At 47.2% G+C, this 57,671-nt stretch carries 44 protein-coding genes and 2 pseudogenes (1 of these 46 cut by a window edge); 20 read left to right on the plus strand and 26 right to left on the minus strand.

What is annotated here, in order from left to right; genetic code table 11:
* The first annotated feature begins 323 nt into the window (after positions 1 to 323).
* Positions 324 to 539, plus strand: a complete 216-nt coding sequence (locus HAL07_RS07975; protein WP_156242823.1) for a hypothetical protein — start codon at positions 324 to 326, stop codon at positions 537 to 539.
* A 225-nt stretch (positions 540 to 764) separates the two neighbouring features.
* On the opposite strand, the gene HAL07_RS06550 is transcribed toward HAL07_RS07975, so the two are convergent.
* The 3 genes from HAL07_RS06550 to accB are packed head-to-tail and all read right to left on the minus strand — an operon-like array spanning position 765 to position 3,744.
* Entirely contained in the window at positions 765 to 1,913 is a 1,149-nt protein-coding gene (locus HAL07_RS06550) for a pyridoxal phosphate-dependent aminotransferase (protein WP_053941085.1), read from the minus strand.
* Positions 1,914 to 1,924: 11 nt separating this feature from the next.
* On the minus strand, positions 1,925 to 3,271 hold the full coding sequence (locus HAL07_RS06555) for an acetyl-CoA carboxylase biotin carboxylase subunit (RefSeq protein WP_053941084.1): 1,347 nt from the start codon (positions 3,269 to 3,271) through the stop codon (positions 1,925 to 1,927).
* An 8-nt stretch (positions 3,272 to 3,279) separates the two neighbouring features.
* Positions 3,280 to 3,744: an acetyl-CoA carboxylase biotin carboxyl carrier protein gene (gene accB / locus HAL07_RS06560; RefSeq protein WP_053941083.1), complete on the minus strand. Its 465-nt coding sequence runs from the start codon at positions 3,742 to 3,744 to the stop codon at positions 3,280 to 3,282.
* A 115-nt stretch (positions 3,745 to 3,859) separates the two neighbouring features.
* Here accB and aspA point away from each other — a divergent pair, with 115 nt between their 5' ends.
* From aspA to HAL07_RS06595, 7 genes are all read left to right on the plus strand, one after another.
* Complete coding sequence (gene aspA / locus HAL07_RS06565; RefSeq protein WP_053942027.1) at positions 3,860 to 5,272, plus strand: aspartate ammonia-lyase; 1,413 nt, start codon at positions 3,860 to 3,862, stop codon at positions 5,270 to 5,272.
* Positions 5,273 to 5,276: 4 nt separating this feature from the next.
* Positions 5,277 to 6,518, plus strand: coding sequence for a type 1 periplasmic-binding domain-containing protein (locus HAL07_RS06570; protein WP_238374501.1), 1,242 nt, complete (start codon positions 5,277 to 5,279; stop codon positions 6,516 to 6,518).
* Between the two features lie 8 nt (positions 6,519 to 6,526).
* On the plus strand, positions 6,527 to 7,168 hold the full coding sequence (gene thyX, locus HAL07_RS06575; protein ID WP_053945512.1) for an FAD-dependent thymidylate synthase: 642 nt from the start codon (positions 6,527 to 6,529) through the stop codon (positions 7,166 to 7,168).
* Positions 7,146 to 9,674 (plus strand): DNA polymerase, encoded by a 2,529-nt coding sequence (locus HAL07_RS06580; protein ID WP_053945513.1) that lies wholly within the window; start codon positions 7,146 to 7,148, stop codon positions 9,672 to 9,674. The genes thyX and HAL07_RS06580 overlap by 23 nt, the downstream gene beginning before the upstream one ends.
* A gap of 74 nt (positions 9,675 to 9,748) precedes the next feature.
* A complete protein-coding gene (locus HAL07_RS06585) occupies positions 9,749 to 10,252 on the plus strand; it encodes a Rieske 2Fe-2S domain-containing protein (protein ID WP_053945514.1) in 504 nt (167 codons plus the stop codon).
* A 9-nt stretch (positions 10,253 to 10,261) separates the two neighbouring features.
* Complete coding sequence (locus tag HAL07_RS06590) at positions 10,262 to 11,488, plus strand: cytochrome b (RefSeq protein WP_053941078.1); 1,227 nt, start codon at positions 10,262 to 10,264, stop codon at positions 11,486 to 11,488.
* A gap of 1 nt (position 11,489) precedes the next feature.
* Positions 11,490 to 12,347: a c-type cytochrome gene (locus tag HAL07_RS06595; RefSeq protein ID WP_053945515.1), complete on the plus strand. Its 858-nt coding sequence runs from the start codon at positions 11,490 to 11,492 to the stop codon at positions 12,345 to 12,347.
* 3 nt (positions 12,348 to 12,350) lie between these two features.
* Here the strand turns inward: HAL07_RS06595 and thrC are convergent, their stop codons facing one another.
* Genes thrC through flgE form a run of 6 tightly spaced genes read right to left on the minus strand, consistent with a single transcriptional unit; the run spans position 12,351 to position 19,699 of the window.
* Positions 12,351 to 13,781 (minus strand): threonine synthase, encoded by a 1,431-nt coding sequence (thrC, locus tag HAL07_RS06600; protein ID WP_053945516.1) that lies wholly within the window; start codon positions 13,779 to 13,781, stop codon positions 12,351 to 12,353.
* Between the two features lie 3 nt (positions 13,782 to 13,784).
* The gene (locus HAL07_RS06605; protein ID WP_053945517.1) at positions 13,785 to 15,497 is read right to left on the minus strand and encodes an MBL fold metallo-hydrolase; all 1,713 of its coding nucleotides are present in this window, start codon (positions 15,495 to 15,497) and stop codon (positions 13,785 to 13,787) included.
* Between the two features lie 42 nt (positions 15,498 to 15,539).
* On the minus strand, positions 15,540 to 16,610 hold the full coding sequence (lpxB, locus tag HAL07_RS06610) for a lipid-A-disaccharide synthase (protein WP_053945518.1): 1,071 nt from the start codon (positions 16,608 to 16,610) through the stop codon (positions 15,540 to 15,542).
* Positions 16,607 to 17,191 (minus strand): nickel-binding protein Mua, encoded by a 585-nt coding sequence (gene mua / locus HAL07_RS06615; RefSeq protein ID WP_231624711.1) that lies wholly within the window; start codon positions 17,189 to 17,191, stop codon positions 16,607 to 16,609. The genes lpxB and mua overlap by 4 nt, the downstream gene beginning before the upstream one ends.
* The gene (gene hypA, locus HAL07_RS06620) at positions 17,188 to 17,535 is read right to left on the minus strand and encodes a hydrogenase/urease nickel incorporation protein HypA (protein ID WP_053941073.1); all 348 of its coding nucleotides are present in this window, start codon (positions 17,533 to 17,535) and stop codon (positions 17,188 to 17,190) included. The genes mua and hypA overlap by 4 nt, the downstream gene beginning before the upstream one ends.
* Positions 17,536 to 17,542: 7 nt before the next feature.
* Positions 17,543 to 19,699 (minus strand): flagellar hook protein FlgE, encoded by a 2,157-nt coding sequence (flgE, locus tag HAL07_RS06625; protein WP_053945519.1) that lies wholly within the window; start codon positions 19,697 to 19,699, stop codon positions 17,543 to 17,545.
* 183 nt (positions 19,700 to 19,882) lie between these two features.
* Here flgE and HAL07_RS06630 point away from each other — a divergent pair, with 183 nt between their 5' ends.
* Positions 19,883 to 31,090 (plus strand): vacuolating cytotoxin domain-containing protein, encoded by an 11,208-nt coding sequence (locus HAL07_RS06630; protein WP_053945520.1) that lies wholly within the window; start codon positions 19,883 to 19,885, stop codon positions 31,088 to 31,090.
* 191 nt (positions 31,091 to 31,281) lie between these two features.
* Positions 31,282 to 32,097, plus strand: a complete 816-nt coding sequence (locus HAL07_RS06635; RefSeq protein ID WP_053945521.1) for an NAD(+)/NADH kinase — start codon at positions 31,282 to 31,284, stop codon at positions 32,095 to 32,097.
* A 672-nt stretch (positions 32,098 to 32,769) separates the two neighbouring features.
* Here the strand turns inward: HAL07_RS06635 and HAL07_RS06650 are convergent.
* From HAL07_RS06650 to HAL07_RS06680, 4 genes and pseudogenes are all read right to left on the minus strand, one after another.
* Positions 32,770 to 33,009 carry a hypothetical protein gene (locus tag HAL07_RS06650; RefSeq protein ID WP_053945524.1) on the minus strand — a complete coding sequence of 80 codons (240 nt, stop codon included), beginning with the start codon at positions 33,007 to 33,009 and terminating at the stop codon, positions 32,770 to 32,772.
* Positions 33,010 to 33,208: 199 nt separating this feature from the next.
* Positions 33,209 to 33,964, minus strand: a pseudogene (locus HAL07_RS08230) (PD-(D/E)XK motif protein).
* 398 nt (positions 33,965 to 34,362) lie between these two features.
* Positions 34,363 to 34,632, minus strand: a complete 270-nt coding sequence (locus tag HAL07_RS06665) for a hypothetical protein (RefSeq protein WP_053945527.1) — start codon at positions 34,630 to 34,632, stop codon at positions 34,363 to 34,365.
* Between the two features lie 512 nt (positions 34,633 to 35,144).
* Entirely contained in the window at positions 35,145 to 35,450 is a 306-nt protein-coding gene (locus HAL07_RS06680) for a hypothetical protein (protein ID WP_156295957.1), read from the minus strand.
* Positions 35,451 to 35,728: 278 nt separating this feature from the next.
* Between HAL07_RS06680 and HAL07_RS06685 the strand changes: the two genes are divergently transcribed.
* The 5 genes from HAL07_RS06685 (at position 35,729) to HAL07_RS06700 (ending at position 41,850) form a co-directional block, all read left to right on the plus strand.
* The gene (locus HAL07_RS06685; protein WP_053945531.1) at positions 35,729 to 36,880 is read left to right on the plus strand and encodes an amidohydrolase; all 1,152 of its coding nucleotides are present in this window, start codon (positions 35,729 to 35,731) and stop codon (positions 36,878 to 36,880) included.
* Positions 36,881 to 37,966: 1,086 nt separating this feature from the next.
* Complete coding sequence (locus HAL07_RS08235; RefSeq protein ID WP_238374502.1) at positions 37,967 to 38,266, plus strand: hypothetical protein; 300 nt, start codon at positions 37,967 to 37,969, stop codon at positions 38,264 to 38,266.
* Positions 38,267 to 38,271: 5 nt separating this feature from the next.
* Positions 38,272 to 39,912: an AlwI family type II restriction endonuclease gene (locus HAL07_RS06690; protein ID WP_238374503.1), complete on the plus strand. Its 1,641-nt coding sequence runs from the start codon at positions 38,272 to 38,274 to the stop codon at positions 39,910 to 39,912.
* Positions 39,909 to 40,985, plus strand: coding sequence for a DNA adenine methylase (locus HAL07_RS06695; protein WP_082355998.1), 1,077 nt, complete (start codon positions 39,909 to 39,911; stop codon positions 40,983 to 40,985). Before HAL07_RS06690 ends, HAL07_RS06695 begins: the two co-directional genes overlap by 4 nt.
* Complete coding sequence (locus HAL07_RS06700) at positions 40,966 to 41,850, plus strand: DNA adenine methylase (protein WP_082355923.1); 885 nt, start codon at positions 40,966 to 40,968, stop codon at positions 41,848 to 41,850. Before HAL07_RS06695 ends, HAL07_RS06700 begins: the two co-directional genes overlap by 20 nt.
* 229 nt (positions 41,851 to 42,079) lie before the next feature.
* On the opposite strand, the gene HAL07_RS06705 is transcribed toward HAL07_RS06700, so the two are convergent.
* Positions 42,080 to 42,280: a hypothetical protein gene (locus HAL07_RS06705; protein ID WP_053945533.1), complete on the minus strand. Its 201-nt coding sequence runs from the start codon at positions 42,278 to 42,280 to the stop codon at positions 42,080 to 42,082.
* A gap of 568 nt (positions 42,281 to 42,848) precedes the next feature.
* On the opposite strand from HAL07_RS06705, the gene HAL07_RS07980 reads away from it, so the two are divergent.
* Complete coding sequence (locus HAL07_RS07980; protein ID WP_156295958.1) at positions 42,849 to 43,010, plus strand: hypothetical protein; 162 nt, start codon at positions 42,849 to 42,851, stop codon at positions 43,008 to 43,010.
* 404 nt (positions 43,011 to 43,414) lie between these two features.
* On the opposite strand, the gene HAL07_RS06715 is transcribed toward HAL07_RS07980, so the two are convergent.
* From HAL07_RS06715 to HAL07_RS06770, 12 genes and pseudogenes are all read right to left on the minus strand, one after another.
* A complete protein-coding gene (locus tag HAL07_RS06715) occupies positions 43,415 to 44,002 on the minus strand; it encodes an aldo/keto reductase (RefSeq protein ID WP_199767027.1) in 588 nt (195 codons plus the stop codon).
* Positions 43,999 to 44,982: an aldo/keto reductase gene (locus tag HAL07_RS06720; protein ID WP_053945535.1), complete on the minus strand. Its 984-nt coding sequence runs from the start codon at positions 44,980 to 44,982 to the stop codon at positions 43,999 to 44,001. Before HAL07_RS06720 ends, HAL07_RS06715 begins: the two co-directional genes overlap by 4 nt.
* A 74-nt stretch (positions 44,983 to 45,056) precedes the next feature.
* The gene (locus HAL07_RS06725; RefSeq protein ID WP_238374504.1) at positions 45,057 to 46,046 is read right to left on the minus strand and encodes an alpha/beta hydrolase; all 990 of its coding nucleotides are present in this window, start codon (positions 46,044 to 46,046) and stop codon (positions 45,057 to 45,059) included.
* Between the two features lie 81 nt (positions 46,047 to 46,127).
* The gene (locus HAL07_RS06730; RefSeq protein WP_082355925.1) at positions 46,128 to 46,370 is read right to left on the minus strand and encodes a MerR family transcriptional regulator; all 243 of its coding nucleotides are present in this window, start codon (positions 46,368 to 46,370) and stop codon (positions 46,128 to 46,130) included.
* On the minus strand, positions 46,342 to 46,533 hold the full coding sequence (locus HAL07_RS06735) for a MerR family transcriptional regulator (protein ID WP_082355927.1): 192 nt from the start codon (positions 46,531 to 46,533) through the stop codon (positions 46,342 to 46,344). Before HAL07_RS06735 ends, HAL07_RS06730 begins: the two co-directional genes overlap by 29 nt.
* An 18-nt stretch (positions 46,534 to 46,551) precedes the next feature.
* Positions 46,552 to 47,694, minus strand: a complete 1,143-nt coding sequence (locus HAL07_RS08460) for a cupin domain-containing carboxymuconolactone decarboxylase family protein (RefSeq protein WP_082355929.1) — start codon at positions 47,692 to 47,694, stop codon at positions 46,552 to 46,554.
* Between the two features lie 65 nt (positions 47,695 to 47,759).
* Complete coding sequence (locus HAL07_RS06745) at positions 47,760 to 48,140, minus strand: LbetaH domain-containing protein (RefSeq protein WP_053945536.1); 381 nt, start codon at positions 48,138 to 48,140, stop codon at positions 47,760 to 47,762.
* The gene (locus HAL07_RS06750) at positions 48,137 to 48,649 is read right to left on the minus strand and encodes an NAD(P)H-dependent oxidoreductase (RefSeq protein ID WP_053945537.1); all 513 of its coding nucleotides are present in this window, start codon (positions 48,647 to 48,649) and stop codon (positions 48,137 to 48,139) included. The genes HAL07_RS06745 and HAL07_RS06750 overlap by 4 nt, the downstream gene beginning before the upstream one ends.
* Before the next feature lie 10 nt (positions 48,650 to 48,659).
* Positions 48,660 to 49,709, minus strand: a complete 1,050-nt coding sequence (locus HAL07_RS06755) for an alpha/beta hydrolase (protein WP_202903493.1) — start codon at positions 49,707 to 49,709, stop codon at positions 48,660 to 48,662.
* A 57-nt stretch (positions 49,710 to 49,766) separates the two neighbouring features.
* Positions 49,767 to 50,123 (minus strand): annotated as a pseudogene (locus HAL07_RS06760) (MerR family transcriptional regulator).
* A 101-nt stretch (positions 50,124 to 50,224) separates the two neighbouring features.
* Positions 50,225 to 52,279, minus strand: coding sequence for a hypothetical protein (locus HAL07_RS06765; protein ID WP_053945538.1), 2,055 nt, complete (start codon positions 52,277 to 52,279; stop codon positions 50,225 to 50,227).
* A gap of 8 nt (positions 52,280 to 52,287) precedes the next feature.
* Complete coding sequence (locus HAL07_RS06770) at positions 52,288 to 54,903, minus strand: phosphoenolpyruvate carboxylase (RefSeq protein WP_053945539.1); 2,616 nt, start codon at positions 54,901 to 54,903, stop codon at positions 52,288 to 52,290.
* A gap of 75 nt (positions 54,904 to 54,978) precedes the next feature.
* On the opposite strand from HAL07_RS06770, the gene ilvC reads away from it, so the two are divergent.
* The 4 genes in view from ilvC to dprA are tightly spaced (at most 8 nt apart) and all read left to right on the plus strand, a layout consistent with a single transcriptional unit that may run on beyond the window.
* The gene (gene ilvC, locus HAL07_RS06775; protein ID WP_053940778.1) at positions 54,979 to 55,971 is read left to right on the plus strand and encodes a ketol-acid reductoisomerase; all 993 of its coding nucleotides are present in this window, start codon (positions 54,979 to 54,981) and stop codon (positions 55,969 to 55,971) included.
* A gap of 8 nt (positions 55,972 to 55,979) precedes the next feature.
* On the plus strand, positions 55,980 to 56,780 hold the full coding sequence (gene minD / locus HAL07_RS06780) for a septum site-determining protein MinD (protein WP_053940777.1): 801 nt from the start codon (positions 55,980 to 55,982) through the stop codon (positions 56,778 to 56,780).
* Positions 56,777 to 57,028, plus strand: coding sequence for a cell division topological specificity factor MinE (minE, locus tag HAL07_RS06785; RefSeq protein WP_053940776.1), 252 nt, complete (start codon positions 56,777 to 56,779; stop codon positions 57,026 to 57,028). The genes minD and minE overlap by 4 nt, the downstream gene beginning before the upstream one ends.
* Before the next feature lies 1 nt (position 57,029).
* Positions 57,030 to 57,671 carry the 5' portion of a DNA-processing protein DprA gene (gene dprA, locus HAL07_RS06790; RefSeq protein WP_053940775.1) on the plus strand. Its footprint extends 162 nt past the window's final position, so 642 of the gene's 804 nt are visible here — the first part of the coding sequence; the start codon lies at positions 57,030 to 57,032; the stop codon falls past the right edge of the window.

The following is a 57,671-nucleotide window of genomic DNA, read 5'->3' on the forward strand; positions in this document are numbered from 1 at the left end:
GATCGAAAATATGGCTAAAAATGGGTGTGATTGTCCAGCTCGATCCTTTGAGACGACCTGTTGCCAAGGATTTATCTGCACACATTGGTCTCTTGCGCTCGGTGTCTACTCAAGATCTAGCAACAAGAACTCTCTTCCCTAGAAACTCTGCGTCTGCGCCGCGGCGCGCGTTTTGTTTAAAGTAGGCTCAAGGCTCTCTTGCTTAGGTGTTAAGGATGTTTAAAAATTTCCTTTTCTCTCATTAAATTTTTGTTAGAATAGCCCTTATCTTTGATTTATAGGTTTTACTGTGGGACAAAATTTGCTTTACACGTAAAGACATTTTGGGCGAGGGTTTTGTTAATGGTCCTGAGCTTAAACAAAAGGCAGGGATTTATATTTGGTTGGGTTATGACTGGCAAACCCCTATTTTTATTTACGCATTGGGTGCGCCAACAGCCCCTACACCCCTGAAAATTGTGTGGCTTTTAGAAAATTATTTAACATTTTTAAGAATGGCGAGTATAACACCAAACACAACAACGAATATTCCAACTTAAAGCAACTCCAAGAAAATTTTATCTACGACTTTGTAAAGTTGGTTAAAGCGTTTAACGCAGTGCCAAAAGAGGATTTTTTACTCAAGGATAGTTAGAAAAGTAGGGCATGTCCACTCCAATACCACTAAATTTATGCGCGCAAACTAGGCGATCTTTAACATTTAAGAAAGGATGCAATGCAACCTAAGCTGGGCGCTCATTGCCTCAGAAGCTGGGCCCGCACATTCAAGCCATGAATTTTTTTAAGCGCACAATGCCCGCTTTGATTTGCTCGAGCGAACAGGCATAAGACATGCGCACAAAGCCTTCGACCCCAAAGGCAACGCCGGGCACCAAGGCCACCCCTTGTTCTTCTAAGAGTTTTTGGCAAAATTGCATAGAGTTTTGCTCGGGGATTTGTATCCACAAATAAAACGCCCCCTGTGGCTTTAAAGCACTAAGCCCGGGGATTTCATTAAGTGCAGCACAAGCCACATCCCGGCGTTCTTTAAAAGCTAGGCGCATGGTTTCAATGTCTTGATTGGCGCAACCTTGTAGAGCGGCTAGTGCAGCCTTTTGGGCGATTGAGTTAATGTTAGAAGTGCTGTGGCTTTGCAAGGCGAGCATGTGTTTAAGCAAGGTTTTATCTTTAGTGCCCAAGTAGCCCACGCGCCAGCCCGTCATGCTCACCGCCTTGCTTAAGCCATTGATCGTGATGGTGCGCTCCAATTGCCCCTTTAGCGCGCCAAAGGAAAACATAGAGCCCTCGTAGATCAATTTTTCATAAATTTCATCGCTTAAGACCCAAACTTGGGTGTCTTTCAGCACTTCCCCTAGGGCCTGTAATTCCTCTTTAGTGTAGATCATGCCTGTGGGGTTGGAGGGGCTGGTTAGAACAAGTATTTTAGTCTTGGGGGTTAGGGCTTCTTGCAGTTGCTTAGGGGTGATTTTAAACTCTGTGGCAGCACTCGTGGGCAAAAAGACATTTTTACCCCCACTATAAGTAACCAATTCGGGGTAACTCACCCAATAGGGGGCGGGGATGATCACCTCATCGCCGGGATTGATGAGCGCTTGAAAGGCGTTGAACAGGCATTGTTTCGCCCCATTGCTTGCCATGATTTCATCGGCCCCGTAGTTCAAGCCATTTTCGTGTTGGAATTTATGGGCGATGGCTTGCAACAACTCAGGGATACCCTTTACAGCCGTGTATTTGCTAAAACCCGTATCAATGGCTGCCTTAGCCGCTTCTTTCACGCAGGGGGGGGTGTCAAAGTCTGGCTCGCCTGCGCTAAAGCTTAAAATGTCTTTGCCCTGCGCTTTCAACTCTTGCGCCAGTGTGGTGATGGCGATGGTTTGTGAGGGGGCGATGCCTTTAATTTTATCTGCGTACATGAAGACTCCTCCTATTGGTTTTGGGTTTCTAAATACTTGGTGTGGATTTTATTGCGTCTAAAATCGGGGTTATCCAGCATCTCTAGGTGAAAATCCTTAGTCGTTTTGATCCCCTCGACAAAAAACTCCCTTAAAGCCCGCTTCATTTTGGCAATGGCTTGATCTCTAGTTGGGGCATGGACAATCAATTTACCGATCATCGAATCGTAATGGGGCGGCACATTGTAGCCGGCATAAACATGCGTGTCAAAGCGCACACCCATCCCCCCGGGGACAATCCACGAGGTGATCTTGCCCGCACTTGGGGTGAAGGTCTTGGGGTCTTCGGCTGTGATGCGACACTCTATGGCGTGCCCTTGGCAGTTGATCGCCTCTTGAGAAAGGAGTTTCTCGCCCTGTGCGATTTTAATCATCCACTCCACCAAGTCTAAACCACTCACCATTTCGCTCACCGTGTGCTCCACTTGCAAGCGGGTGTTCATCTCCATGAAGTAAAAATCTTGTCCATTGGTGTCTAATAAAAACTCAAAAGTCCCCGCCCCCACATAGCCGATGTGCTTGGCCGCACTAATGGCGGTTTTCAGCAATCTTTGGCGCACTTCCTCTTTGAGCACAAGAGCGGGGGTCTCCTCGATGAGTTTTTGCTGGCGGCGCTGGGTGGAGCAATCTCGCTCGCCCACATGCACGACATTGCCATGTTTGTCGGCTAAAATTTGCACCTCGATGTGCTTGGGGTTTTTAATAAATTTCTCAATATAGACGCTCCCATCCCCAAAAGCACTTAAAGCTTCTGTTTCAGCGGCCAAGTAGAGGTTTTTAAGCGCGCTGGCTTTCTCCACCACACGCATGCCCCGCCCGCCCCCGCCATTGGCTGCCTTAATGATGATGGGGAAACCGATGCGCTCGGCCACTTCTAAGGCCTCCTCATAACTCTTTAAAATCCCATCAGACCCCTCAATTACTGGCACGCCCGCCTCTTTCATAAAGGCTTTGGCCTTGGATTTGTCCCCCATCAACGCCATCACTTCTGCGCTAGGCCCGATGAATTCAAACCCGTGGTGGGTGCAAATCTCCACAAAATTTTGGTTTTCGCTCAAAAACCCATACCCCGGGAAAATCGCATCGGCTTCAAAAAGCTCGGCCGCACTGATGATCGCCGGGATGTTTAAATAACTCTCTGCCGACTTGGGCCCGCCCACGCACACCTTAGCATCGGCGGTATTGAGGTAGTGCGCGTCTTTATCAGCACTGGAATAAATGGCGATGGATTGCTTGCCCATCTGGGCGATGGTTTGGATGGCCCTTAAGACGATCTCCCCCCGATTGGCGATCAAAATGCGCTGAATCTCTTTTTGCATGCCATGTCCTAGAGTTTTTGAATTTTGACAAGCTGCGTGCCGTACTCCACAGCAGTCGCATCATCCACTTCAATGGCTAAAATCTTGCAATCGCACTCGGCTTCGATCTCGTTCATGATTTTCATGGCCTCGACAATGCCGATCACTTGGCCCTTTTTAATGGTGTCGCCCACTTGGACATAGGGGCTGGCAGTGGGGCTTGGGCGGTGGTAGAAAGTGCCCACCATAGGAGATAAAATATAATCCTCTTTAGTTTGTTGCCCTGCACTGGTGGTTGCGGCCGTGGCGTTGATGGCGCAGGCATTGGCTGTGGGGGTTTGCAGGGGAACAAGCGGGGCGGCCTCAGCTACAACGACATTCCTCTTGCCCGACTTGTCTAGCACCAATTCCACGCTTTCCATTTTGAGCTTAAAATAATTGATTTGGCTTTTATCAAAACTGGCCATCAGCTCCTGAATGTCGCTCACATGCATCAATGATCCTTAAATAATAAATTGGCTTACTTTAGGGTTATGATAACATGATTTAGGGCTAATATTAATTTTAAGTGGGTAGAATGACCCTTTATTCTGACTAAAGGAGAGTTTCATGGCAACCAGACGAGAGCACGATTTTATTGGCGAGATGGAGATTGAAGACGACCTATACTATGGCATCCAAACCATGCGCGCCGTGGAGAACTTCAACATCACGCACGATCGCCTCCGCAATTACCCCGTTTTCATCCGTTCCTTTGCCCAAGTCAAAAAGGCGGCAGCGCTTGCCAATGCCGAGTTGGGACTCATTGATGTGAAAATCAAGGATGCGATTTGCCACGCCTGCGATAAAATCATCGAGGGCGAGTATTTGGATCAATTCGTGGTGGATATGATCCAAGGCGGGGCAGGCACGAGTACAAACATGAATGTCAATGAAGTGATCGCCAACTTGGCCCTAGAGTTTTTAGGCCATAAAAAGGGAGAGTACCAATACTGCCACCCCAACGACCATGTCAATCGCTCGCAATCCACCAACGATGCCTACCCCTCCGCTTTAAAAATCGCCATTTACGAGAGGCTAGACAAACTCACCCAAACCCTCAAAGTCTTAAAAGACGCGTTTGCTGTGAAGGCCAAAGAGTTTTCCCACATCCTTAAAATGGGGCGCACCCAGCTACAAGACGCCGTGCCCATGACTTTAGGCCAAGAGTTTGAAACCTTTATGTGCATGGTAGAAAAAGACATCCAGCATGTCCTAGATGCGCGCAACTGGACTAGAGTGCTGAATTTAGGTGGCACAGCCATTGGTACAGGCATCAACTCCCACCCCGATTATAAAGGCATTGTAGAGAAAAAAATCCAAGAAGTGACGGGCCGCCCCTTCACCATCGCGCAAAACCTCATTGAAGCCAGCCAAAGCACCGGGGCCTATGTGCAAGTGAGCGGGGCGCTTAAAAGGGTGTCTATTAAACTTTCTAAAATCTGTAATGACTTGCGCTTGTTAAGCTCAGGCCCTAGAGCAGGTTTAAATGAGATTAACTTGCCCAAAATGCAACCGGGCAGCTCGATCATGCCCGGCAAGGTCAATCCCGTGATTCCTGAGGTGGTCAATCAAGTGTGTTTCTCTGTGATTGGCAACGACCTTTCAGTGGCGATGGCGGCTGAGGGCGGGCAGTTGCAATTAAATGTCTTTGAGCCCGTGATCGCTTATAAACTCTTCCATTCCTTTTTAATGCTCGATCGGGCGATCCACACTCTGGTCGATAAGTGCATTTTAGGCATCACCGCTAATGAAAAGATTTGCCAAGATTATGTGTTTAACAGCATCGGCATCGTGACAGCCCTTAACCCGCACATCGGGTATGAAAAATCCGCTTCCATCGCCAAAGAAGCCCTAGAAACGGGTAAATCCATCCAAGCAATCGTATTAGAACGCAAGCTTTTAACCCAAGAACAACTAGACGAGATTTTCCAACCAGCCAACATGTTAAGCCCCCATGTCTTTAAAAAGCACAAAGATTAGGCCTTTGGGGCTGTTCTTAAGCCTTGTGCTCTTAGGCTCACTAGGGGCTAAGGTGCGCCCTCGCCTGCTCTCACCCATCCCGCCCGCCCGCCAGATTGTCATTAATCTAGACCCTTGCAGCCCCGAGTGCTTGCATCAACTTTATGCCAGCGGGCAAATCTTCTCTTTTATGGCGCGCTATGTGGCCGACACACAGGATGCACAGCTGCAAGACAATTACACCATCATCGATGATTTGCTAAACCCCACCCTAAGCGCACAAAAACCAAAAGAGGAGGACGCACAAAACCAAGCAGAGGTCTATAAGGTGGCCCTCTTGGTGCCTAAAAGTGTCGTGGGGCGCTATGCCGACACTTCCACAAATGCCCTTTTATCGTATTTGGTGCTCAAAAACCACAATTTCACGCTCAAAGTTTTTGACAGCCAAAAAGAAGACCCAGACGACCTCAAAAAGACTTACCAAAGCATTGTCCAAGAGGGCTTTCCCTTTGTCATCGCCCTTTTAACCCAAGAGGGAGTACAAAATTTGTGCGCCAAAACCCCCTTAACTTTGCCAACCATCGTCCCCACGGTGAATAAACACCAGCTAGAAAAGCGCATGGACTTGCCCTCCACGCTCATTTTTGGGGGGATCGACTTTCCTAAACAAGTGGCGATGCTTTTAGAATTTAGCCAGCACAGGCCCCTAGTGGTCTATAATGACGACAGCTTTAGAGGTGAAATGCTTGCTAAAAGTCTAAAAGACTTGGGGGCAAATGTCGCCTATGAGGACACCATCACCTTTAAAAAGGCGAGCGCCTTTGGTAGAGAGATCAACAAACAACGCCGTTACTTGAAAAATGGTGTGGTGCTTTTCAACACCTCCATTGTCAAAACGGGCATGCTCTTAAGCCAAATAGGCACGCTCTCTAGTCGTGAGCGCCCCCAAATGTTGCTCTCTTCGCAAATCAACTTCAATTTATCCATGTTCATGCTCACCCAACCGCAAGATCGCCAAAACCTCTACATCACCAACGCCCTAGAGGAGTTAAGCCCTTATTTGAGCCAGACAGCTACTTTGTTAAGCAGCGATTTAAAACACGATTGGGTGGGTTATGCGAGTGTAGATTGTTTGGAGCACATGCTGACTCGCTTTTACCCCCACTTGCAACGCTATTTTAAAGAACCTTTGCAAGACCAGCAAATCCTTTACACCAACACCCTTTACACGCCTAAATATCTAGGCTTTGCCCCCTATCCAAACTAAGGTTGCCCATGCAAGTGCTTTTAAAACATGCCACCCCCCTTTCTTGTTGCTACGAAGCCATCCGCACCTGTTACCAGAGCTTTGGCTATAGCGACAATGGGGGGCGCAAAGATTTAGAGCTCATCGATCGGGTGGCGAACAAATACCGCCACAATTCCACTTTAGAACACCTGTTTTATAACTTCGACATACAAGGCATTAGCCGCGCGTGTTTGCAAGAATTAGCCCGCCATCGCATGGCCAGCTTTTCTGTCAAATCTAGCCGCTACACTTTAAGAGAACTTAAAAGAGAAGAGAGCTTTTTGCCCCTAGAGGCCAAGAATTTAGAGCGGGCACAAAAGTTTTTGGTTTTTACAGGCATAGAGGCGGTGGATAGAGCCAGCGTGCATGCCCTAGAGAATTTACGCACTTTAATTGTGCAAAACATTAAAAACGATCACGCCAAGTTTGCCATGCCAGAGAGCTACAAGACGAGTCTAGCCTTTAGCCTAAACGCCCGCAGTTTGCAAAACTTTTTGAGCTTACGCACCGACAGCAAGGCTCTTTGGGAAATCCGCGCTTTAGCCCTAAAGATTTACGAAGCCCTGCCCGAAGAACACCGCTACTTATTCACCCATTGCATCCAAAATGAAAACCCTACACCTTGTTGATACTTTTAGCCTGCTCTTTAAGTTTTACTACCCCTTAAGGGAGTTACACACTTCAAAAGGCTTTAACACGGCGTGGCTGGGTGCCTTTGCCAAAATCGTGCAGCGGCTTTACAGCTTGAAAGCCGATGGGCTCGTTTTTGCCCTAGAGAGCGGCAGCAACCATAGAAAAAACCTGCACCAAGATTATAAAGCCAACCGCCAAGCCCCCCCCAACCTGGACGAACAACTCCCCATTATTTTTGAGTGGATCCGGCGCATGGGGCTTTGCGCTTTGAGTGTAGCCGGCTATGAAAGCGATGATGTCATCGCCAGCCTGTGTAGCCACTTTAGCGCGCCACGCACACGCATTTTCAGCGCAGATAAAGATTTTTTCCAGCTTGTAAGCGAGCGGGTGGTGTTGTTTGATCTAAGTACGCAGAGCGAAAGGGGTGTAGCTTTTTGCCTAGAAAAATACAAGATACACCCCAAACAATTTAGAGATTATCAGGGCTTGGTGGGCGATAGCTCTGATGGCTACAAGGGGGTTAGGGGCATTGGGGCTGTGGGGGCGGCTAGACTCTTGCAAGAGTTTAACGACCTAGAGACTCTTTATGCTAACTTAGACAAACTCCCGTCTAAATTACAGACCGCCTTAAAAGTCGACAAAGAACAAGCCTTTTTAAGCCGCCATTTAGCCACGCTTAAAAGCGATTTAAAACTAAACTTTAAAACCCCGCCTAACTTCCCACAAGAAAATCCCCTCTTAAAAATACAAGACGCTTTGGCTGAGTTTGAAATGTTTAGCCTTTTAAAGCAAATCCAGCCCAAAGTCAGTTTAAAGCCCTTAAGCGTGCCCTTAAACGCCACCCAAGAGGTTTTAGACAAACTCAGTAAAAGCCCCCCTTGTGTGGTGCAAGCGTTTAAAGCTAAAGAGGGGGTGTTGCTTGGCGTGTTGCCCTTAAAAGGGGAGTTTATGGCGCTACTTTTAAACGACCTGCTTGCCCCCGCCTTAGTGCAACAACTCTACACCTGCCAACTCATCGGCTACAACTTAAAGGAAATGTTTAGCCTTTTGGGGGGGTTTGACAAGCCTAGTGGTGTGGATTTTGAGGACATTGGCTTATTGGCGTGGCTAAATGATTGCTATTTAGACAATTCTTTAAGTGCGCTTGCTCTTAGCTTGCGCCTAGAGACCCCAGCCCCCCTAGAGGGCAACTTAACGCAAATCGCCTCTGCCATGCGCTACAACGCCCCGCTCATTTTAAAGGCTTATAGGCATTACAAAGAGAATTTAAGCCCCGCTTTGTGGGATTTAGCCCATAATTTAGAATACCCCCTATTAAAACTTTTATGCGCAATGCAAGGGCATGGGTTTTTATTGGATTTGGCGTATTTGCAAGGCTTAGACACTGAATTTCAACAGACCCTATTAGACTTAGAAAAGCGCATACAAGTGCAAGCCCACACAGACATCAACCCTAACTCGGCCAAACAATGGGCGCAATTTCTTTACACCCATTTAGAGCTAGAGGGCAAGCACGCCACAAAGATTAAAACCGGGCTATCTACAAACGAAATGAGCCTAAAGGCCTTGCAAGAAGCCTATGCAGGGCAGAGCATTAAGGGCGTTGAGGTGTCTGGCTTACTTGCCACTCTCTTAGAATATAGAGAACTTTTTAAACTCCAAAGCACCTATGTGAGGCCCCTATTAGAGCGCCAAATTCAAGGCAAAATCCACACCCTTTTTCACCAAACCACCACCGCCTCCTCGAGGTTAAGCTCGAGCAAGCCCAATTTACAAAACATCCCCATGCGCACGCCCCTAGGGCAACAAATCGCCCGCGCTTTCATTGCCCCAAAGGGTCATCTCTTACTAGGGCTGGACTACTCGCAGATGGAGCTTAGACTATTGGCACACTTTAGCGGGGATACAAATTTAATCAACGCCTTTAAACAACAACAAGACATCCACACCAACACCGCCCTAGCCCTTTTTAACGACCCCACACAAAGGCCTTTGGCTAAGGCGATTAATTTTGGGCTCATTTATGGCATGGGGGCTAACCGCCTCGCCACCACGCTCAATATCAGCCTCAAGGAAGCCAAGGCGCACATACAGCGTTATTTTCAAGCCTTCCCCACGATCAAGGATTTTTTAAATCAGCTCAAAGAGCAGATTTTACAAGAGGGGCGGGTGCAAACTTTGCTAGGGCATGTGCGCCCGTTTGGCTTTAGTGGAGCCAGCCCTAAACTTGTCGCCGATTATTTGCGCGAGGGAGCAAACACCCTATTTCAGGGAAGCGCGAGCGATTTAATGAAACTTGCCATGCTTGCTATAGTAAAGCACTTTCCCACGCTTAAAATGTTGGTACAAGTACATGACGAGCTCATCTTAGAAGTGCCGCAAGCGCAAGCTTCAAACCTAGCCAAAGAGCTCACAGCTTTGATGCAAAACATCTACCCGCTAAAAGTCCCCCTAGAGTGTCATGTGCGTTTGGCACAAAATTGGGCGGATTTAAAGGCTTAACCCCCTAGCCTACACGCAATATTAAGTTTCGCATTGTAAAATGCATGTTTTGTAAAAATGCTAGAGGAGCGATGATGGCTGAGATCAATCGGCGTGATTTTTTGAGCATGGCACTTGCAGGCGTGGCGGGGGCGGGCGCACTTGCCGGGCTGGTCGCCATGAAAAAAACATGGGACCCCTTGCCTAGCGTGGTGTCGGCGGGCTTTACAACCGTGGATGTGTCCAACATGAAAGACGGGGAGTTTAGCAGTGTGGCGTGGCGGGGCAAGCCGGTTTATATCATCCGAAAGAAAGCGGGCATGGGCTTTGATGCCAAACGGGATTTTAAGATCAACGACGGAGTTTTTACCGTGGGGGTGCAAATTTGCACGCACCTAGGCTGTATCCCTAATTTTGAGTCCATTGACAAGGGCTTTTTATGCCCCTGCCATGGCGGGCGTTTTACAAGCGATGGCGTGAATATCGCAGGCACACCGCCCCCTCGCCCCTTTGAAATCCCCCCCTTTAAATTAGAGGGCAGTAAAATCACCTTTGGGGCAGTCGGGCAAGAATACCAAGCAATGATGAAGCAGGCGTAAGGATCACACATGGCGGAGATAAAAAAAGCAGAGGGCGTTGTGGATTGGTTGGATCAGAGACTTGGGATCAAAAAACTCACCAAAGTTTTGATGACCGAGTATTGGATTCCTAAAAATATTAATTTTTTATGGGCGATGGGGGTGGTCTTACTCACCCTCTTTACCGCCCTTGTGGTTTCGGGCATTTTCCTATTGATGTATTACAAGCCCGATGCCAAGTTGGCTTACGACAGCGTGAATTTTACCATCATGCAAGAGGTCGCCTTTGGCTGGCTGTGGCGGCACATCCACGCCACAGCCGCGAGCATGATTTTTGTCATCATCTACATCCACATGTTCGTGGCGATTTACTATGGCTCTTATAAAAGAGGGCGGGAGATGATTTGGATCAGCGGGATGCTCTTATTTGTGATCTTTAGCGCTGAGGCGTTTAGCGGCTATATGCTCCCTTGGGGACAAATGAGCTATTGGGCGGCTTCAGTGATCACAGGGCTCTTTGGCAAAATCCCCGTCATCGGCCCCGATCTTTTAATGTGGATTCGGGGCAACTATGTCGTGGCGGATGCGACCTTAACCCGCTTTTTTATGTTGCATGTGTTTTTACTGCCTGTCGTCATCATTATGATTATAGGCATGCACTTTTATTCGCTGCGAATCCCGCATGTCAATAACCAAGAGGGTGAAGTCTTAGACTTTGAGGCGGAGGCGAAAAGATACAAAGAGGGGCATAAAAAAGAATCCAAAGTGATTCCCTTTTGGCCCGTGTTCTTGTCTAAAGACATTTTCGTGGTGTGCGCCTTCATGGTGTTTTTCTTTTACTTGGTGTGCTACCACTACGAATTTGCGATGGACCCCATCAACTTCGAGCGCGCCAACAGCCTAAAAACCCCCACACACATTTACCCCGAGTGGTATTTCTTGTGGAGCTATGAAGTATTGCGGGGCTTCTTCTTCAATGGCAATTTAGGGCTCGTGGTCTTTGGCATCGCGCAGATCATCTTTTTCTTATTGCCCCTCTTGGACAATAGCCCCGTGGTCAAACCCGCCCACCAGCGCAAAGCCTTTCAGGTGTGGTTTTGGCTCTTAGTGGTGGATATGGTGGTGCTCACCATCTATGGTAAGCTCCCGCCTGTGGGCAATAATAAATATGTGGGCTTGGTGGCCTCACTCATTTTCTTAACCCTTTTCTTTGTCATCCTACCCCTCATCAGTCGGGCTGAAAAGAAAGGAGCTTAAGGTGAAAGAATTAAAAATTTTAGCGATCTTGATCATTGTCATCGGGGCACTTTACTATGGGGTAGAACCCTATGCCCACTCCATTATGGAGCCAAAGACCGCGCCCGCCGACTTTGCTTTTAAAGATTTAAAGCCCATTGACTTAAGCAAGGGCGTGGCGAGCAAAGGTAAAGACTTGGTGGCACAAAATTGTGTGGCCTGCCATAGCCTTGAAAGCCAAAAAATTCCTGCTCCTATGGATCACGCCAGCGCCGGGGCAAGCTTTGGTGTAGTCCCCCCCGATCTCTCCCACATTGCTAGCGTGATCGATCTGCAATTCTTAGCCCACTTCATCAAAGACCCCACAAAGGCGGCAAAGCTTACGCATAAATACAAAGACGACCACCCCTATCCCATGCCCGCCTTCGCCCAATTTAGCGATCAGGATTTGGCAGACATTGTGGCCTACTTGGTTTCAATCGCGCCTAAGAAACTCAGCGATAAACAAGTCTTCGCCCAGGCCTGCCAACGCTGCCACGACATCAAATACGACAAACTCTACGCCATCACCGATCATAAAGACTTGCACCGCTACTTAGGCTCTAACGCCCCCGACTTGTCGATGATGATTCGCTCTTTGGGGCGTGAAAAACTAGAAGTGTTTATCAACGATCCACAAAAACTTTTACACGGGACAGCCATGCCCCGCGTAGGGTTGACCAAACAAGCGCAAGAGCAAGTGATCAGCTACCTAGAGCAAACGGGAGATAGCAAACGCCACCAACGGCACGCATTGGGGATTCAGATCATGATTTTCTTTGCCGTGATGACCCTTTTAGCCTACTTTTGGAAGCAAAAGGTGTGGCACGAAGTCCATTAGCCTTTAAGAGAGCCACGCTTTAATGTGGCTAGAAACCTCAGGGATTTTTAAAACCTCCGTGTGGATGGGGGGCTTTTTAAGCAAATCGGCCACAGAATCTGGGGGGACAATCCCCCTTTTAGCCAAAATCTCCAAGGCTTCTTTGTCGTCCATCGTGGGTTTGTTTTCCAAAGCCAAACAAGTGGTTTGGGGGAATTTAGCCCACGAAGCGGTGGAAACGATCACACTAGGCAAGGGGCTTTTTAGGCTTTCAAGGGCTTTAAAAGCGGTTGCTGTGTGTGGGTCAATGAGATAGTTAAAATCCTTATAGGTTTGTTTGATATAGTCCAAACATTCAGCATCGGTGCAACTCACCGCCTCAAAATGCGCTTGTAATTTTTCCAACTCGCCTTCTGTGAGCGTGTAGCGTTTGTGGGTGTCTAGACTTTGCATGCACTCTTTGGTGCGCTCGTGGCCAAAAAGTGCGTAAAGCAGGCGCTCCACATTAGAGCTTTTTAAAATGTCCATGGCCGGGGCGTAGGTCTTTTGCAAGCGTCTATGGTTGATGTCATACACCCCCGTGTTAAAAAACTCTTCAAGCACATCGTTAGCGTTAGACACAATGGCAATTTTTGCCACAGGCAAGCCCATTTCTTTAGCAAAAAACGCCCCTAAAGCGTTGCCAAAATTGCCGCTGGGCACGACAATCCTAATGGCCTCACCGCAACTGCTTTGTTGCAAGCGCACCCACTCTAAATACCCCCAAACATGGTAGATGATTTGAAACAGCACCCGCCCAAAATTCACAGAATTAGCCACCCCAATAGAACAGCCCTGCGCTCTAAGTTGGGCGTTAAACTCGGGGTCATTAAGGAGGTTTTTAAGCGTGCTTTGGGCATCGTCAAAATCCCCCTCAATGCCATAGACCTTTAAATTTGGCGCATCCATGGTCTGCATTTGCAAGGCTTGCACGAGACTTGTACCTTTAGACGGGTAGAGGCACACGACTTTGATGTTTTCTAGCCCGGCAAGGCTGGCTAAAGTTGCCGGACCCGTGTCCCCGCTAGTTGCCACTAAGATTAAAAACTGCTCTTGGCTATCCTTAGCTAAAGAAGCAAGCAGTGCGCCCAAAGGTTGCAATGCCATGTCCTTAAAAGCAAGGGTGGGGCCGTGGTAAAGCTCTTGCAGTGCTAAGTTGGGGTTTAAAATCCTTAGTGGAGCAATGGAGTTAAACGCATTGTAACGCTTTAAGGCACTTTGTAACATTGCCCCTTTTAAGCCTAACGCGGTGCAAATGTGCGTGGCCAGCTCTTGGTAGGTGGCATTGATCCACTTTTTAAAGTCGAGTTTGGGGATTTGCTTTAAAGTGTAAAGCCCGTGTGTGGGGCTGGCAGGCTTTAGCAAGGCTTGTATCAGGGGCTTGTCTTGCCCCCCTCTTGTGTCGGCTAAAAACATGGGTCATCCTTTAATCAGCTCAATGGCGTAGGGTTGGGGAGCGATGTATTGATGGCTAAAGTGGTGCCAAAAGTGGGCTTCATAGGCGTTGGGGCTGCGTTCCATGCGGCAGTGAAAGCCTCTTACCATTTCTTCGAAGGATAGGCAATTTGACACGATGCAGGCTAAAATCTCAGGGCGCACTTTTAAAACTAGGGTGCGGTAGCCCTCTTGTTGTTTGATGATGGTGCGCACGGGCACAATGCGAAAAGTTTGTGTGCCAAAATTGGCTTGCACAATGGGGGCGACCACCCGCTCAAAGGTTTCATTCATCGGCACAAAGGTCACGATTTGTTTTGCCTTGTAGCCTGAATCTTTTAAATATTCGATCAGCTCCGTAGGGTTGTAGGTGAATTTCTTGGTGTAAAAATCCACATAAGATTGGGGAGTTTCTTTTTTAAGAGTGTGTATGTCCTCGCGCCACTGGACCAAATCGTTTTCTTTAAACTCTAAGGTGAGGCTGTCTTCTGGGATCAACCATTTAGTGGGCTGTTTTCTGTGGCTGCGGCTGAAGGTTTCGCAAATTTGTTGCCCCTCTTTAAAGGAGTTTTTGAGATTTAGGGCTTTTATGGCGCCATCACGCTCTGCCTCTTGGTTGTAAGGCGTGGCTATGGGCATGACATAGGCGGGCTTGGTGGTTTCAATCAAAGTTTCTAATTGGCGTTTAAAGCCCTCCAAGTGGTTAGCGTGTAGGCGTTTTTGCGTGGCTTCATCGTAATTGTTGATGCAAAAGGGAAATCCTGAAGTCCCCCCGCTAAAGGCCGTACAAAGCAAGGTCAAATCGCTAGGTAAATTGAAAGAGTTTAAATAACCCCCATAGGCATTGACAATGACATCGTGTCCGGACAAACACAAATAAAGCCCGCTCTCCTCGGTGCCATCGGCTGGGGCAAACACGCTAAACTGGAAAAACGAGCCAAATTCGTAAATCTGTTGGAATTCTAGGGGATGGACATTTTTAAAACCCAAACTTTGTAGGCTTTTTTCCACACTCTTAGCGGCAAAATTAGGCACAATGAAGGGTTTTGTTTTCGATACAAAGGCGAGCGTTTGGGGGTGCAAACAGCTTGAGCGGTTAGAGGAGATGAAAATAAAATCGGCTTTCACGAGCAAATGCACGGCTTCTTTGCAACTGGCCTTTTCCAAATACCCACTTCCCAAAAAGCTAGGTCCTAAAAGCCACGGGTCGGTGATTAAACTCACCCCCCCCGCCTCAATGTACAAGCAGGCGTGGTTTAAGTAGCGGACTTTAAAATCTCCCTTAAAGCTGGATTGGTAGGGGTTGCTTAAGTCTATCGAAGTATCTACCACTAAAGAACGCCCCTCCACGCGGCACTTCAGGGGCTTTTTAGCGATGCCATTTTGGTAGGTCAAGCTTTCAATGTGTAGCGACCACTGGCAATAAGGGCAAGTGGCCAATCCTTTGTTGTGTTGGAGTTTGCCCCCGCAGTGGTTGCAAATCTGATCGATGATCCACTCGACTTCGGGCTTCTCCCCCATTTTGACATGCTTTTTCATCTTTACAATGAATTGCCCGATGTCATTAATCCCTTGTAACAACCCTCGCGCTGGCACAATTTGCGTGTTTTGAGAGGTTTCAAACAGCCCCACACGGCGTAATTTTTTTGGGGCATCAGCCGGGGCTGTCTTCGCGGGTTTTTTGGGGGCAATTGCCATAAGAACTCCTAATAGTTGCTAGAAAGAGGATTATACAAGAATTTAAAAGTTAAGGCCATGCTTAATCCACTCTGCTACAACCTGTGCGCTCCCGTGCTGCAAATACGCCCGAATTTTTTGCGACTCTTGTAAAAATTTCTCCCTATCTAGGGTGTTATAAAAATGCAAGAGTCTGGTGGCATTGAAGTCGTCTTGGATGATTTCAGGATGCAGCATGGTCTGCCCGCGCCCCGGGCTCTCGTTGTGCAGGGCATTGTAAAAAATATTGGCAAGCCCAATACAGGTTAAATGCACGAGATTTTTCGCGATGAAAAAATCTAGGGGGCGGGCTTTGTAAGCCAACACAAAGGGCGTGCCAATGAGTGCGGCCTCTAGGGTGGCTGTCCCACTACAAATAAACGCAAAAGAGGCTTCGTACAGACTTTTATGCGCATCAAAAGACACTTCAAAGAGTTTTAAATCCTTGCCATAAAGGGCGTTTAAATCTTGTCCTTGAAAGCTAGACGGCACAACCAACACCCGCTTGCCCCCGATTTTTTGCGCTACCTGCACAAAAATGGGGAAAATGCGCTCGATCTCTTGCTTGCGGCTGCCCGGCATGAACACCATGCTCTCGCCCCCCACCTTAGTTTTTTGGTGTTTGATTTCGTCTAAAAGCGGGTGCCCTACAAAGCGCGCCTTGTCTTTGTAGTAACTCAGCTCAAAGGGCAAAATGGCGGCGAGCTTGTCGCAATGGCGCTCGATGATCGGGGCTCTATATGCTTTCCACGCCCACACTTGGGGCAAAATATAATACAAAACGGGCTTGTTAGGGTGTGCTTTTTTAATGCGTTTAGCTAGGGGGATGTTAAAAGAAGAGGAGTCCATAAGAAGCACCAGATCGGCATCTTTGGCTAGGTGCGCCATCGCTTTTAGGGCCTTATAGAAAAAAAAGAGCCGCCCAAAGACCTCTTTAAAGCCCATCACAGAAAAATTTTTGGGCGATAAAAGGGGTTTGTCTTGGGGGTTAATGGGCTCATAAACGCCCAGCCACTCCACGCCAGGCAAGTGCAAGCGCAGGGCTTTTAAATGGATATTCGAGCTCACTTCTAAGGCACTGACTAGAATTTTCATTGCGACTCTTCTGGCTTGCTTTGTGCTTGTAATTTGTCTTGGGTTTGTCGATCCCTTAGCTCAATTTTAAGCGTGCTGTTTTCTAAATCTAGCCCAAATATTCGATCTTTGAGTACATGGTTTTCTCTTAGAAGGACGCGGTATTGCCGGTAAAGTTGGTCGCCAAAGTAGCGCTTGGCCGGGCGCGCCCTTGCGATAGAGCGATCTTTTAAATAGATCTCAACCACTTCAAGGGCTTGGGGCAAAGGTTCGTCAGAGCTTTGGGGGATGTCTGGTTTGTCTTTTTCTAGTTGGAGCAAGTCGCGCTTGATTTTGTGCGAGAGCAATTCTTGGCGGATTTCTTGGATTTCCTCCTCCTTGCTCTTTTGGCAGTCTTGCAATTCTTTGATTTGCTCCTTTGTCTGCATCACCTGCGCGCGCAAATCTCTTAGCACCGCGCGGGCGTTTTCAATCTCCTCTTCATAAGCTTGCAACTCCTCGTGAAATTTTTGCCGCTCCTCTTCAAAAAGTTGCACCACCTCCCAGCTTTCTTTCATTTCAGAAGCTTTTTTGATAAATTCCTCAAAAATCGCATCAATCACACCATCTCCAAAGACAGCAGTTGCATTTGTGTGCCTTTAACTATACGCACTTTTTGCGACCCACAATGCGCACACACGCCATATTCTAAATTAGGCGGGATGCAGGTTTTCGCGCAGTCTAAACACTCCAACTCGACCTTCTCATCCACGATCTCTAAAACGGCTTCCTTGCAGATGTCTAATTCGCCTTTAAAGGTTTCAAATGCGCTCACAAATAAATGTTTATCCATGCCAGCGCGCTCGCCAATGCTCACCACCACCCGCTCAATTTTTGTGGCGTTGTGTTTCTTGGCGTGCATCTCGCACAAATCCATGAGTGAAGAGACGACCGAATACTCGTGCATACCCTAACTACTGCTTGAGATTTAACAAGGTGTTTAGGATTTGGTCTGAGGTTGTAACGGCCTTAGAGTTGGCCTGAAAGCCCCGCTGGACCACGATCAAATTCGTTAAACTGCGACTCAAATCCACATTGCTCGACTCTAACTTGGAGCCAGAAACACCCCCCCTGCGCCCTGTATTTGCCGCCCCAATCAAGGCCTTGCCCGAGTTGCTGGTTTCTGAGAACACGCTCCCCCCATCTGCTTGTAAGCCCGCATCGTTAGCAAAATTTGCCAAAGCCACTTGCGCTAGGGCTAGGCTTTTGCCATTGCTAAAAGCCCCAAGCAAAGTCCCGTTGTCATCAAAGCGCACATCCATCAAATCCCCAGCCACATAGCCATTTTGCTCAATGGCGTAAGTTTCAGAGATTTTATCCACGCTCGTGATCCCATCAAACGCCCCGGCTGTGCCAAAGTTTAGCGTGATTCGCTGGGGAGAGTCCGCGCCGTTGTGGGGGTTAAATTGCAATAGGGGCGGGTTCATGCCTGCTAGTGAGCCGTCTTTATTAAAGTGCAACACTCCACTTTCAAATACATTAGGGCGTTCAGGCGCGCTGCCCACAATTTCACCGGGTTCGGGAACAATCACTCTAAATCTCCACTCCGCTCCCCCTGTTTTGTAAAACTCTAAGCGCATGGTGTGCTTTGTGCCTAAGCTATCCACCACATCAATGCTGCTTGCGTGTGTGGCGTGGGTGAGTTTAGAGGTGGAGGTCGAGACCCCACCCTCAATGAGAGAGGCGGTGTTGAGTGCCCCCATTGTGCGCCCAAAGAGGACATTTTTAGTCACTTTATCGGAGGCGTAGTTTGTCACAAAGATGCTGAGGTTATCTTTTTGGGGCTTGCCATCGTCTTTATTTGTGATTTCAAACATGCCATTTCGGTTGATTTTTACAGACACGGAGGCGGTGCTGTCTTTGTAGTTGGCTTTGAGGCTGGGGTCTTTGACGATGTTTGCGTCATGTTGCATTAAAGCCCGCAAATCTTCTGTGGTTTTAAATTGTCCGGTTGTCGAGTCGGCATCGATGCCTTTTGTGTAGCGGTATCTAAAGGCGGTGATGTTTTGATCGCCCTTAACGAATTTAGCAAACGCTCCCGTGCCCGCCCCTGTAACGACAATGTTTTTCACATGCTTGTCGCCTTCTAGGTTGTTTTTATTCTCTAGGCGCAATTGTCCATTGTCGATGTAGGCTTCCACCCCCGTTTTGTTTTTCACGGCATTGATGGCGTTTTGGGCGGCAGATAGGGTGCTGATGCGCGAAATGGTAGAGTCGTTGGTGAAAGAAATTTTAGTCCCATTGAGCTCTAAAGTACTGTTCTGGTTTGTGGCTAAAATGTCTTTTTTCATCGTGGCGTTTTTATAGCTCACCCAAATGCCCTGATCTTCGTTGAGCAAAAACGCATCCCCATCTTCGTTAAATAAAGAGCCCATATCTTCGGCAACTTGCGTTAAATTTGTCGCCGAGTCGTACTGCGGTTTCACACCATCAGAGGGGGTGCGTGTTGAGGAGTCGAGCATAAAAATATTGCCCATCTGCTCGGTGTGACGTCCGGCGTTTAAGTTGGCGCGCATAGAAATTCTTGTGCTGGAGCGCGCGGGCATCACCATCCCCGGATCGATGCGGATATTTTGCAAGGGTTTGGTGTTGTCGATTTTAAGCAGATCGGTTTCACTTCCCTTAGAGCCCATGTCCTTAGGATCGCGCACCCAGCCTTGCACCACAAACCCGCCTGTCGTCACCAAGCTGCCCTGCGCGTCAAAGAGAAACTCCCCACTGCGGGTGAAGTTGCGCGTTACCCCCCGATCGGGGCTGATGACAAAAAAGCCATCGCCTTCAATGGCGAGGTCGGTTTTCACATCGGTGTTTTGCAAATTGCCCTGTGAAAAAATCTTGGTGGTCGCATCCACACCCACGCCCAGACCCACAGAAAAGTCGTTTTGTCCGCCCAAGCCGTTTTTATAAGGAGAAGTGGCGATGAGCTTGACTTGAGAGAGCATATCCACAAAGGAAGCTCGAGAGTATTTAAAACCCGTGGTGTTGACATTGGCGATGTTGTTGCTTTCAATATCTAGGGCGATTTGGTGTGCCTGCATCCCATTAACGCCAGACCATAAAGAGCGGAGCATGGTGATCCTTTAAGTGAATTGCCAAAGCCTAAGCAAAGTTTATTCCAAAATTGCGTGTATCTGTAAAAATTGGGTTAAAATTTATTATTTTAAGTGGTTTGTGGAAAATGTAACACCAAATTATATTATTTTGATTCTTTGTGATTAATTCTTGGCAAGCCAATTTTAGATAAAATGGCGCGCATGAAAAAACCTAGTAAGCTTTCTCTAAAAATCAGCCACGCCATCGCTAGGCGCATCAAGGCAAACCAAGCCGAGCGCGCCGGTGTTTTGGCGTTTAAAGAAGAAGTCCCTAAGACCCAGCGCAAAAGTTCGTCCATTTCTAAAGCCCTCTCTAAGGGGGCGTTTGTAGTAGGGGGGTTAGCTATGTCTCCTGTGGTGTTGCAAGCCTGGGCAGGGACTGTTTATTGGATTTCTGGTTCGCATAATCTCAATAGCCAACACAACATTTTAGGCTATATGTCAAGCAATAGCTTTAGCCAAAAAACAACTTGGCAGTGGAGTTGGGGCTCACATAATGTGTACAATAAATTCTACTACCATAGTGGTGGTGGTATTGATGGCTACTACTGCACCAATTGGGATTGTAATGGATCTGTGACTTTGGTGGGCAACCAATCCGGGACTTACTATTTGCACCAGCTCCAGTACGATGGTGGCAATCTCAATTTGCAGATCAACGGCGGGGCGCTCTCCATTGGGGGAGGTGGGGGCAATCCTCCCAATGTTAATATCACAAGTTATTATGGCACGCACTTTACCGACAATTGGAACGCCCAAAGCGTGAGCATTGCCAACACGCTCAGTGTCAATCAAACCACGCTCACCACACATGGAAACCACGGCACCACTTCTAACAACGCCACCATTGAAGGCTCTAGCAGCGCGACCATTAACATCAACGATGCCAGCTATGAAAACTTCCAAAACACGACATTTAGCACCGAGAATGGGTCGTCAAGTACCAACATTAACTTTGACAGCAACAACATCACCTTTGACCATGTAACTTATGATGGGGGGGTTCACAGCACCATAACCGACAATGGCAGCTTGACCTTTAGCAACAATTCGCAATTCACTTTGGGCCAAAACTCCCCTTTTACCAACTTAGGCAGCAATGTTAATCTAAGCGGTGTAACTTTTAACATCAACCAAACCTTAAATGTGGGGGATACCTATAATCTCTTACACACCTCTAAAAGCATCAACTACAACAGCTACACCAGCCACTTATGGGATTTGATCCACTATGACGGGGTTACAGGCAGCTTAGACAACAACGGCTACACCAACCCAAGCGGGGGCAATGGTCTTTACCATGTGTCCTACGAGATCAATGGCAAGCAATACATCTTTGGGGAAACCTTTAGCAACAACACAATGGGTGTGCAATTCATCACCTATAAAGGTCCTCCCCAAAGTATTTGGGATGGGGTGTATTCCCTTGAGGGCACACATAACTATGAGGTAGGAGGTGGGATAGGCTATGTGGATTCAAACAACCATGAGCTTGAGAGTTTTGGGGGGGCATACAACCACAACTTTACCATCAATATTAATCCTAATGAAAACTTTGCAAATGGGACTTTAGTTTTAGGCAACCAAACTCCCACTCCTGTAGACTATACAAAAAATAGTGGAAGCATTTGGCTGGGTGAAAACGATTGGAATACCAACAGCATAACCGGTACTTTTAATGCCCATGATATTTACATGACAAACACCTTTCAAACCGGCAATAAGTGGGGAGGGCATGCGGGCGGTACGGTGAACATGACTTTCCATGCCTATAATAATTTGACCTTAAACGATCTGCACTTTTTTAACCACATCACAGCTATATACAATCACGATACGGATTACTTTACCGCTAATAAAGCCTTAAGTGTTACAAATTCCAAATTTGATGCCAATAGCGGAGGCACACTTACTTTTAATGGAGATGTGAGCAGCACTTTTAATAACAGCATTTTTAACGGGGCTGGTAGCCATTTTGTTTTTGATGCTTCCGATCACCAAAGCCAAAACCCCACCATCACCATGCAAAACTCCAACTTTACAGGGAATCTAAGCTCAGTTGCTATGCAAGCAAAGAGCATTGATCTTACAGGGGTTAATTTCAACAATACAGGCAACTCTAACATCAGCCTTTCTGCTAGCCAAAGTTTGAACCTCACCAACACCAGTTTTAACGATGGTATGGCTAGTGTCTCTTTAAACGCAACCAACACCTTGAGCGATGCAGGCACTAGTACTCTCCATGCTAAAGACATCAATGTTACTGCCCAAACGGTAAGCTTTACCAACACCACCTTTGAGCTAGACCCCACCACAAATGGCACGGGCAACTTTAAAGTCAACAACTTAACCTTCAACAACGATACCTTTAATGGGCTTAGTAATTATAATTTTAGCAGCGATGGCGGCACACAAAACACGACTTTTCAGGGCACAACCACGATTGACACCAACAACGGCCAGTCTCCCTTAGCACATTTAGGCGCGATTACCCTTAGCAATGGTGCGCGCTTTGACATCAAGAAGGCCTTGAGTGGGTTTCAAGTGGGCCAGGCCTACCAGCTCCTAAGCGGAACTTCTATTAACTATGCTAGCGATACAGAGTACGCTAAAAATCTATGGCAAATGGTGCATTTTGGCCAAGCAAGCACCACTTTGGATAAAAGTGAGGGCAACGACACATACTTGGTTAATTTAAATTTAAATGGGCAAACTTATCAATTTCAGGAGCAATTTAGCAACAATGCCCTTTCTCTTACTCTAACAGGCAGGCCGCCCCAAGATGTGTGGATGGGGGTGTATCCGCTAAATGGTGCGCACACCTACAATGTGGGCAATGGCATTGCCTACATCAATCCCAATGTTTGTAATTCCGGCGATGAGGGTTGTAAAAACCACACACTCTCCACTTATAGCGGAGGCACACACTCTAGTGCCACTGTCAACATCACCGGGGACAATGCGACCTTAGTGATTGGCAACAACCAAAAGGCTGTCGCCACAGGAGGCACGATCAACACTGCTAATTCTGGTCTAGAATACCACACCAGTGTCCAGTTCAATGCGGCCAATATCTACATGACCAACAATTTCCAAATTGGCTATAGCAATGGCGTGGGCGAAACGGGCAATGCAGGCTTTAAGGCAGCAAAGAGCATGGACATGGAGGGCTTGAACTTCACCACCTACGAGGGTTCGCATGGAGTAGTGCATGCCTACTCTACCGATTGGTTTGAGGGCGATGCAAGCATGACCATCAACAATTCTAACTTTGCTGCTACGGGCGGGATCATGTATTTTAGCTCTCCAACGATGAATGTCAACCATTCTAGCTTTAGTGGCAATGGGACAACTTTTGATTTTAATATCCAAACAAACCAAGGAGGCGATGCAAATCATTTTAGCTTCCAACCCCAAAACATCACCATCCAGAACTCTACATTCAATAACCAAGGGAATGGGGCACTAAAGATGCAAGCAACAGCCCTAAACCTTAGTGGAGTGCAAATCATAGGAGGTGATAAAGGTCTAGTCTCTTTAGAGGGGACAAATATCACTATCAACAATGACAACACAAATCAAAGTACCCTTGAAGGCAATAATACTAACATCAGTCTCACTGCTTCAAATGCCTTGAATGTGAGTAACACCCTCTTTAACGACCCCCTCAACAATCCTAGTAGCCCACAAACCATGACCCTAGCTGGCGAATCTATCACGCTTAACAACGACACCTTTGAGGGCTATTCGCAATACCACTTCAACACGCAAAATTTAACCCTGCAGGGCACAACCTCTATCGCCACGAATAATTATCTCAATGGGAGCAATGTCGCCACAAGCCCCTTTGGCACCTATGCGGGCAATGTCGGCTTTGGCTCTCAAGCTCTTTTAAATTTAAGCAACACGCAAGAGATTTTACAAGCCTTGCAAGGGGGCACCTACACGCTTTTAAGCGGCAAAAACATTAACTATGCTAGCGATACACAGTACGCTAAAAATCTATGGCAAATGGTGCATTTTGGCGACCAGAGCGCAAGCCTAGCAACACAGGGCCTACCACAGGGGGCTACACAGGGGCAAAATGGCATTTACTATGTGTCCTTAGACGGGCAGACCATTGAAGAGAAGTTTGGGGATAGTGCGCTGACTTTATCGCTGATTAACCAAAAACACGATGTTTGGTGGGATGTCTATACCATGACTCCAACTTGCTTGTTTGGCTTGTGTGGCCACAAAACCTACAACGCCAATGTGGGGACCAATGGGATCGCCTACATTGACCCCAAGCATGAAGAGGCAGAAGGGTGGAGTGGTGGCAACACTTTAAGTACCTATACGAGTGGCGGAAATGGCATGAACTTGCAGGTGCAGGGGAGCAACAACACTTTAGTGATTGGCAATGACATCAAGCAAGCGGCCACGGGGGGCGTTGTGCGTTTAGGCGGGACGGGGGGCAGTGGGGGGCTTTTGGGCTACATCAAGGACACCTTTAACGCCGACAATATTTTTATGACAAACACTTTCCAAACGGGTAATAGTTTTCACGATGGGGGCGGGGCAGATGTGAGTTTCACGGCTACAAATAACATCACCCTAGATGGGCTAAACTACCAAAACCTTAAAGCCGGGACCCAACACTCTAACGCCAGCTTTAGTGCTGCTGCCTTAAGCGCAACAAATAGCCAATTTATTGATCAAACGGGGGGAGATTTTAATTTTAGTGCTTCTTCGATCACCTTCACAGACTCTGCGATCAATGCAGGCGAAAGCACGGTTACTTTAGATGCTAAACAAAATCTTACAATGGCAAGCGATGCTGCACCTAGCACGGCTGAAGTCCCTTCTAGTGCCATCAACGCCAAAGCCTTAAATGTAACCGCCCAAGCAGCCACTTTTAACAACACCCGTTTCACCCTAGACCCCACGAGCGACACATCTTCTCAGTTTAAAGTCAATAACCTCACCTTTGACAACGACACCTTTAATGGGATTGGCAGCACCTACGACTTTAGCGGCACCCAAAACACCACCTTTTTAGGCACGACCACCATTTCCACCACCGATTTAAGCAGCAACCCCAACAGCCCGTTTAAATCCTTGGTGGGCAATGTTACTTTGGGCTCTAATGCCCTCTTTAACATCACAAGCGCGCTGCAATCCCAGCAAAAATATGTCGTGGTTGCCGGTGGCGACATTAAATGGAGCGATGACAGCTACGCCAAGAATTTATGGAATTTAGTGGATTACCAAGGGATGAGTGGCACGCTCTTACAAAATGACGGCAATAACACCTACACCGTGGCCTTTGGGGGCGCAGACTCGCAGATCAAAGCAAAAGAGACTTTTAGCCACAACCAGATCACCCTAACTTTGCTGACCCAAGTTACGGACCTTTGGCCTGATGTCTACAACATGACTCCCGGCTGTGTTCAAGGTTCAATCCTTGGGATACAGGGGTGCTTGGGTTGGGCTAAGGGGCATTATGACTTGCTGACTGGGTATGGCTATAAAACCTACAATGTTAGTGTGGGGGCAGGAGGCATCGCCTACATCGACCCCAATTTAAAAAACGCCACCGCTCCCTATTACAACCCGGCGGGCAAACAACTAACCGCCTACAGCTTTGCGGGCAATGGGGGGACTTATGATATCCAAGGGCAGGGGACTTTAGTTTTAGGCAACATCACCACTCAGGCAGCCAGTGGAGGGCTGATCCAGTTTGGCGGAGAAGGGGCCAACCCGGGCTATATCGTGGATGTCTTTAACGCCTACAACATTTACTTGACCAATGGCATCAGCGTGGGCAATTTTGGGGGCGCGAATGGGGCGAAGTTGCCCTATGGCGGCGGGGCAGACATGACCTTTAACGCCAGCAATAATTTAACCACAGATGGCCTCACCTACACCAATAACCTCACCTACCTTAACCAAGTCTGTGGCATTTTGGGCTCTGTTGTGGGCAGCATTTGTAAAGACATCAAGCCCCAATCCTCCAACACTAATTTTAGAGCCAACAACACCTTAAGCGCCATTAACTCCAACTTCTCCGATCATGTGGCTGATTATGGCGGTTTGTTTGGCTCTTTCCAATTTATGGGAAAACAGCAGGTGGATTTCACGGGCAGCAATGTTCAGGGCAACCGCACGAAAGTGTATGTGCAGGGCAGTCAGATCAATCTTGCTAACTCGGGCTTCTTTTTGGGCGACAACTCCAGCGTTGTACTCACCGGCGATTACACAGACAATTTAACCACAACAGCAGCCAAGGTGGAGGGCAACATCACCGCCACAGACACGACCTTTAACCTCAACACGGGCAGCAGCGCGACCTTTGCGGCAGCCAACACCACTTTAAGTGGCAACAGCGTGGTGTTGTTAAACAACGGCTCGATCTTTAATCCAAACCCCAAAAACACCACAACCACCAGCGCCACTTTTGAGGGGGTTACCAACATCACAGACAGCGCACAAATCGATGCCCAACAAAGCGATGTAACTTTTGATCAGGCCGCAAATTTTAGCGAGACCGCGCTTTTAAGCTTGTTTCAAAACTCTAGTGCTATCTTTAACGGCCTTGCCACCTTTAGCGGAAACTCTTTAATCAACCTCGACTCCAACACCACAATCGCTTTTAATCAGGGCTCTAACTTCACCGACAGCGCCAGCGTGGTTTTACAAGGGCAGGGGGCAAAGGCGACCTTTGCGGGCACGAACACTTTTGGCAGTGGCACGAGCATTCAAGTCAATGCCGGAGCGAGTGCTGACGCGACAACTGGAAGCGTTGCCTTTAATGGCGGGCATGTGAATGTGTCTAATGGGAGTGTATCTTTAAACGATGTGGCTTTCAATGGGGCTAAGTTAAACATTCAGGGCAACAGCACTTTTAGCGCAAACCAAGTGAGCAGCTCAGGGGATACCGAGTTTGGGTTGTATGGCAGCGGGGATTTGACCTTTGGGTCTTTAGATGTGGCTAGCGGGATTCTCAACATCAAGAGCAACACAACGCCTAGCACCAGCCCGCTCATTAGTGTCAATGGGAAGTTTGATTTAAACGGCTTATTGAATTTGTCTAACATCAACCTCTCTAGCGCGCTTGCCAAAGGCCAAAAGCTCACCTACGACATCATCAACGCCAAAGACATCAGCGGGATTAGCGGCGCAGATGGTTACCAAAAAATCGAATTGTACGGCATGCAAATTAAAAACGCCACCTACAACAAAGAAGCCGACAGCTGGAGCTTTGTCAATCCCTTAAATGGCGGGCAAATCATCACAGAGAGCGTGCAAGATGGGCGTTTGCAAGTGAGCATTTCACAGAATTTAACCCCCATGGCCACCAACCTTTACAACATCGCCCCAGAACTCTATTTTTACAAACAATCCAAACAAAACACCACAGGGATAGATTACGATTACACCGACAACCGCGTGGGGACTTTCTTTTTAGATGGGCAGGTTAAGGGAGTTTATAACTACAATGGAACGCAAGAAATCCCGGGGACCTACGATGCCTACAACGACCCTAACAGCGCTTTAAACATTTTCAACACAGGGGTGAGTAAGAGCAATTTAATGGCCTTGGCGGGCATCGCCACGGATCTTTGGCCGGCTTTAGAAGAGCTCTTGGCCTCGGGGATTTTAAATAATTTGAGCGATCCCAATAAACTTTGGCAGGAATTGCAAAAAATTCAAATCAATTTAACCCCCACACAGAAGCAAACCCTATTAGACTTCATCAATGGGTTTGACAGCCACATTAACCAAACTTTCAACAATGGTACTTTGGTCGTGGGGGGCGAGCAGGTAGGACAAACAGGGGGCATGAGCACGGTGTGGTTTGGCGGGGATGGGTTTAATGGGCCCTGTGTGCCCCAAACACAAGCCCAAAGCACGGCTTGCCAGTTTAGGCACACCTACATAGGCCAACTCTTAGGCTCTAGCTCAAACGCTTTAGGTTACATTGAGGCTCAGTTTAACGCCAAGGACATTTACATCACGGGGACCGTGGGCAGTGGCAACGCACAGGGCACGGGAGGCTCTGCTGAGGTGAGCTTTAACAGCGCGACAAATTTAGTGCTCAACAAAGCCAATATTGAGGCGCAGGGCACGGACCAAATCTTTAATTTATTCGGCCTAGGCACGGTGCAAAAGCTTTTAGGCCAGCCCCAGCTGGGCGAGCTGTTGGGCCAGTGGATTTACGACAAGGCTGAGGGAGGGGATTTGATCCCTAGTGGCTTGCAGGGCTTGATCCCTAGTGGCGTGGCTAACGCGACTTTGGGCGAAATCTTTAACGCGCAAGACATGGCCGCGCTCACCCAATTGCCCGGATTTGCCACCGTGGTTAAAGACATTTTGACACACCAAAGCGTGAGCTCGCTCTTTGGACCTAATGGACTCGTTGAAAGCTTGCCTACGAGTGTGCAAAATGAAATTGATGGAAAAATTGAGGCTGGCATCACGCAAGGGCTTGAGAGCGGTAAATTAAGCGGGTTGGAGCAAGGGCTGGTGCATAAGTTGCTAGGCATTATAGAGGGAGGGCAGGGGGTGCAGGGGATCTTCAACTACCTCAACAATAACTTTGGCAACCAAACTTTATGGAATGTGATGGATGAGCTGGCCCCTTGGACAAATGTTACTTTAAACAAAGCCCTAGCGATGGGCGATAGCCCAGCGGCCACAGCCATGATGCAAAAATTCATGGACACAACCACCTTTGGGCAAATCTTTAATGTCATCTTCCAAAACAGCGCCATCATCAATAAAAGCGTGGCTTGGTTGGGGCCTCAAGTGTGGGGCGTGATCATGGACATGGCAATTAACGATGTTTTAAACCCCCCCAAAGCCTTAAGCCAAATGGCAGACGATGTGGGGGCAAAAATCTTAGATCAGATTTTTGGGAGCAATATTTTAAACACCCTCACCCAACAAAAGGCCCTAAGTGGCATCATCGGCAATATTGTGCAGAATAAGGGGCTTGGAGGGCTGTGGTCGCAAGGCTTGGGTGCGCTCTTGCCCCCAAACATCAAACAAGCAATGGAAAAAGCAGGCGTGGGGTCCTACCTTGCGCCCAAAGGCCTTAGCGCGCTTTGGGAGAAGGGGTATTTTACTTTCTCGGCCAACAACGATGTGATCAGCAATAACAGCACATACAGCAACGCCACGGGCGGGACCTTAAGCTTCATTGCCGGCCAATCCATTGTCTTTAACGGCACAAATAACATCAACTTCACCAACTACCAAGGCACGCTCAACCTTTACTCCAACAATCTATCCAACATCAACCTCACTAGCCTAAACGCCACGGATGGATTAAACCTAAACGCCCAGTTTGAAAACCTAAACATCGCTGGGGGGCAAATCAATTTAAACCAGTATGAAAGCCTCAATGTAAGCGCACAAAACTTTAGCTTCTTGGGCACGATCACCGACACGGGGGGCATGATCGACTTTTCAGAAATCACGGGGGCCAATGTCATTGGCACACTGAATTTAGAAAAAAACAGCACGCTAAACACCAACAATTTAAGCATCGCTAAGGCTTTCAACAACCAAAGCACAAACGCCATTAGTGTCGGCAATAATTTAACCCTCTACTCGGGCGCGACCTTAACCACCCAAGCGCAGGGGATTAATGTCGGTGGAGCATTAAACAGCCAGGGCAATTTTGTCTTCAATCTTAGCAACAGCACAGACAACAGCACAGGCGCAAACAACACCCCGACACAGAACACAAACACGCCCTTAATTGAGGTACAGGGCATCGCCACACTCAGGCCCACAAGCAGCAAAACCTCTTTAATGGCCATCAACGCCACCACACAGGCCAGTTACACCTTAATCAACGCCAATAAGTGGATCGATTACAACCTTTACAACCAAACCTTTAACCCCAACAGCTGGAAAGATTATTTAACTCTCTACACTTACCTAAACATCAATGGCAAGAGCATGCAATTAAACAAACAGGGCAATGGTTTGGTTTATGACGGCAAGGCTGTGAGCATCTCTGATAAGGGCTTGTTGGTGAGCTATCAAAACGCACAAGGGCAAACTATAGACGCGTCAATCGCCTTTGATAACATCAGTGTGGGCGTAGGCAAACCCTTGAATGTGGGCGCGCCCAACATTGAACAATACATCGCCCACATACAAGGGCAAAGCAGCGTGGATGCGGTTTATGCCGCTGGCGGGCCTGATGTCATGTCTTGGTTAAACCAATTGCTCGTGCAGACTAAAAACACCCCACTTTTTGCCCCATACTATTTAGAAAACACCTCTAAAGCCAACCTCGTTAAAATTGCCAAAGACATTTCTAACAGCATTGAATTGGTGGTCAATCCTAACTTAAAAAACAATGCCACCAATATTTTACAAATCAACACCTACACCCAACAAATGAGCCGCTTGGCTAAACTCTCCAGCTTTGCAAACAACGATAACCTAGACGACTTTCACGATTTTCTTGCCAGCATTAAGGGCAAGCGCTTTGCTAGCGCCGTGCCTAACGCGATGGATGTCATCACCGCCTACTCCCAGCGCGACAAGCTCAAAAACAATCTGTGGATCACGGGTGTGGGCGGGGCTAGCTTTGTGGCTGGGGGCACAGGTACACTCTATGGCATCAATGTGGGTTACGATCGCTTCATTAAGGGCGTGATTGTAGGCGGGTATGCCGCCTATGGATACAGCGGCTTTCATGGCAACATCACCAACTCGGCTTCTAACAATGTCAATGTCGGGCTTTACAGCCGTGCCTTCGTCAAACGCAGCGAGATCACCGTGAGCGCGAACGAAACATGGGGCTATAACAACGCCTACATCAGCGCCACAGACCCCATTTTATCCATTGTGAATCAACGCTACGATTACAGCACATGGACGACCAACTTGCGCGGCAACTATGGTTATGACTTTTTCTTTAAAAACAAGAGGGTGATTTTAAAACCCCAAATTGGTTTGGCTTATTACTACATTGGCTTGTCTGGCTTGCAGGGCACCATGAACAATCCCTTCTACAACCAGTTTAGGGCCAACGCCGACCCAGCAAACAAATCCGTATTGACCTTGAATTTAGCTCTAGAGAGTCGCCACTACTTTAGCAGAAACTCCTATTACTTTGTGCTGGCAGACATTGGGCGGGATTTGTTTGTGCGCTCTATGGGCGATAAGGTCGTGCGCTTCATCGGGGACGACATGCTGAGTTATCGCAATGGAGGGATGTATAACACCTTTGCGGGGCTCACCACGGGGGGCGAAGTCCGCTTGTTTAGGTCTTTCTACATCAACGCCAGCATCGGGGCGCGCTTTGGGCTGGATTATCAAGACATCAACATTACGGGCAATGTGGGGATGCGCTATGCGTTCTAAGCAAATTTTAAGCGTATCTAGGGTAGCATCAAGATCCCCCTCCTTTTTGGTCCCGGAGGGCTCAGGTCTTCTGGGGCTTCCTGGTTTTTCCAAGAATTCTTTTTTAATCTATTTCTAAGTTTTTCTGTGTTAGCATACAAATCCCCCTCCTTTTTAGCCTCTAGGGTTTCCCTAGGGGCCTCTCTCCTTTAATGACCACCAAGCCGTCTAACAAGCCCATAGCCCGCGTCTATGTCCTGCCAAAGCCTGCCTTAAAGCCCAAACTCTTGCACGCCCTAGAGCACTGCCTACAAGAGGCTAAAATGCCCTATGACCTAAAGCTGCCCACTGCACGCCACCCCCAAGAAGCCTTGCTTTGTTTGGGCGGAGATGGCACGCTTTTAGGGGCGCTGCGCCACCCTTTAAATTTGCCTTGTTTTGGCGTGCATGTGGGGCATTTGGGTTTTTTAACCGCCACCAATTTAGAGGGCGTGTTTGTCTTCTTAAAAGCCTTAAAAAGGGGGGATTATCGCGCCCAAAGGCACTTGATGCTGGAGGGCAAAATAGGCAAGCAGTGCATCTTAGGCGCAAACGATTTGGTGGTGAGTAAAAAAGATTACTATGGCATGCTGGAGTTGCAACTTTTCATCGATGGGGTGCTGGCCAACACCTATAAAGTCGATGGGCTCATCTTTGCCACGCCCCTAGGCTCAACCGCTTATAACATCAGCGTGGGCGGGAGTGTCCTCGATCCTTTGTGCCAAAATATCTTGATCACGCCCATTGCCCCACACTCCTTAAGTGAAAGACCGCTGATCTTGGGGGCTAGGGCGTGCTTAAAAGTGGTGTCTAATCAAGCGTGTATTGTGGTGGCTGACGGGCAGGTGCGCCACACCCTAAAGCCCAAACAACCCTTGTATATCCAGCGTGCCAAACGCCAAGCCATCTTGCTCCAACCACTGGAGCGCAACTACTTTAAAGTCCTCAAAGAAAAATTTGCATGGGGCTCGAGCAAACCGCCCCATTAGCCACACAGCTATGTTTGATTAATAGATTTTGTGCTACACCTGAGCGTTTTTTAGTATTAAGAAACAAGAGAAGAACATTTTAAGAGCATTGTTAGCAAGTACGATCGGTTTGTGATCCCCTTTTTTCAGCGTGCCTATGTTTGGCGTAAAAAAGAGGAGAGATGCCCTTTTTTGAAAGTTTGCTAGACAGCTACCAACAGAAACAGGAATACTTCTAGGGAGGATTATCAACGCCATCTCTTTAAAATGCCACTCAAAGAGAAGAATCCTAAAATCCAACACTCCAGATTAGACGAACCCCTTTTGTCAAGATTCTACAAGCCAAACAAGCAAGGATTTAGGCAAGGAAGACAACCGCTTAGTGCAGGCTTATATCTATTTTTTGCGCCTCATCAAAACAGAAAAATGTTCTTCCACGATTTGGCAACCACTAAGGGATTTGTGGGTGAAAAAAGCACATTTAGTGAGCTGAGTGAAGACTATAAGGGGCGCATTAAGATTTTAAGTAAAGAGCAATTGGGAGAGTTTTTGCAAGAAATCCACCGCTACGCTCCTACTTTACCAAGCCTTGCCCCACAATTACGAGGGGGAACTTGGCTTTAATGATGTAGAGCGCAGGCTATTGATTTTAGAGTCGATATCGGCCTTTGTGAGTGTCTGTGGCGCATCGTTTTAGAAAAAACAAGACACCAGCAGACTCAGTTCTCCCCTCTCTTCACCAAACACATAGCCACAAACCTCCATGTCTTTTTTGTTGTATTCGGCGATGGTGCAATGTTTAGAGAGTTCTCCCTCGTCTGCAAACACCTCACACATCGATTCGATGAAAGCTTCGTGCTTGCTTCCACAACTTTGGGTTTCAACTGCAACCCCTTGCATAAAATCTTGATGAAACTCTTCTAAACGAAACATGGTTTGCCTCAAATGTGAGATCGGCCACTAAAAACGCCGCACATTGGAGCAAATCAATGGTGTATTTGACATTAATGATCCTTGAGTCTATACTTGCCCTTGTGATTTTAGGGAAGGTTTCTGCCACTTTACTTTATAGATAGACTTTTGATCCACTTTAAAGCGGTGCATTTGATCGGGATTTTGTCTATAGCCCCATTCAAATAGTGGTGTAAAACAACTGAACATGTGTGTCATTCTCCCACCCCTCAATGTCTTTAACCAAGTCTTCCACGCTATCCCCATAGGTGCTTTGCGTAAGTGCATAGGTGGCTAAATACAATTTTTCTTTAACACTCTCTAATTGTTCAGCAGATGAGATGGTTACCTTTGGGGGTTTTGAAGAGGGGTGTGTTTTGATCTCCACAGCAAAGTGATTGAATCAAAAATCTTGTGTGTCAAACACCCAAGCATCCAAAGCTTCTTTAACCCCCAAGCACTCCATCGTTTCTTTTAAAAAGTGCAGTTCTCCCAATAAACCCATTTGTTTTTCTAACCCAAAGTCCTCTTTACTCGCAAATAACTTTTTCCACTTCAAGAGTCGTTTGGTGATTTCTAGGGCGATGTTTTGAGTGATGGCGTTGTTATCTAAAAGATTGATCAAGTCCTCACAAACAAGTTTAAAGAGTTGCCAATTCGTGTGGTTGCTAAGAGCCAAATAAAATTGCGTGGCATGTTCTTGATTTGCCGTCCAAAAGCTTAAACCTTCAAATGCAACGCTCTTACTAGGCTTTGTTTTGACAGCCACGCCAATGCTTAAGAAGACATTGGCAAAAGGCGTGGCGGTGTAGACAACATAAGTGCTTTTCTCAAAGAGTTTTAAAAGTTCTCTAATTCTTTTATTGATGGTGGTTAGATCTTCATCGGTCTTTGTGTTGATCGATCCTCGATCTGACTCATCGTCAATGAGTAGCATGGCATGTTTGTCAATTTTACTTTTTTTGCCATCATTGGTGAGCCACTTAATGACGCTAGAAATGGTGGTTCTATTCTTTTCAATCACTAAAAGAATAGAAGTTTTCAATGACAACAATAAATTTATAGCCCGCATCCACTGCCTTTGTGATTAAATAGGCGTAGTTCGTGGTTTTACTAGATTGCACAGCCCCACCACCATGCCAAAAATACTAAACCTCTCTTCTTTTGTTTAGGGTTGCCAAGCTGATTTAAAATTGAATCTGTATCCTCATTAACTGCCCTCATTACCTCTAGGGGCAACCCCTTCTCTTCCCTCAAGAATTTGTCTAATCTGTTCCAATAAAACCGATCGGGATTGCCTTTTAAACTCTTGCGATACCATGAGGTGTCGCGTTTTTACTGTTCTTTTCCTTGGATGACCGAGCCTAAATCCATTTTGACATCAAAATACTTTTCTAGGTCTTTTTCTAACTTGACATAGTCCTCTTCTGTAAAATCCCCACTGCACCTAAATACACGTTCCTTCAAAGGTGAATTGATAATCTCTCGCACCTTCTGCGCGGCACTAGGAACATCTGTCTTTTCAAGCATTCCGCCACGTTTTTCATAGATTTTACCAAGACGATTTCTTGTAAATTCAAAAACCTCTTCATAAAAACTTACCATAAATAACTCCCTTATTTTCGTTTTTTAAAGCACTCGATGCGGGCGATCTCCTCTGGACTCAACCCTAATTCTTCAGCCCGTTCTAGCATTTCTTTTCTTTTAGTTTCAGAAATGGTTTCTTCTTGCAAAAAAGCGTGGGGGTTTTGTTGTACCGCGAGTCGTCTAGTGCATCGGTTAATTTTTGATAAAAAAATTGACCTTTTAATCAAATTCAAAATATTTATACTGCGCTTGTGGTCGTCTTTCTCTTGCTCTGCTAGGGGCAACTTCTTTTCAAGCTTTTCAAAATTTTTATTGAAAGTCTTTGTGGCTTTATCGATGTCCTTTTGGGCATGCCACCTAGAAAAATCAAGAGAGTTGAGCTAAAAACATTGCTATGCCCATCCCCGGCGATGAGATTGAGCATTTTAGAAATTCTAGTAATGCGAGGGTCAAAGTCGATGGCAAAAACATGATCTTTGACATAGTCAGCCGCTTTGGGGATTTTCTCTTCAGCGCCGATCGTTTCATTTTTAGGCAAACCCTCTGTCTTGTAAATTTGTCCTTGTCGTAGCAGTAGGCTTGTAATTCATCATAAAGCTTGGAAAAATGAGCTTAAACACCTCCTCAAAGGCATTTTCTCCGCTATTAGCCAAAACATCATCTTCAATCAAGAGGATTCGATCTTTTAAACCCACCTTCTCGCTCTGCAAAATATCTTGTTCTTGCAAGTCCATATAGGTAAAACGCGCGCTCAAGGCGTTTTTTATGTTTTGATTGGCCTTGGGTAAATGCCACAATTTTGTAAAAAGATTAGAGTCTTTGCGCCTCCACACCATAAAATCAAGGCCATTGCACCACACGCACAAGGGCGCGCCAGTGGCATTAGCACAGCTTTAACTTAGGAGACTCCTTAAATTGAGGGCTTTTGAGTTCAACCACAACACAATATATACACTCTGCGTGGTTGCATCCAGCACCACCACATCGGTGCGGTTACGATATGTAAAAATAACGGCGATCACATAACATTTAGCCAAGTTGCAAACAACATTTTATTTACAAACACAGCGTAAAATCAGCTCTTGTTTTTTAAAAGCCATTATAAGGAGAAGCCATGCCTTTAATCCCAGAGATTGTTGCGATGCAAGAGGAGTTTCAAGCGATCCGCCAGCAGATTCACCAAGACCCCGAATTGGGTTTTGAAGAAGTGCTGACTTCTGGGTTGGTGGCCGACAAGTTAAAAGAATTTGGCTACGAGGTGCATACGGGCGTGGGCAAAACCGGCGTGGTGGGGGTGCTTAAAAAGGGCAATTTGGCTAAGAAAATTGGCTTAAGAGCGGACATGGACGCTCTTCCCATGCCAGAGCATAATGACCTGCCCTACAAGAGTCAAATCCCCAATCGCATGCACGCCTGCGGGCATGACGGGCACAGCGCATCTTTGTTGCTAGCGGCTAAATACCTAGCTAGTCAAGAGTTTAACGGGATACTAAACCTTTACCTCCAGCCCGCTGAAGAGGGCCTTGGAGGGGCTAAGGCGATGCTTGAAGATGGGTTATTAGAAAGGTTTGACAGCGACATGATCTTTGGCTGGCACAACATACCTCTTGGCACAGATAAAAAAATCTACCTTGAGAGCGGGGCAGTCATGGCAAGTGCGGATAGTTACACGATAGAGATTAAGGGACAAGGCGGGCATGGGAGCGCGCCTGAAAAATGCAAAGACCCTGTTTTGGCCGCTTCTTTGTTGGTGGTGGCCTTGCAAAGCATTGTTTCTAGGAACATCGATCCCCAGCACAGCGCAGTGGTGAGTGTGGGCGCGTTTAATGCAGGCAACACTTTTAACATCATCCCCGATCGCGCCACGCTAAAACTAAGTGTGCGTGCCTTAGACGCTGAAAGCCAAGAGATCGTGGCCGAGCACATCAGCAAAATTGCTAAGGGGATCGCTTTGGCTCACGGAGTAGAAATTGAGATCACAAAGCAAGCTGCTGCCACCATTATGTTTAATGACCCCAAGGCCACTGCCTTCGCCCAAGAGGTGGCACTGGAGGTTTTTGGCAAAGAGGCTTGTTGCTTTGAATACCCCGCAGCGATGGGCAGCGAGGATTTTGGCTACTTTGCCCAGTTACGCCCCTGTGCTTATGCTTTTTTAGAAAACGAGAATACCCATTATCTGCACACCTCTAGCTATGTTTTTAACGATGCGCTCTTGGCCCGCGCCGCTAGCTATTACGCCCGCTTGGTCTTAAACTATTTAAAATAAATTGCATAGAATTTTGGCGTGTGGTGCTTTAGGTACACAGATAGTGCCCTCAAAAAGAACGAAACTTTTGAGGATTTCAAGCTCATTGACGAAGCGATAAAGGGATTAAAAGAATTAAATGGGTTGCTCTTTATCCATTTTGCCCTTTTTTAGTTAGCGGAATTTTGTGGTTAAAAACCAACTCAATATATTTTTTACTTAAGATTAAAGACTGAATAGGGTAACGCAATTTCTCCATGATTAAATATACATTTATTCCAAATCATAAAAACCAAATACAAAAAACTTTTCAAAAACCGCGTCCGTGTTATAATGGTCTTACCAAATTGTGTTGCCAAATCGAAAAGCTTAGTGAGAAGAGCTATGAAAAGGTGATCTTAAGCTTTTAAACTCTAAAAACCCATCCGCAAGCAGTTTGTAGCTTTAAACGATTTGAAATAATTATTGGTAAAAACACATGCCAAGCCACTGTTAGGTGTTGTTTTGTTTTAGAAACAAAAAAGCAAAACTCCAAAAGACATCGATCTGCAAATAAGGTGATTTTGTAGCTTTAGAAACAAACAAAGACTAGAGGATTTCAAGAATTGCGTTTAAACATTTATTTATTGTGTAGAGCCTTCTAGTGGGTTAGAAATGCTATCTGGGCAAACAAGCAAAACCACAAAAAGATAATTCACACTAAAAAACTTCAAAATCAACACAGTCTCTTACTTTAAAACTCTCTTTGAGATTTACCCATGCAAAAGTTTATCCATACAAAAAGACAAAACAAGGCAAAGCACATAGAGGATTAGTTGTTTTGTGGCTTTATCACGCTTTTACAGTGTAGATGGTTTTTGATTTTAAAACAGAAGTTGGAGATGGTGGGGTCACTGTGTTGGTTGTGGAACATTTTAGGGTTGTAAGATATAGTGTCAAAGGACTTTTAAGGGGTCGTAGAGTAGAAGGTTAGGATTTGGGAGCTCCAATTTAGAGTAAAAGGGACTATGGGGATTGGATTGTAGGGTGTTAAGAATACAAGGGATCTACAACGAACAATTTGTGAAGCATGCTAAAATCATAAATAAACAAAAAGATAACCCACAGATGATAACCAAAAGACCAAATACACCCATCAATCTTGGCGACACCAGTTTTAGGCGTAAAGAGATTGCCAGCGACTACAAAATCCTACTTCAGGGTTTGCATGAGTTGCCCTTAGAGTGGGATATACACAACGGCTCGCAAGAGTTGTTTTACCGCTATGTGTTAGAAAGTGGTCTCATCAAGCCACCAGAAAAAGACATCGCTCCAGCAGAACAAGCCAAGCGGGCAAGAACCTACAGCAATGCACTTGTTAAAATAGGCTTTATAGACGACAAACGGGTATTGACCCCAGCAGGTTAGCCTTTTTGCAAAACAAAATTGAACCGGACTTTTTAGAAAACTTACTGGGTTTAAAAGCAGATAACCTTGCCTTTTTACGGCAACTTTTTAAATTAGGGGTGTATCGAGGGGGATGTGCCCTTTACATTTACCGTATAGCCCTTGCACTCTTGCTTAGACACCCACAAATCCCCCAAGATCACTTTTGCAAGATTTTATTAAGTTTAGAACCCACACAACACGCAGAACAACTGACAAGCATCTTCGATGGCTACCAAAGGGTTTTAGAGAACAAGCAAGACATCGATGCTTTTATCGACACGCTATGCACAGATAGCCAAGAAATGCATTTTGCAAACACCCCCATCAAAAACACACAATTTAGCACCCACTTTAAAAACCGCAAAAGCCAAGAAACAACAATCTTTTATTGGCAATTCTACCAAGCTTGCCTAGAATTTTACCACGCCAAAACTCCTGAAAACCTAGAGAAGTTGCATGCCATTAGCTCTGATCTAGCTATTATTAAAGCCTTTGGGTTTGGCAAGCCCTTTTTCATAGAGTCGCTCATTAGCAAAGAAAACGCCCTATTTAACGCACCCAATCTACAAGAATTTAACCGCCAATTCTACGAGATGTATCGCCACTCTAAGCACCACGACCTTGTGCAAGAGTATAGTGATGTCCTGATCCGTGTCTTTAGGGTTTCGGGGATCATCAGCTTTAGCAATGGCTTGGTAAGCCTACACCAAAGAGAAGTGATTCAAGAAATTTTTAGCCTTGAAAACCGAATCATCTTGCATACGCAATCCTTGCCCCCTAGAATGGCTCTCAGCCTTCAGCAAGACCTAACCCTGATAGAAATTCTAAACCTAGACCAAAATGCCCTAGAGAGCCTTGAAAAGCGTATTAGGGCTAAATGCCAAATTGCGCCCCAAATCTCCACAAAAGATTTTTTTAAACACCAATACGACCGCCAATTTGAAGCCAAGCTTGCGAGTCGTTACACAGACAGCCAGCTTTGCACTCTTTTAGGGCTGTTTGGCGATAAAAAGCAACACCCCCAAATCCAAAAAGAAGTTACAGACAACGCCAGCGTACCGACCATCTTTGAATACATCAGTGCCCTTGTGTGGCATAGGATCAGTGGCAAGGACTTCAATCTACGAGATAGCATGAAATTAAGTCTAGATGCCGATGGCTTGCCCTTATCGCACGCCCCGGGTGGGGATGGCGACATCATTGCACGCCATGCCGAGTTTGATACCATGCTAGAAGTTACCCTAATGGATCAAAACGCCCAAAAGCGGGGGGAGCTAGAGCCCGTCATTAGGCATGGCACAAGCCTAACCGCCCAAAACAACCAGCAAAGGCGAAACTCTTATGTCTTTTTCATCGCCGACAAACTTGATACAAATGTCATCAATCTTTTTAGAGCCAGTGCCTACATACAACTTCAGCACACACGCCATAAGTTCAGCACACAGGGGGTTAAAATCTTTGCTTTGGATACTAAACAGCTCAGCTACCTTTTGGAGAAAAAGCCTGACTTTGAGGCATTGATCGCCACGATTTTTAAAGGCTACAGCTACAACAACCCCAAACCCATTGCCCACACTTGGCATAAAGAAATTTGGCAAGCCATAGAAACTCTATGCACCCCATGAAAACTTTTGGCATCTCTAATCGCCGTTATTTGGGGGGCAAGGCGCACATGCTAGACTTGATCGCACAGGTGGTGCATGAGCACACGCATGGGTGCAAGAGCTTTGCCGATCTCTTTGCGGGCACGGGGGTTGTCGCCCACCATTTCAACCCCAGCTTTGACATCGTGGTCAATGACCTTTTGGCGTGCAATTACCACGCCTATGTGTGCTTTTTCTCTAATTTGCCCTATGATAGGGGTTTGATTCTGCACTTGCTAGAACATTACAACCATGCCACAGACTTAGCCGACAACTACTACAGCCAAACCTTTGCCAACACCTACTTAAGCACCCAAAACCTGCAAAAAGTGGGCTTTATGAGAGACGACCTAGACAGAAAACTTAAAGAAAAAGAAATTAATGAGCGGGAGTATTCTATTTTGCTCACTTCTCTCCTTTATGCCATCGATCGGATCGCCAACACGGTGGGGCATTACGATGCCTACCGCAAAAATGGGGAACTAGACATGTCTCTAGAGTTGCGCATGCCCCTAATTGCTGACACCCACAACACCCATAACCAAATTTTCAACATGGATGCCAATACGCTCGCTAAGTGCCTAGTAGCCGACATTGTCTATCTTGACCCCCCTTATAACTCACGCCAATACGCCAACGCCTACCACTTCTTGGAGAACATCGCCCGCAACACCAAACCCCCCGTCTTTGGGAGTGCGGGCAAAATGGACTTGAGGGCACTAAGAAGCCAGTATTGCCTAAAAGATGCCAAAGTGCATTTTAAAGAGCTGATATACAGCCTGCAAGCCCGTTATATTCTCTTTTCTTACAACAACACCCATAGTGCAAACCCCCGATCCAACACCAAGATCAGCGATGCCGACATTTTAGAGATTTTGGGGCAAAAGGGCGTGGTGTCTGTTTTTGGCAAGGATTGTACCCCCTTTAGTGCGGGCAAGTCCGCCATCGCCAACCACCAAGAACGGCTGTTTTTATGTGCTGTCCATCCCCATAAACTTAAAGCTAGTTTAAAAAACCCACAGGCTAAGGCAGCACTTGATCCAATCACCCCTTAACTACACGGGGGGTAAATTTCGACTCTTGCCCCAAATACTCCCCAAACTCCCCCCCAACATCCACACCTTTTACGACATCTTTTGTGGGGGGTTTAATGTGGGGAGCAATGTTAGGGCACATCGTGTGGTGGGGGTGGATAAAAACCCCGCCTTGATTGAGCTGTTGGCATACATCCAAAGCACCCCTAATTTAGAGCAACAAATCGATCAAGTCATCACCAAGCATGGGCTCAGCCAGTCGTATCTGTGGGGCTATAGCCACTACAACACTACCTCTAACACGGGTTTAAGCACACACAACAAGCCCGCATTTTTAAGGCTAAGGGAGAGTTATAACCAAAGCAAAGAGCCCTTATTGTTGCTGGTGTTGCTGATCTTTGCCTTCAACAACCAAATGCGTTTCAACGCTAGGGGGGACTTTAATTTGCCTGCAGGCAATCGGGATTTCAATGCAAGGCTTAGGCGCAAGTTAGGGCTTTTTCAAGCAAAGATTCAAGAGAGCTCTTTTTTATGCATGGACTTTAGGGCGATGGATTTAAATGCCTTGACCGCTAATGACTTTCTCTATCTTGATCCACCCTATCTCTTGGGCTGTGCAAGCTATAACGAAAATGGGGGATGGTCTGTGGGCGATGAGCTAGACTTGTTGCATTTTTTAAAGAGAGCCAGCCACAGGGGCATTAAGTTTGCGCTCTCTAATGTGCTCGCACACAAGGGGGCAAAGCATGATTTGCTCTTAGAGTGGTGTAAGGCGCAAAGGTGGCACATCTACCCCCTAAAGCACAGCTACGCCAATTCCAGCTACCAAGCCAAGCACAAACACACCCCCAGTCAAGAGGTATTGATTACGAATTATGTGCTTTAGTTGGCTTAATAGCTAGATCAAAATTGCTCTTGGGGCAAGCCCCAAAACCCCCCAAGAGAGGAGCTTTGAAGTGAGGATTAGTTTGTTTTGTGGTTTTTCTTGATTTATTTGAAAACGGCGATTGAAATCCATGATGAGATATTAGGGCTCACTGAGGGCTTAAAGGTTATAATCTAACCAGCATCGGGTATTTAGAGAGTGCCTTAAACCATATCCACCACGATGGGTGTTATCCCACATTCTCGTTGTGTAAATCCAGTGCTGTGCGCTCAAAAAGGCCATCCACCTGCGCTTTTTTGCACTCTTTGGCCCCTTGTAAGCTCATGGGCACTAATTTACCTTCTTTGACCCGCCCGCCCACAGCGTATAAATGCGCCTTGTCTTTGGGGATGGGGACAATGTTTAACATGTGCGGGTTGTATTGGGGCAAAGCGCTTCCATCGAAGATGTCGGCGATGGTGTTGTTCTCAATGAGCGCATGGCTCTTTCTCGGCTAGCATGTGGCGCTTTGTATCTGCTTTAAGGCCTCTTGCTCTTGTGGCTTAGTGTCTCTTCATCCATATAACTCTCCTTTTCAAGTGTGTAAGCGATTTTAAGCCAAAAAGCACAAGCAAACAAGGGTTCAAAGATTGTTAAAGATTGTTAAGGGATTGTTTGCCACAATAGTTTTAGCACTTGTCGCCCCCTTATAGGGGGGGTTAGGTGTTAGTGCAGGGTTTGGGCGAACACGGGCACCGTTGCTAAAACTATCAGCAGACGATGTGGTCTTCTTGTTTGGGGGTCCTGCAGCCAACCCTTCCAAAGTGCGTTGCAAAAAGCGCATTGCATTTTTCCACCAACCCAAACAACAAAGACACCACAAGTGCCAATCCTTGGTTTTAGCCTAATGTGGCTTAAACGCGCGCGCGTTTTTTAACCCTTGCCCCTCTTTTTAATTTTCGCTTTAGTCTGTGTATCTAAACTTTAAAGGCCGTGCATGCCAACACTGCAAGAGAAAGTTGGCTAGAAACATTAAGCCTGCCACGAGTGAGAAGATCGGCAGCTCAATAGCCACGAGCATTGAAGGGGCGGTAAAATACCAACTCATCAAAGAAGCCTTTAGCCATTTAGTCCGTTTAGCCCCTTATATCCCATGGCTACTAGCCTTAATCTATAGTTAAGATTGTGGGCTAAAACCCCGCTAACGCCTCAAGGCATTCTTAAGTGGCGGCGTGGGGTTAATTGACCCTACTTTTTGAGCGGGGCTTCTACCCCTGAATACGCTTACACAAAATCGGGCAAGCGCGCGCCTTAAATGTTGATGGCTACAGGTGGTGTCGATCTCTTGCGTTTCATGAGGGCTTAATGTGAGCGCGCTAGCAGCGGTGTTAACCAGCATGTGGTCTTTGTTTGTTGTGCCGGGGATGGGCACAATGGTGGGCTTTTAGCCAATGGCTTTCTATCGTTCTAAAATCCCCCTTTGCAAAACGGGTATCTTGATCGATCTAGCAGCATCGAATGCTTGCAATGCAGAGCACTCACGGGTAAAGTGGCATGGGTGCGCCTTAAAGTTTGCAAACCCATCTTAAGACAACCCCCAGTGTAAAACCTTGCCTTGTTGCATCAAATCCCCCACAACCCCAGCGACATCCTCAATCGGCACCTCTGGATCGACTCGGTGTTGGTAGAGTAGGTCAATGTAGTCGGTGCGTAGCCGTTTAAGCATATGATGCACGACTACTTTAATGTGTTCGGGTTTGCTGTTGCGACCGGGTCCGCGCTTGCCCGTTTTTTGATCGATGTCAAAACCAAATTTGGTCGCAATCACCACTTTTTTTCTAAAAGGCGCAACGGCTTCGCCTAAAATCCTCTCGGACTCAAACGGACCATAAGCTTCTGCTGTATCAAAGAAAGTTACCCCCTCCTCAAAAGCGCGGCGGATCACAGCGATCATTTCAGGGCGGTAGGGCACAGAAGTGTCGTATTTGCGCCCCATGTTTTGCACGCCAAGCCCCAAACAAGAAACCTCTAACTTGCCTAAAAAACGCTTTTTAGGCGCACTTTTAGGCGCGCCCTGCCCCCTAGCCTCTAGCATGGCAAGAGAGAGTAAAGACCCCCCGATACACGCACTGGCTAACAAGGCACGCCGTTTTGGGTTGTTAGGCTGTTTCATTTGCCGACCTTGTCATTAAGATTTGTCGGGTATCTCTCTCCGACTATGGTGATTTGTTCTAGCTTTTTGTTAAAGTCCTCTAGTTCGCCCGCTTGCCATGGCACGCTTAAAGCCCCGATGTTTTCTACCAAGCGTTCTTCTTTGGTCGTGCCAAATAAAGGGATCACTGCCTTTTGCATGTGTAAAATCCAAGAGATGGCAATTTGGGCGGGTGTGGCGTTTTTGCTCTTGGCAGTGTCTTGCAGCAACTCCACTAAAGCGTAGTTTTGTGCCAAATTCTCAGGGCTAAACTTAGGCACGACACTTCTAAAGTCCTCTTTGGCAAAGGTGGCGTTTTTAGCCATCTTGCCCCCAAAGAAACCTTTAGCTAAAGGCGAAAAACCCACAAAAGTGATGTGATGTGCCTCACAAAAACCCAAAATCTCTTTCTCAGGCGCGCGGTGCCACAATGAGTATTCGCTTTGCAGTGCGCTTAAATGGCAAATTCGGTGTGCTTTTTGTAGGCTGGGTAAGCCCGCTTCACTCATGCCCCACGCCTTGATCTTGCCCTCTTTGATGAGCTCTTGCATGGTGGAAGCGACCTCTTCAATGGGCACTTTTGGGTCGACCCTATGCTGGTAATACAAGTCCAAACACTCCACTCCCAAGCGTTTTAAGCTCCCCTCTAAGGCTTGCTTGATGCGCTTAGGGCTTGAATCTAGGCGTAAGTCCCAACTCCCCTCTTTTTCTTGATAAATGCCAAACTTGCTCGCAATGATCACTTGATCCTTAAAGGGTTTGATCGCCTCGCCTAATAATTCCTCATTGTAAGCCCCGTAGCCTTCAGCCGTGTCAAAAAAGTTCATCCCTAGCTCAAAAGCTTTGTGGATGAGTTTAACCATTTTGTCTTTTTCGTGAATTTGGGCGTAACCAAAACTCATCCCCATACAACCCAAAGCTAGGGGGCTGACTTGAAATGTACCTAATGCTCTATATATCATAAACTCTCCTTGATTTTGAAGGTGCCTGGATTATAAAACCTGACACCTAGTGTTTGTCAAGGGGTTTAGTTAAGTTAATGCAAGGGGGCTAAATGCCACTTCTTTAAAAAGGCAAAGATGGGGGCTAAATTTTTAGGCTCCTCAAAGGCCCGGCCGCCATGCCCCACGCCGGGCAATTGGATATAAACCACCTTATCTTTACCCAACATCTTTTGCAAAGCCTTTGCAAAAAGCACGCTTTGTTCCGTCGGCACGATGGGGTCTTTAGAGCCATTCATAATAAAAAAGGGGGGTGTGTTTTTAGAGATGTAGCTGGTGGGGTTGGCAAACTCCACAAGATAGGGGATTTTAGGGATTGCAACGCCCATGTATCGCGATTCTGCTGAGTCGGGGGCGTTGACGCTGTGTTTTCTGCGTGGTTGTTGCCCGCTTTGTTTGAATTGTGTATCCATCACTTTAAAATCTATGGGGCCATAAAAATCCACAACCGCATTGACTTGGCTTGTTTGTTTGGCATTCCCCATACTTAAATCCTCTAGTTCGGAGTGAAACGCCGTTGTGCCTAGCATAGAAGCCAAATTGCCCCCAGCCGAATCCCCCCACGCGATGATTTTATTTGGATTTAAATGGTATTGCGTGGCGTGGGCTTTAATAAAGCGCACGGCGGCTTTAAGGTCGTAAATCGCCATAGGGAATGTAGCTTCTTTGGAAAGGCGGTAATTTACGCTCACCACCGCATAGCCCAGCTTCAAAGCGTGCATTTGGGGATTAACCTCCCCTGAAGCCTTGTCCCCAAAGGCAAATCCACCCCCGTGGATGGCTAAGATCACAGGGTAGGGGGCTTTGCTCGCTTTAGGTAAATAGATGTCTAGCTTTTGGGCTTGCGATTGTGTGGCGTAGGCAATGTCTAGGTATTTGCGCCCCACATTTTGCGTGTTGAGGGGATGCATTTTGCCCATCAAAGGGGGTGGCATATGATCTAGGGTATTTTGTGTCTTGTCTAGATCTTTTGCAAGGGCAAGCGTGGCTAATGCCATTAACCCAAAAACTTTCAATCGATACATGAAAACTCCAATTTTTCAGCTTTTGCTCCTTAAGGCTTGGCGCATTACTATAGCAAAAGAGCATTTGTCTTTTATTAAGTGTTATTTTGAATCTTTATAAGCGGGGCTTAAGGGGTTTAAAAAGTCTTTTTGCTCCTCAATCATTTGCGTGTAAAGCGTGATTTTATGGGCGATTTTGCGCTCGGCGTGGTGCAGCGTTTCTAGCTGGGCGTGCAAGGCTGTTAATTGCTTTTCTAAAAGGGCTTTGCGTTGTGGTGCGCTTTTTAGCCCTTGTTTGGATAGGTTGATGTAATTTTTAATCTCTGCTAGGGCAGTTGGCTGCACGCAAACACTGCACCCACTCCCATGCGATGTCGCTTTTAGAAAAGTAGCGCACGCCGTTTGAATCGCTTTGCACGAAGGGGAAGAGCCCCTTATCGCACCAAAAGCGGATTTTGCGTGAAGAGATGCCCGTTTGTCTTTCTACTTCTATGATTGTGTATGCCATGTGCTGCCTTTTGGGGTGTTATTCTTTGTGTTGTGCCGTGGTTATATCTAGGGCTTTTAGGGCGTTTAGAGCTTTAGGGTAGCCAATAACAGGGATCAGGGCTGTAACGACACCAATGAGCTTGTGGCGGTTATTTCCCATGTTGATATTGCCCTGTACATGGGCTTTTAGCTGGCTATCAGCTCCGCCTAAAGAGAGCAAATAGACAAAGGTCAGCAACTCTCTAAAGTGTAAATCTAGCCCTTTGCGCGTGTAGTAGTCGCCAAAGCAGTTCGCAGATAAAAATTGATAAATATGCGCCTCATCTTTAGGAGCGTTAGCGTTCATGTGGTCTATCACTTGCCCGAAAATCTCTTTTTGGATCGCCAAACCCCTTTGCGCCCTCTGTGTATGTAAAAGCCCTTTTTGTGAATCTAGGTGAATCCCTCTAGTTTGGAAAACATGGTTTGTGGTTTCTAAGAAGTCTTGCACCCGTGCAAAGCCCACATAGGGAATCGCTTGGTATAAAATTTCTTGAACGGCCACTGGGCGGACTTGATGCTCTAGCGCACTCTCTAGCGCGCCCGCATAAGCGGGCACAGAGCCTAGAGCCACTAGGGATGCTAATAAAATTTGGCTGTATTCGGGCACGCCCAAGCCCGAAGTCTTAAAAGCCTCTTGCATGGCAAAATGGTTGAAGGTGTGATACATGTGCAAGTCGCTCTTTAAAGGGCTATTTGCAAAGGGATTAAAGGCACTCTTGGCAGGCTTTAGGGAGTTTATTGCCTTGTTGTACTCTGTGTCGCTGACTTTTTCTAGCCACTTGACATTTTCTCCATTTTTATCCCCCGTTAGGGCTAAATGCGCCCCGCTTGTATGTGTCCCCGCTCCATGCCAGTGCTTGACTCCCGGCGGACAAGAGATCACATCGCCTCTGTGCGCCACGCTCACTTTTCCATCGGCTGTGCCCGTGTAAATTACGCCCTCTGTAACTAACAAGGTTTGCCCTGCAGGGTGGATGTGCCATGCACTTCTAGCTTTGGGACTAAAATGCACGATCCCCCCGCTAAAATTGCGCCATTGATTCGGTCCAAACAAGATTTGGATACGCACATTTCCGCTGAATTTGTCGCTTGTGCCTTGAAACTCTTGAAACTCCGCTTGTCTATGCACTTCTTGCATGCTCTGTCCTTTGTGCTGCGTGTGCCCCGAGTAGGGCAAGAGAGAAAAATAAATAAGCCAAACCCTTACGCATGCTGCACCTCTATGCGCTTAAGCACTCTAGCCGGATTGCCCCCCACAATGGGAGCGATGAAAACATGATCGCCGATGTCAATCCCTCCCCGATCCATAAAACTACAAGCAGAGTTCATAAAAAAGTGCTTACCAAAGTTGATATTGCGCCCAAAATCCACATAAAGGGGCGGTAAAATCGTGTTTGTGGCATCAAAGGGTCTGCTCGTCAGCTCTCCCATCAAGACGCGTATTTCTTCAGGGCTTAACTCTTGTGTGTTGAGTTTGTGGATGAGTTTTTGGGCGTTGGTGATCACGCCATAAAGCTTAGGAAATTCGGGATCATCCATACTCACCATCTCCCCTCTTAAATCCCGCTCAAAAATATCTCTCACGCCAGCCCCTTAACCCACTCTTGATAGCCTCTAGCTTGGGCTTGTAGGGCGGTGTCGCTCAAGTTGCCGGTGTCGTAGGTTAAAAATGGTGCTGCATACTTGGTGCCGATGAAGTGGCTGATGGCCCTAAAGGGGGTTAAAACACTTTCTAAACTAAATTTGCCTTGAAAATCCCCCTCACGCGCCCCTAAACTAATGGCAAGGGCAAATGTTTTGTCTGCTAAGGCTTTGCCCTTAGAGCCGTAGGCAAAGCCATAAGTCAGCACATCGTCAAAGTATTGCTTGAGTAAGGCAGGGCAAGAATACCAAAACATGGGGAATTGAAACACCAGGCTTTTTGCTTTGATGAGTTTATCCTGCTCGCCTGCTATGTCAATCTTAAAATTAGGGTACTGGGCGTATAAATCGCTGATCTCCACACTTGTAGAGCTTAAAGCTTCTTTGAGAGCTTTATTCACCCGTGATTGGGTACTCAAATTAGGGTGGGCTAAAACAACTAAAATGGACATGTTTAATCCTTTACATGGAGATTTTTTTGGAAAAACTGCGTGATTTTGTCAAAGGGGATGAGATTGGCGCGGTCGTATAAATCCACATGCCCAGCTCCTCATAGTAAAGCTCTTTAGGCTGGGCTGCCTTGGCATAGGCTTTTTGGCTAAACTCCCTAGAGTGTGCCTCATCGCCCGTAATGAATAAAATAGGGCGGGGCGAAATGCTGTCTAAGTCCTCAAAGGGGTAGAAGTTGATGAACTTGACATCGCTAGAGAACTGGGGGCTGGTGTCTAGCTTGGGGTCTTCGCCCTGTGGAGTGTATGCACCCCTCTTGGTGCGGTAAAAGTCGTAAAACTCTTTAGCAATGGGGCTTGAATTTTTGTCAATCTTTGTGGGCGTGCCAACTGTGTAGCGGGTGATTTTATGCGTGCTAAACTCTCTGTAACGCTCACTAGCCGCCTCTTTTAAAAACGCCTCTCGCTCTGCCTTGCTGACAGAATGACGCACCCCATGCCTTATGGCATCGCCCATGTCATACATGCTCACCGTGGTGATGGCTTTAATGCGTGGGTCGATCTTAGCCGCGGCTAGAGCAAAGCCTCCACTCCCACACACCCCGACTACACCGATTTTTTCTGGATCAACAAAGCCTCTAGTCCCTAAATAATCCACCGCTGCACTGAAGTCCTCCACATACATGTCTGGCAAAACAGCGTGGCGGGGCGTGCCCGCACTCTGCCCCCAAAAACTCAAATCAAAGCTTAAGGTAACAAAGCCATTTTCGGCTAACTTCGTAGCGTAAAGCTGGCTTGTCTGCTCTTTCACCGCTCCCATGGGGTGGCCTACAATCAGGGCGGGGTATCTTTTGCCCTTTTGTATCGCCTTGGGGATGAATAATTTCGCCGCCACTTCTAAGCCGTATTGGTTTTTAAAACGCACTTCTTGGACATGCACCTTGGGGCTCACATAAAAGTTGTCCCCTTGTATGTGGCTTGGGGCGTGGCTCGTGCTTTCAAAGGGCTGGGCTTGTGCGCCTAAAGTGAGGGCTGAGGCTAGGATCAAGGATCGCAAAAACATAAAAACTCCTTAAAAGTTTTAGATGCTTGCATTATAAAACCTAACACCTAGTGTTTGTCAAGAGGTCTTTTTAGGATTGCCTTGATAAGTGGGGCTTAAGGGGTTTAAAAAGTCTTTTGTTCCTCAATCATTTGCGTGTAAAGTGCGATTTTATGGGCGATTTTGCGCTCGGCGTGGTGCAGCGTTTCTAGCTGGGCGTGCAAGGCTGTTAATTGCTTTTCTAAAAGGGCTTTGCGTTGTGGNNGCACGCAAACACTGCACCCACTCCACCCAAGCAATATCGCTCTTAGAAAAGTAACGCACGCCGTTTGAATCGCTTTGCACGAAGGGGAAGAGCCCCTTATCGCACCAAAAGCGGATTTTGCGTGAAGGGATGCCCGTTTGTCTTTCTACTTCTATGATGGTGAGTGCCATATTGTCTCCAAATGAGTTTTAGGCAAACATTGTAGCGCAACAAATGGGCTTGTTGGCGTAAAAGCATGTTTTGGTATGCAAGAGATTTAGAGTTTTTAAAACTAGGGGGATGCTTGGGTGCTATTTTCTTCTAGTAAATAATCCCCGCTCTTCACACAAACGATTCTTGTGTTGTGGATGCTTGGGCGCACTTTCTTATTTTTAATCAGCTCTTCGATCTCGTATTCACTGCAAGTGCCTTGCTTGGGGCGGACATGCTTTTCACGCCACTCTAAATATTCTTTGGAGTGCGCCACTTGGCTGTCTAAATACTTCTTCTCATAGACTTCCACAAACTCCATAAATTGGGGGCTTAAATGCAGGTCGTTCTTTTTAATGTCTGTCTTCCTTTCGGCTTTTGTGTCCTCTGTGGTGGTGCTGTATTCTGTGGGGGTGGTTTGTCCCACTTGCGGGGGGCGTTGGTAGGTCTTGGTTGTCTTTGTGGTGGTGGTGGAGTAAGTGCTGGTCCATTCGGTGGTGGTGTTGGGCTCAATGTGCAGGCATTGGCGGGTCTTTGCCTTGTAGCACAGCCTTTCGCTGTAATTTGCCTTGCTTAGTATAAAGGTGTGCATGGTCGTGGTGGGGCCTAGCACTTCAATTTTGGGGGGCAACTCTGTATAGGCTAGAGTGATGCCCGCCCCCTTAGCGCTAGCGCTATCCGCCTTAAAATCGCAGGGGCTGATGTCTAAGTACTGCCCGCTGGTTTTATCCAAAGCGCGCACCACACTAGGGCGTTTGGCCTGTAACTTCTCATCGTCATAAGTCCAAAACCCGCAAGCCACTTCCTGAGGGCCTCCCATGCCTAAATGCGTTTGCACCTCTAATGTGGCTTTGGGATTGGGCTCTAATTTTTTGGCTTCTAGCTCGGGTTTTTCTTGCTCGGGCTGTTTGGCTTTCTTGTCTTGGGGTTGCTCTGTTGGCTCGGGTTGTTTTTCTTTGCTCTCTGTGGATTTTGGGGTTTCTTTGGGAGATTCTATCAGGTCGCTTGGGGTGGGTGTAGGGGCGGCTTTTTGCGTGCTTTGGTTTTGGGGAGTGTTGTTGGTGGGCATGCTTGGGGTTTGGCTTGGGGTGCTTGTTTGGGGATAATTTAGGGGCAAGGGCATGTAACTTGGGTTGTAGGTGGGGCTTGGGTTGTAATGAGGCGCGCTTGTGCCTGAACTTTGGCTTGGGGGGTTGTAGTGTTGGGCTTGTGTGTTTGGGGATTGGTTTTGGTTGTCATGTGGGTTAAAGTTTTGACTTTGTGGGCTGTAATCTTGTGTGCCTGTACTGCGTCTTGTGGTGCGGGGGCTTGCGCTTCTTGTACTGCGTGTGCTCGAGCTTCGCGTTGTCCGCGTGCTTCTCGTGTTGGACCTTGTGGTGCGCTTTGAGCTTGTGCCGCTGCTTCTAACACTTCTTGCCCTTGTGGCGTTTGTAGCTGTTGAGCTAGCCCTAGAAGTGGGGTTAGCACTTCTCTCACGCGTGGTTTTAGCCCTTGAGCTTGGGCTTCTCGTGGAACTTGTGGCACTCCTAGTGCTTCTTGTCCTTGTGGTGCTGGAGCGTGTCCTGCTTTTAGCGGTGGTGGTTTTGGGCGCGTAGGTGCGTTTTTCTAGGTTGATTTTACTCTCTCTTTCTTTGGGGTTTTGGGTTTCTTCCCTCTCGTCTCTTGATTGTAAATACGCGCTTTGCGGGGCTGTGGGGTTTAAAAAGATGGTTTTCTCTTGGGGAGAAAAGCGCACATAATCTTGGTAGGGCAAGCCCAACATTTGCGCCATTTTTTTAGGGCTAGGGTCTTTAAAGTAAATGCGCGTACCCTTGTTGATTTTGCTAGGCAAAAGCGCGCCCAACTCTTGCGTGGCCTTAAGCTGTGTTAAGGTTAAGACGCGCACGGCGGGTTTTAGCTGGGGCGTTGTGCGCCCTTGTATTGCTTGCAACTTCTTAAGCCTCAAGGCCTGCAAGAAAAGTTTATTGCCCTCAAGTCGATAGACTCCTTCTACGATGAGTTGCTTTTGGGCAGTGTTTTTGTAAAAGACAGCCCCGCTAAAGTGCCCGCTTTTTTGCTTTAAGGACAGATCCTGAATGGTCTGGATAGTAAGAGCCTGCAGGCAAGCCACAGATAAGAGCCATAAAAACCAAACCATAGCCCGCCCTAACCCGTGTTGCGCAAGCCTTGCGCAATGCCTATGAGCGTGCTTTGGATGGCTAATTTGATTTGGTCTTTGGGGTTGTGTTTAAAGACTTTAATCAACTCAATTTGCAGGCAATTTAGGGCGTTGGTGTAGGGCGTTCTAAATAAAATCCCCTCTCTTACCAAGTCCTCTTTTTCTAGCAGGGCGTTTTCTTGGCGGATTTGCAAAATGCGCTCTAGACTCGTGTGAAACTCGCTTTCAATGTGCGTCCAAATGTTTTTTGCATTAGGCACGTTGCTAGCGAAGGCGTGGTATTGTTTAGCGATGTCTAAATCCACTTTTAACAGCACTTGGGCGATGTTATCCACCACCACTTTAAAAAACCCACCCTCGTTGTAGCACGCCTGCAAGTCCTTTAAATCCACGCTTTTAAGCGCGCTACCCACACCATACCATGCGGGTAAAATGCTGCGATTTTGCGTCCAAGCAAAGACCCACGGGATTGCCCGCAAATCTTCTAGTTGTGTACTTTCCCTGCGTTTTGCGGGGCGTGAGCCAAGGTTGAGTTCTTGGATAAAGGCGATGGGGGTGGCTTGCTTAAAATACTCTAAAAAGCCTTGCATGGTGTAGAGCTGCCGGTAGGTTTGGTAAGAAATGGCTGAGAGGTGTTGCATCAAGGCTTGGGTGCTTGGGTTGATCGGGTTTTTAGAAACGCCCTTTTCATCGTAGAGCGATTTTTTCAGCAACGCCCCCATGATGCTTGAGAGGTTGTTTAAGGCACTTGTGTTGTTTAAATACCTTGTGCTGATCATCTCGCCTTGTTCGGTGAGCTTTAAAGTGCTTTGTGCGCTAAAAAGCGGGGCGTTTAGCAACGCGTCTTCTAAGCTCCCCCCGCCCCGACTGACACTCCCGCCCCGCCCGTGAAACAAGATAAATTCTATGCCTAGCTCTTGCCCCAAAGCGACCAATTGTCCAATCGCTGTGTGTAGGTTGTAATTGCTCGCAAAAATCCCCCCATCCTTGCTTGAATCTGAGTAGCCGACCATGATCTCTTGGGTGTTTTGCATGCCCTGTAGATAGGCTTTGTAGTGGGGGTTGCCGTGCAAGGCTTTTAAGATTGTGGGGGCGTGGTTTAAATCTTCAATGGTTTCAAACAGCGGGGTGATGTAAAGGTCTTTTTCTAGCCCCACTTGCTTAACCAGCCACAGCACGGCAAGTAAGTCGCTTGCCTGTGTTGTCATGGAGACAATGACGCTTGAAAAGGCTTGTTTGGCAATCTTGCTTTGCGCCCACAGCATGGTCAAAAAGCCCTCAAGCAACCGCTTACACTCCAAACTCACTTGATCGAGCAAGGACCAAAAGGACACAGGCTCTAACTCTAGGGCGTGGTTTAGGGCCTCTAGTTTTTGCGCTTCAGGCAAGGCGTAAAAATCTTGCGCCAAAGAGAGCAGAGAAAAGACTTCGCTTAAGGCATTGACAAACACCGCTCTATGTTCTCTAAAATCTAGGCTCAAAAGATGAAAGCCTGCGAGCAAAACGAGGTGCTTAAAGCGCAACATTGAGCTTTGCAAACTCGGATCTAAATTTTCTAAAAGCAAGTCTATGTCGGCGACAAGCTCGCTGGCGTTTTGGTAGCTAAAGCCAATGGGGGTGGGCGAATTTAGAGCGATGAGGCGGTTTCTTAGCTTGGTCTGCATTAAAAGCAACTTTGCCCTAAAGGGCTCTTTAGGGTGCAATCTTGCGCTCGTGGGGTCTAGTTTATGATAAGAGGCTTTTAAATCGGCCTGCAAACCCTCAGAAATAGGGCAAAAATCCACAGAAATGGAGAGCTCTCGGCGCAACTTGTCTAGCTCTTTTAAGTACAAATCGATGATGAATTTATGTTGGATGCACACGACTTGGCGCAACAAGTCATTGGTGACCATTGGGTTGCCATCTCGATCCCCGCCTATCCAACTGCCTAACCTCAAGGGGGCGTGGGTGATGGGCTCTTGAAACTCGGTTTGGATTTGTTGGCACAGGTCTAAACAGCTGGGTAAAAACGAATTTTCTAGAATATAAAGCAAATTGTCTAGCTCAAACAAGACTTCTAGTTTTTCTTGGCGCACGAGGTGGCTTTTGTAAAGCAAGCGCAACCGATAACCCAACCTCTCTTTGGCTTTTTTCATGGCTAGGGGGTTGCAGGGGTGATCGAAAATGGCTGCAAGGTCGCTATACATTTCTTGGATGGCTTCTAAAAAAGTGCGGCGCATGGATTGCGTGGGGTGGGCGGTAAAAACTGGGTAAAAGCTAAGATGTTTCAACTTGTCGCTCAAATCTTTTGGGCTAAAACCCGCTTGGCTTAAATCGTGGTGGGCTTTGGCTAGCCCAATTGTGGGGGGTTGTTTGTTTTTGCAACGCTCTTCAACGAGGTTGGCTAGGATGTGGTAGAGAGAAAAGGCTTTAATCACTTCTAAAATTTGATCGGATGCGATGGTGGCTTGCAACTCTTTGGCTAGGCTTTTGGGCGTGGCTTTGTTGTGAAACAACGCCTTTAGGGCGACAAAATAGCCCGTGCTCTTGGGGCTAAACTCTTGCAAAATCTCTAAGAGCAAGGCTTGCAAGAAATCCAATTCAACCTGTATGTTCTGTTGCACGCGTACTCCTAAAAACAAAGCTTAAGTTGTTTTTGTCTAAAATAGACGCTTATTATAAACAAAAAAGGGTAATTTATGGGGAGCTTACCCATTTACACCGACAAAAAGGGCAATTTAGAAACGCTTTTGAGTCAGAAGGTCGCCATTTTGGGCTATGGAGCGCACGGGCGCGCGCACGCGCTCAATTTAAGAGATAGCGGCGTGGCCGTGCAAATCGGGCTATATGCGGGCAGTCCTAGCGCAGCGGTGGCGCAAAAGGACGGCTTTGGGGTTTTTAGCCTCAAACAATGCGTGCAAGATTGCGCCGTTTTGGCTTTGCTCTTGCCCGATGAAATCCACGGCGACATCTATAAACAAGAGATCGCCCCCCACATCAAGCCCGGACAAACTTTGATTTTTGCGCATGGGTTTAGCGTGTGCTTTGGCCAAGTGAGTGCCCCTGAGGGCGTGGGGTTGGTTTTGGTGTCGCCCAAAAGCACGGGCTACGCCTTGAGGGAAAACTACAAAGAGGGGCGCGGGGTCTTTGCTCTAATGGGCGTAGAGCAAGACAACAGCCACAAAAATGCTAAAGAAATCGCTTTGAGTTATGCCTGCGCTTTGGGCTGTGGGCGGGTGGGGATTTTAGAAACCACCTTTAAGGATGAGACCCATTGCGACCTTTTTGGCGAGCAGGCGGTGTTGTGTGGGGGGGTTGAAAGCCTTTTAACCCACGCTTTTAACACTTTGGTAGAAGCGGGCTATCCTAAAGAAGTCGCCTATTTTGAGTGTGTGCAGGAGCTCAAAGTGATTGCAGACTTGATCTATACTAAGGGGCTTGTGGGGATGCTAGAGCACATCTCAAACACGGCCGAGTATGGAGGGCTAGAGAGCGGGGATGAGATCATCGACCCTGCCATTAAAGAGCGCATGCAAGGGGTGTTAAACAAAATCCAAGACGGCTCGTTTGCTAGGCGGTTTTTAGAAGAGAAAGAGCAGGGCTACCCTAAAATCCATCAAAACCGCCAAGCTGTAAGGGCCCGTCTCTTAGAGCAAACGGGGGCGCACTTGCGCCAGTATTTGTTTAGATAGGGGCGCTTGTGGTCATCACCATCACTTCAGGCAAGGGCGGGGTGGGTAAAAGCACCTCCACAGCGAATTTAGCCATTGGATTAGCACAGCAAAATAAAAAAGTCGTGGCGATTGACTTTGACATAGGCTTACGCAATTTAGACATGATTTTGGGCTTAGAAAACCGCATTGTTTATGATGTCGTGGATGTCATGGAGGGCAGTTGCAAATTGCCCCAAGCTTTGATCAATGACAAGAGAAACAAGGACCTTTACTTTTTGCCCGCCTCGCAAAGCAAGGATAAAAATATCCTAGAAAAGTCCAAGGTACAGGCGTTGATCGCAGAGCTTAGGGCGCAGTTTGATTATGTACTGATCGATTCGCCCGCTGGGATTGAAAGCGGGTTTGAGCACGCCATGCTCTTTGCCGATCGGGCGATCGTGGTTGTTACGCCTGAAGTGAGCAGTGTCCGCGATAGCGATCGGGTCATAGGCATTATGGATGCTAAGAGTCAAAAGGTCAAGGAAGGGCAGGAGATGGAGAAGCATATCTTAATCAACCGCATTAAGCCCGAGTTGGTCGAGAAGCAGGAGATGCTCTCTAACGAGGATGTGCTTAAAATCTTGGCTTTGCCCTTGATCGGGCTTGTGCCTGAAGACCCCAAGATTGTTTCTGCTACAAACACGGGTGAGCCCATCATTTACACCCAAAGCCCGAGCGCACTGGCTTTCCAAAGGATCACTAAGCGCATTTTGGGGCAAGATGTCCCCTTCCCTGAGTTTAAGGCAAAGCGGGGGTTCGTGGGGGCTTTAAGGGGCTTGTTTGCATGACTTCTTTACTTGGCAAATGGTTAAAAGGCACAAGTAGCGCGCACATTGCCAAAGACCGCTTAAAGCTTGTGCTGGCTTATGAGCGTAGCGTGCGCCTGCCTTACATCGAAGAGATGAAAAAAGAGATTTTAGCGGTGGTGCAAAAATACACCCAAACGAGTAAAATCGATGTGCGGACAAACTCTAACCACGACATAGACACGCTAGAAGTTGAAATCGTGCTTGAAAAGCAAGCACCCACTTCTTAAAATGTTGAGCTCCTTTGCGCCCAAACCTCTAGACTTCTTGCCCTTAAGCTTCAAGGCTCTAAAAAAACCCCCTAAGTTTTTGCACTATGTGGGGGAGCTAAAGCACCTACAAGCCCCCTTAAAAGTAGCGATTGTAGGCACAAGAAAGCCCAGCACCTACACCCAGCAGACGACCGCTGCGCTGGCTAGAGAGCTTGTCAAAATCGGGGCGGTGGTGGCAAGTGGAGGGGCTTTGGGCGTGGATATCATTGCGCAAAAAAACGCCTTGCCCGCCACGATCATGTTTGCCCCCTGCGCGCTGACGCGCATTTATCCACCCAGCAACGCTCAAACCATCGCCCAAATCGCTAAAGAGGGGTTAATTTTAAGCGAATACGACAAAGATTTTCAGCCCCACGGCTACACTTTTTTAGAGCGCAACCGCTTAGTGATCGCCTTTAGCGACCTTGTCATCATCCCCGAGGCGCAGGAAAACAGCGGGTCAATGGCGAGCGCAAGATTAGCCACAGAGTTGCGAAAGCCTTTATTCGTCTTGCCCCAAAGACTCTTTGAAAGCCCGGGCACAAACGCTTTATTGGCCGGTGGCTTTGCCACCGCCATTTATGACATTGCTGCCTTTGTGGGGGGCTTGGCTAGGGATTTT

The organism is Helicobacter ailurogastricus (assembly GCF_001282945.1).
GTDB classification, from domain to species: Bacteria; Campylobacterota; Campylobacteria; order Campylobacterales; family Helicobacteraceae; genus Helicobacter; species Helicobacter ailurogastricus.

Coding starts and splice junctions, on each gene's coding strand:
- HAL07_RS06680 (WP_156295957.1), bottom strand. CDS start 35,450: ATGGTGTGGAGGCGCAAAGACTCTAATCTTTTTACAAAATTGTGGCAT.
- HAL07_RS06590 (WP_053941078.1), top strand. CDS start 10,262: ATGGCGGAGATAAAAAAAGCAGAGGGCGTTGTGGATTGGTTGGATCAG.
- HAL07_RS06735 (WP_082355927.1), bottom strand. CDS start 46,533: ATGGCATACACAATCATAGAAGTAGAAAGACAAACGGGCATCTCTTCA.
- hypA (WP_053941073.1), bottom strand. CDS start 17,535: ATGCACGAGTATTCGGTCGTCTCTTCACTCATGGATTTGTGCGAGATG.
- minE (WP_053940776.1), top strand. CDS start 56,777: ATGACTTCTTTACTTGGCAAATGGTTAAAAGGCACAAGTAGCGCGCAC.
- HAL07_RS06725 (WP_238374504.1), bottom strand. CDS start 46,046: ATGTATCGATTGAAAGTTTTTGGGTTAATGGCATTAGCCACGCTTGCC.
- HAL07_RS06685 (WP_053945531.1), top strand. CDS start 35,729: ATGCCTTTAATCCCAGAGATTGTTGCGATGCAAGAGGAGTTTCAAGCG.
- HAL07_RS06635 (WP_053945521.1), top strand. CDS start 31,282: ATGACCACCAAGCCGTCTAACAAGCCCATAGCCCGCGTCTATGTCCTG.
- accB (WP_053941083.1), bottom strand. CDS start 3,744: ATGCATGTGAGCGACATTCAGGAGCTGATGGCCAGTTTTGATAAAAGC.
- HAL07_RS06580 (WP_053945513.1), top strand. CDS start 7,146: ATGAAAACCCTACACCTTGTTGATACTTTTAGCCTGCTCTTTAAGTTT.
- HAL07_RS06750 (WP_053945537.1), bottom strand. CDS start 48,649: ATGTCCATTTTAGTTGTTTTAGCCCACCCTAATTTGAGTACCCAATCA.
- HAL07_RS06720 (WP_053945535.1), bottom strand. CDS start 44,982: ATGATATATAGAGCATTAGGTACATTTCAAGTCAGCCCCCTAGCTTTG.
- HAL07_RS06555 (WP_053941084.1), bottom strand. CDS start 3,271: ATGCAAAAAGAGATTCAGCGCATTTTGATCGCCAATCGGGGGGAGATC.
- HAL07_RS06650 (WP_053945524.1), bottom strand. CDS start 33,009: ATGTTTCGTTTAGAAGAGTTTCATCAAGATTTTATGCAAGGGGTTGCA.
- HAL07_RS06605 (WP_053945517.1), bottom strand. CDS start 15,497: ATGGCAATTGCCCCCAAAAAACCCGCGAAGACAGCCCCGGCTGATGCC.
- thrC (WP_053945516.1), bottom strand. CDS start 13,781: ATGTTTTTAGCCGACACAAGAGGGGGGCAAGACAAGCCCCTGATACAA.
- HAL07_RS06630 (WP_053945520.1), top strand. CDS start 19,883: ATGAAAAAACCTAGTAAGCTTTCTCTAAAAATCAGCCACGCCATCGCT.
- HAL07_RS06550 (WP_053941085.1), bottom strand. CDS start 1,913: ATGTACGCAGATAAAATTAAAGGCATCGCCCCCTCACAAACCATCGCC.
- HAL07_RS06715 (WP_199767027.1), bottom strand. CDS start 44,002: ATGAAACAGCCTAACAACCCAAAACGGCGTGCCTTGTTAGCCAGTGCG.
- HAL07_RS08460 (WP_082355929.1), bottom strand. CDS start 47,694: ATGCAAGAAGTGCATAGACAAGCGGAGTTTCAAGAGTTTCAAGGCACA.
- HAL07_RS06755 (WP_202903493.1), bottom strand. CDS start 49,709: ATGTTTTTGCGATCCTTGATCCTAGCCTCAGCCCTCACTTTAGGCGCA.
- HAL07_RS08235 (WP_238374502.1), top strand. CDS start 37,967: ATGATAACCAAAAGACCAAATACACCCATCAATCTTGGCGACACCAGT.
- aspA (WP_053942027.1), top strand. CDS start 3,860: ATGGCAACCAGACGAGAGCACGATTTTATTGGCGAGATGGAGATTGAA.
- HAL07_RS06665 (WP_053945527.1), bottom strand. CDS start 34,632: ATGGTAAGTTTTTATGAAGAGGTTTTTGAATTTACAAGAAATCGTCTT.
- thyX (WP_053945512.1), top strand. CDS start 6,527: ATGCAAGTGCTTTTAAAACATGCCACCCCCCTTTCTTGTTGCTACGAA.
- HAL07_RS06765 (WP_053945538.1), bottom strand. CDS start 52,279: ATGGTTTGGTTTTTATGGCTCTTATCTGTGGCTTGCCTGCAGGCTCTT.
- HAL07_RS06695 (WP_082355998.1), top strand. CDS start 39,909: ATGAAAACTTTTGGCATCTCTAATCGCCGTTATTTGGGGGGCAAGGCG.
- lpxB (WP_053945518.1), bottom strand. CDS start 16,610: ATGAAAATTCTAGTCAGTGCCTTAGAAGTGAGCTCGAATATCCATTTA.
- ilvC (WP_053940778.1), top strand. CDS start 54,979: ATGGGGAGCTTACCCATTTACACCGACAAAAAGGGCAATTTAGAAACG.
- flgE (WP_053945519.1), bottom strand. CDS start 19,699: ATGCTCCGCTCTTTATGGTCTGGCGTTAATGGGATGCAGGCACACCAA.
- HAL07_RS06585 (WP_053945514.1), top strand. CDS start 9,749: ATGGCTGAGATCAATCGGCGTGATTTTTTGAGCATGGCACTTGCAGGC.